The 57,671-nt window shown below is 69.7% G+C and carries 38 protein-coding genes and 1 pseudogene (2 of these 39 only partly in view); 23 read left to right on the top strand and 16 right to left on the bottom strand.

Annotation, left to right across the window (positions count from 1 at the left end):
* From ACFO60_RS21210 to ACFO60_RS21170, 9 genes are all read left to right on the top strand, one after another.
* On the top strand, positions 1-319 hold the 3' portion of the coding sequence (locus ACFO60_RS21210) for an SRPBCC family protein (RefSeq protein ID WP_380842610.1). It extends 191 nt beyond the left edge of the window; only the last 319 of its 510 coding nucleotides appear in the window; its start codon lies beyond the left edge, outside the window; the stop codon is at positions 317-319.
* Between the two features lie 16 nt (positions 320-335).
* Positions 336-881, top strand: coding sequence for a dihydrofolate reductase family protein (locus ACFO60_RS21205; protein WP_380842607.1), 546 nt, complete (start codon positions 336-338; stop codon positions 879-881).
* A 70-nt stretch (positions 882-951) separates the two neighbouring features.
* Positions 952-1,833, top strand: a complete 882-nt coding sequence (locus ACFO60_RS21200; protein ID WP_380842605.1) for an LLM class F420-dependent oxidoreductase — start codon at positions 952-954, stop codon at positions 1,831-1,833.
* Between the two features lie 50 nt (positions 1,834-1,883).
* Positions 1,884-3,749 carry an asparagine synthase (glutamine-hydrolyzing) gene (gene asnB / locus ACFO60_RS21195; protein WP_380842603.1) on the top strand — a complete coding sequence of 622 codons (1,866 nt, stop codon included), beginning with the start codon at positions 1,884-1,886 and terminating at the stop codon, positions 3,747-3,749.
* 52 nt (positions 3,750-3,801) lie between these two features.
* Positions 3,802-5,682 (top strand): non-ribosomal peptide synthetase, encoded by a 1,881-nt coding sequence (locus ACFO60_RS21190; protein ID WP_380842601.1) that lies wholly within the window; start codon positions 3,802-3,804, stop codon positions 5,680-5,682.
* A gap of 1 nt (position 5,683) precedes the next feature.
* A complete protein-coding gene (locus ACFO60_RS21185; RefSeq protein WP_380842598.1) occupies positions 5,684-8,278 on the top strand; it encodes a condensation domain-containing protein in 2,595 nt (864 codons plus the stop codon).
* Complete coding sequence (locus ACFO60_RS21180; protein WP_380842596.1) at positions 8,275-9,057, top strand: aspartate/glutamate racemase family protein; 783 nt, start codon at positions 8,275-8,277, stop codon at positions 9,055-9,057. Before ACFO60_RS21185 ends, ACFO60_RS21180 begins: the two co-directional genes overlap by 4 nt.
* Before the next feature lie 151 nt (positions 9,058-9,208).
* Positions 9,209-9,979 (top strand): thioesterase II family protein, encoded by a 771-nt coding sequence (locus ACFO60_RS21175; RefSeq protein WP_380842594.1) that lies wholly within the window; start codon positions 9,209-9,211, stop codon positions 9,977-9,979.
* A gap of 286 nt (positions 9,980-10,265) precedes the next feature.
* Positions 10,266-11,501, top strand: a complete 1,236-nt coding sequence (locus tag ACFO60_RS21170) for an acyltransferase family protein (protein WP_380842592.1) — start codon at positions 10,266-10,268, stop codon at positions 11,499-11,501.
* 103 nt (positions 11,502-11,604) lie between these two features.
* On the opposite strand, the gene ACFO60_RS21165 is transcribed toward ACFO60_RS21170, so the two are convergent.
* From ACFO60_RS21165 to ACFO60_RS21155, 3 genes are all read right to left on the bottom strand, one after another.
* On the bottom strand, positions 11,605-13,338 hold the full coding sequence (locus ACFO60_RS21165) for an ArnT family glycosyltransferase (protein ID WP_380842589.1): 1,734 nt from the start codon (positions 13,336-13,338) through the stop codon (positions 11,605-11,607).
* A 496-nt stretch (positions 13,339-13,834) separates the two neighbouring features.
* Positions 13,835-14,047: a DUF397 domain-containing protein gene (locus ACFO60_RS21160; protein WP_380842586.1), complete on the bottom strand. Its 213-nt coding sequence runs from the start codon at positions 14,045-14,047 to the stop codon at positions 13,835-13,837.
* Positions 14,038-14,859 carry a helix-turn-helix domain-containing protein gene (locus ACFO60_RS21155; protein WP_380842584.1) on the bottom strand — a complete coding sequence of 274 codons (822 nt, stop codon included), beginning with the start codon at positions 14,857-14,859 and terminating at the stop codon, positions 14,038-14,040. Before ACFO60_RS21155 ends, ACFO60_RS21160 begins: the two co-directional genes overlap by 10 nt.
* Positions 14,860-15,074: 215 nt before the next feature.
* On the opposite strand from ACFO60_RS21155, the gene ACFO60_RS21150 reads away from it, so the two are divergent.
* The 3 genes from ACFO60_RS21150 to ACFO60_RS21140 all read left to right on the top strand — a co-directional run bounded on the left by ACFO60_RS21150 (position 15,075) and on the right by ACFO60_RS21140 (position 16,525).
* Entirely contained in the window at positions 15,075-15,611 is a 537-nt protein-coding gene (locus tag ACFO60_RS21150) for an ATP-binding protein (protein ID WP_380842582.1), read from the top strand.
* Between the two features lie 168 nt (positions 15,612-15,779).
* Positions 15,780-16,091, top strand: coding sequence for a hypothetical protein (locus ACFO60_RS21145; protein ID WP_380842580.1), 312 nt, complete (start codon positions 15,780-15,782; stop codon positions 16,089-16,091).
* Positions 16,088-16,525 carry a hypothetical protein gene (locus ACFO60_RS21140; protein ID WP_380842578.1) on the top strand — a complete coding sequence of 146 codons (438 nt, stop codon included), beginning with the start codon at positions 16,088-16,090 and terminating at the stop codon, positions 16,523-16,525. The genes ACFO60_RS21145 and ACFO60_RS21140 overlap by 4 nt, the downstream gene beginning before the upstream one ends.
* 535 nt (positions 16,526-17,060) lie before the next feature.
* Here the strand turns inward: ACFO60_RS21140 and ACFO60_RS21135 are convergent.
* Positions 17,061-17,720: a TetR/AcrR family transcriptional regulator gene (locus ACFO60_RS21135; protein WP_380842575.1), complete on the bottom strand. Its 660-nt coding sequence runs from the start codon at positions 17,718-17,720 to the stop codon at positions 17,061-17,063.
* 63 nt (positions 17,721-17,783) lie between these two features.
* On the opposite strand from ACFO60_RS21135, the gene ACFO60_RS21130 reads away from it, so the two are divergent.
* Positions 17,784-19,283 carry an FAD-dependent monooxygenase gene (locus ACFO60_RS21130; protein WP_380842573.1) on the top strand — a complete coding sequence of 500 codons (1,500 nt, stop codon included), beginning with the start codon at positions 17,784-17,786 and terminating at the stop codon, positions 19,281-19,283.
* Here the strand turns inward: ACFO60_RS21130 and ACFO60_RS21125 are convergent.
* Positions 19,251-20,573: an MFS transporter gene (locus ACFO60_RS21125; RefSeq protein WP_380842570.1), complete on the bottom strand. Its 1,323-nt coding sequence runs from the start codon at positions 20,571-20,573 to the stop codon at positions 19,251-19,253. The two genes, ACFO60_RS21130 and ACFO60_RS21125, sit on opposite strands and share 33 nt — an antisense overlap.
* A 134-nt stretch (positions 20,574-20,707) precedes the next feature.
* Here ACFO60_RS21125 and ACFO60_RS21120 point away from each other — a divergent pair, with 134 nt between their 5' ends.
* Positions 20,708-21,640: a LysR family transcriptional regulator gene (locus ACFO60_RS21120; protein ID WP_380842568.1), complete on the top strand. Its 933-nt coding sequence runs from the start codon at positions 20,708-20,710 to the stop codon at positions 21,638-21,640.
* An 18-nt stretch (positions 21,641-21,658) separates the two neighbouring features.
* On the opposite strand, the gene ACFO60_RS21115 is transcribed toward ACFO60_RS21120, so the two are convergent.
* Positions 21,659-25,771 carry an NACHT and WD repeat domain-containing protein gene (locus ACFO60_RS21115; RefSeq protein WP_380842566.1) on the bottom strand — a complete coding sequence of 1,371 codons (4,113 nt, stop codon included), beginning with the start codon at positions 25,769-25,771 and terminating at the stop codon, positions 21,659-21,661.
* 151 nt (positions 25,772-25,922) lie between these two features.
* Positions 25,923-26,228: a hypothetical protein gene (locus tag ACFO60_RS21110; protein ID WP_380842563.1), complete on the bottom strand. Its 306-nt coding sequence runs from the start codon at positions 26,226-26,228 to the stop codon at positions 25,923-25,925.
* 134 nt (positions 26,229-26,362) lie between these two features.
* Here ACFO60_RS21110 and ACFO60_RS21105 point away from each other — a divergent pair, with 134 nt between their 5' ends.
* From ACFO60_RS21105 to ACFO60_RS21095, 3 genes are all read left to right on the top strand, one after another.
* A complete protein-coding gene (locus ACFO60_RS21105; RefSeq protein WP_380842561.1) occupies positions 26,363-26,797 on the top strand; it encodes a hypothetical protein in 435 nt (144 codons plus the stop codon).
* Between the two features lie 830 nt (positions 26,798-27,627).
* Positions 27,628-28,449, top strand: a complete 822-nt coding sequence (locus tag ACFO60_RS21100; RefSeq protein WP_380842559.1) for an AfsR/SARP family transcriptional regulator — start codon at positions 27,628-27,630, stop codon at positions 28,447-28,449.
* A 392-nt stretch (positions 28,450-28,841) separates the two neighbouring features.
* Complete coding sequence (locus ACFO60_RS21095; RefSeq protein ID WP_380842557.1) at positions 28,842-35,090, top strand: DNRLRE domain-containing protein; 6,249 nt, start codon at positions 28,842-28,844, stop codon at positions 35,088-35,090.
* A 324-nt stretch (positions 35,091-35,414) separates the two neighbouring features.
* Here ACFO60_RS21095 and ACFO60_RS21090 read toward each other — a convergent pair.
* From ACFO60_RS21090 to ACFO60_RS21070, 5 genes and pseudogenes are all read right to left on the bottom strand, one after another.
* Positions 35,415-35,936: pseudogene (locus tag ACFO60_RS21090) on the bottom strand (hypothetical protein); the annotation flags it as partial.
* 9 nt (positions 35,937-35,945) lie between these two features.
* Positions 35,946-40,100, bottom strand: coding sequence for an NACHT and WD repeat domain-containing protein (locus ACFO60_RS21085; protein ID WP_380842555.1), 4,155 nt, complete (start codon positions 40,098-40,100; stop codon positions 35,946-35,948).
* Positions 40,101-40,580: 480 nt separating this feature from the next.
* Positions 40,581-42,812, bottom strand: a complete 2,232-nt coding sequence (locus ACFO60_RS21080) for an ATP-binding cassette domain-containing protein (RefSeq protein ID WP_380842695.1) — start codon at positions 42,810-42,812, stop codon at positions 40,581-40,583.
* A 249-nt stretch (positions 42,813-43,061) separates the two neighbouring features.
* Positions 43,062-43,940: an ABC transporter permease gene (locus ACFO60_RS21075; RefSeq protein ID WP_380842554.1), complete on the bottom strand. Its 879-nt coding sequence runs from the start codon at positions 43,938-43,940 to the stop codon at positions 43,062-43,064.
* Entirely contained in the window at positions 43,937-44,887 is a 951-nt protein-coding gene (locus tag ACFO60_RS21070; protein WP_380842552.1) for an ABC transporter ATP-binding protein, read from the bottom strand. The genes ACFO60_RS21075 and ACFO60_RS21070 overlap by 4 nt, the downstream gene beginning before the upstream one ends.
* Before the next feature lie 195 nt (positions 44,888-45,082).
* Here ACFO60_RS21070 and ACFO60_RS21065 point away from each other — a divergent pair, with 195 nt between their 5' ends.
* Positions 45,083-45,898, top strand: coding sequence for a MerR family transcriptional regulator (locus ACFO60_RS21065; RefSeq protein WP_380842550.1), 816 nt, complete (start codon positions 45,083-45,085; stop codon positions 45,896-45,898).
* On the opposite strand, the gene ACFO60_RS21060 is transcribed toward ACFO60_RS21065, so the two are convergent.
* The 3 genes from ACFO60_RS21060 to ACFO60_RS21050 form a co-directional block, all read right to left on the bottom strand.
* Positions 45,835-46,674 (bottom strand): hypothetical protein, encoded by an 840-nt coding sequence (locus ACFO60_RS21060; RefSeq protein WP_380842548.1) that lies wholly within the window; start codon positions 46,672-46,674, stop codon positions 45,835-45,837. The genes ACFO60_RS21065 and ACFO60_RS21060 overlap by 64 nt on opposite strands.
* Before the next feature lie 446 nt (positions 46,675-47,120).
* On the bottom strand, positions 47,121-48,815 hold the full coding sequence (locus ACFO60_RS21055; protein WP_380842546.1) for an AMP-binding protein: 1,695 nt from the start codon (positions 48,813-48,815) through the stop codon (positions 47,121-47,123).
* A 154-nt stretch (positions 48,816-48,969) separates the two neighbouring features.
* Positions 48,970-50,190, bottom strand: coding sequence for an acyltransferase family protein (locus tag ACFO60_RS21050; RefSeq protein ID WP_380842544.1), 1,221 nt, complete (start codon positions 50,188-50,190; stop codon positions 48,970-48,972).
* Positions 50,191-50,548: 358 nt separating this feature from the next.
* Between ACFO60_RS21050 and ACFO60_RS21045 the strand changes: the two genes are divergently transcribed.
* Positions 50,549-51,802, top strand: a complete 1,254-nt coding sequence (locus ACFO60_RS21045) for an acyl-CoA dehydrogenase family protein (RefSeq protein ID WP_380842542.1) — start codon at positions 50,549-50,551, stop codon at positions 51,800-51,802.
* A gap of 253 nt (positions 51,803-52,055) precedes the next feature.
* Here ACFO60_RS21045 and ACFO60_RS21040 read toward each other — a convergent pair whose 3' ends face one another.
* A complete protein-coding gene (locus tag ACFO60_RS21040) occupies positions 52,056-52,886 on the bottom strand; it encodes an SAM-dependent methyltransferase (protein ID WP_380842540.1) in 831 nt (276 codons plus the stop codon).
* Between the two features lie 447 nt (positions 52,887-53,333).
* Here ACFO60_RS21040 and ACFO60_RS21035 point away from each other — a divergent pair, with 447 nt between their 5' ends.
* From ACFO60_RS21035 to ACFO60_RS21020, 4 genes are all read left to right on the top strand, one after another.
* Complete coding sequence (locus ACFO60_RS21035; protein ID WP_380842538.1) at positions 53,334-54,884, top strand: class I SAM-dependent methyltransferase; 1,551 nt, start codon at positions 53,334-53,336, stop codon at positions 54,882-54,884.
* A 13-nt stretch (positions 54,885-54,897) separates the two neighbouring features.
* Positions 54,898-56,283: an FAD-binding oxidoreductase gene (locus ACFO60_RS21030; RefSeq protein ID WP_380842536.1), complete on the top strand. Its 1,386-nt coding sequence runs from the start codon at positions 54,898-54,900 to the stop codon at positions 56,281-56,283.
* A 405-nt stretch (positions 56,284-56,688) separates the two neighbouring features.
* Complete coding sequence (locus tag ACFO60_RS21025) at positions 56,689-56,901, top strand: heavy-metal-associated domain-containing protein (protein WP_380842534.1); 213 nt, start codon at positions 56,689-56,691, stop codon at positions 56,899-56,901.
* An 86-nt stretch (positions 56,902-56,987) separates the two neighbouring features.
* On the top strand, positions 56,988-57,671 hold the 5' end (the start) of the coding sequence (locus ACFO60_RS21020; RefSeq protein ID WP_380842532.1) for a heavy metal translocating P-type ATPase. The gene runs 1,560 nt beyond the window's last position; 684 of the gene's 2,244 nt are visible here — the first part of the coding sequence; it begins with the start codon at positions 56,988-56,990; the stop codon falls past the right edge of the window.

Below are 57,671 nucleotides of genomic sequence, written 5' to 3'. Positions count from 1 at the left end.
GAAGGCCACCATCGTCATGGAGGCCACCGAGGAGACCGAGCGCGCCGAGCAGCCGTTCTTCGGGGTGTACCGCGACCTGGTGCGCCCGGAGAAGCTCTCCTTCACCCTGGGCGACCCGCTCGACCCGGAGTTCCTGGAGCGCAGCGCGCAGGGGGAGGGTGAGGAGCTGGTCACCGTGACCTTCACCGAGCGCGACGGCGGCACCGAGATGAGGTTCCTCCAGGTCGGCTACCTGCCGGCCGAGACGGTGCCCCTGGCCGTCGAGGGCTGGGGGAGCTTCTTCAACTGCCTGGCCGCCTACCTGTCCACCAAGGCCTGACCGGGCGGAGGACGCCGTGCGCGAAGTGATCCTGTCGATGTTCGTGAGCGTCGACGGCTACGTGGAGAACTCGACCGGTCAGCAGGACTGGAACATCGACGTCTTCGACGACGAGATGGAGCGCCACGTCGGCGAGCAGCTCGACGCGGCCGACACCCTGCTGCTGGGCCGCAGGACCTACGAGCTCTTCGCGCAGGCGTGGCCCGCCGAGGTCGGCGCGGTCGCGGACAAGATGAACGGCATCGCCAAGGTCGTCTTCTCGCGGACCCTCCAAGGCGCCGCGTGGCACAACACGCGGGTCGCCTCGGGCGACGTCGCCGAGGAGATCGCCGAGCTCAAGCGGCTCCCCGGCAAGGACATCCTGATCTACGGCAGCGCCGCGCTCGCGCGCGACCTCATGCGGCTCGGCCTGATCGACGAGTACCTGCTGTGGGTCCATCCCGTCGTCCTCGGCGACGGCAGGCAGCTGTTCGAGGACTTCAAGGACCGCGTCGACCTGAAGCTGGCCGGCACCCGGGTCTTCGACACCGGGGTCTGCATCCTGCGGTACCGGCCGGCGTGAGCCACCCCGGGTCGCCGGCCGGCCCGCACCACCCGTGAGAACCGTTGTCACAGAACCTATGGAGGCCGGCGTGAAGGTTGGCTTGGAAATCGGGGACTTCGCCTGGAAGGGCGGCCCGGCCCGGATCGCGGACACGCTGGTCGAGATCGCGCAGTCCGCCGACGACGCCGGGTTCTCCCTCATCGGCGTGGGCGACCACGTGTGGCAGGGCCCGCACGCGGGCGGCCCCGAGGCGCCCATGCTCGAGTGCTTCACGACGCTCACCCTGCTGGCCGCCCACACTCGGCACTGCCGGCTCGCCCCGATCGTGGCCGGGGTGCACTTCCGGCACCCGGGCGTCCTGGCCAAGACGGTGACGTCCCTGGACGTGCTGTCCGGCGGGCGGGCGATGCTCGGCCTCGGCGTCGGCTGGTACGAGGACGAGGCGCTCGGCCTCGGCATCCCCTACCCCTCCCTCGCGGAGCGCTTCGAGATGCTGGAGGAGACCATCCAGATCTGCCACCTCATGTGGGACGGCGAGCGCGGCGACGAGCGGCCGTACGAGGGCGCGCACTACCGGCTGGCCCGGCCGCTGAACCTGCCGCAGAGCATCACCCGGCCGCACCCGCCGATCCTCATCGGCGGCGGCGGCGAGAAGAAGACGCTGCGCCTGGTCGCCAAGTACGCCGACGCCTGCAACCTCTATCCCGGTCCCGACCTGCCGCACAAGCTCGACGTGCTGCGCGGGCACTGCGAGGCGGAGGGACGCGACTACGACGCCATCGAGAAGACGGTGATCTTCCCGTTCGACGTCGGCGACGACGGCGCGAAGGCCGGTGACCTGGCCGAGACCCTCCGCGGGCTCGCCGGGCTCGGCGTGGACACCGCCATCGGCATCATCGGCGGCCCCGAGCCGGTCCGCCAGGTGGAGATCATCGGCAAGAAGGTCGTCCCGGCCGTCGCCGACGCCTGACCGGTCCCTGTCGTATCTGTAGCTGCCTACGTGGAAGGAGCGCCCGAGACATGTGCGGAATCGCGGGGTCGATGGCCCTCCGGAACGGCCGCGCCATCGACGAGCCGGCGCTTGCGCGGATGACCGAGACGCTCGCGCACCGGGGACCCGACGCGGGCGGGAGCTTCTTCGACCAGGGCGTCGCCCTGGGCTTCCGCCGTCTGAGCATCATCGACCTGCACGGCGGCGACCAGCCGATGTTCAGCGAGGACGGCCAGGTCGCGATGGTGTGCAACGGCGAGATCTTCAACCACCGCGCGCTGCGCGCGGAGTTGATCGCCAAGGGGCACCGCTTCCGCACCGACTGCGACGTCGAGGTCCTGGTCCACCTGTACGAGGAGGAGGGCACCGACCTGCTGCGCCGGCTCAACGGCCAGTTCGCCTTCGCCATCCACGACCGGCGCAGGAAGCGGCTCTTCCTCGCCAGGGACCACGTCGGCATCCTCCCGCTGCACTACGCGCGCACCGCCGACCACTTCGTCTTCGGGTCGGAGGCCAAGACCGTCCTTGCGCATCCCGGCGTGCCGCGCGAGGCCGACCTCACCGGCCTGGACCAGGTGCTCACCTTCCCCGGCCTGGTCAGCCCCCGGACGATGTTCCGCGGCGTCAGCAGCGTGCGCGCCGGCCACTACCTGCTGGTCGAGGACGGCGACGTCCGCGAGACGCGCTACTGGGACCTGGACTTCCCGCTCGCCGGCGAGGCCGCCCCGGCCGCCAGGCCGGACGAGTACTACACCGAGACGCTGCGCGACCTGCTGACCGAGTCGGTGCGCCGCCGCCTGCAGGCCGACGTCCCCGTCGGGTTCTACCTCAGCGGCGGCCTGGACTCCTCGCTGATCGCGGCGCTGGTCGGCCGGACCACCCCGCCCTCGCACTCGTTCTCCATCACCTTCCCCGACGCGGCCATCGACGAGTCGTCCTACCAGCGGCTCATGGCGGGCAAGGTGGCCTCGCGCCACCACGAGGCCGAGTTCCACGCCGCCGACATCACCGACGAGCTCCAGCGCATGGTGTGGCACGCCGAATGCCCGGTGAAGGAGACCTACAACACCTGCTCGCTGGCGCTGTCGGCGCTGGCCCGGCGCAACGGCATCAAGGTGATCCTGACCGGCGAGGGCTCCGACGAGCTGTTCGGCGGGTACGTCGGCTACCGGTTCGACCGGTTCGGGCGCGGCGGCGGGGCGGGCAACGGCCTGGACGAGGCGCTGGAGGACGACGTCCGCCGGCAGCTGTGGGGCGACCCCGGCCTGTTCTACGAGCGCTCCTACCACGCCTGGCGCGAGTCCAAGATGGACATCTTCGCAGAGGGCGTGCGCGAGCGGTTCGAGGAGTTCGACTGCCTGCGCCACCCGCTGGTCGACAAGGACATGCTCGCCGGCCGCGACCGCCTGAGCCAGCGCTCCTACCTGGACTTCAAGCTGCGGCTGTCGGACCACCTGCTCTCCGACCACGGCGACCGGATGTCGCTGGCCAACTCGGTCGAGGCCAGGTACCCGTTCCTGGACATCGACGTCATCGAGTTCGCCACCACCGTGCCCGCGCACCTGAAGGTCAACGAGGCGGGCGAGAAGTACGTCGTCAAGCAGGTAGCCCAGGGGCTCGTGCCACCGGAGATCATCTCCCGGGAGAAGTTCGGCTTCCGGGCGCCGGGCAGTCCTCACCTGCTGAGGCGCAACGTCGAGTGGATCAACGACATGCTCTCCCACGAGCGCGTCAAGCGGCAGGGTTTCTTCGACCCCGCGGTCGTGGACCATCTCAAGGCCCGCTATCTGCGGGAGGGATTCGACGTCCATCCCCACCTGGGGGACGACCTGCTGCTGGTCGTCCTGACGTTCGGCATCCTCCTGGACACCTACGGGCTGGCCGACCACGCATGAACCCCGGGGGGCGGATCGGACGAGCGTCCCTGGCAGAGAGGAAGGAAGCAGGATGGCCTTCGAAGCGATCCAGTCGCTCGTTGGGCGCGCGATCGAGCGGTTCCCCGAGCGGGTGGCCGTCGAGTGCCCGCAAGGGCGGCTGACGTACGCGGAGCTCTCCGCCCGGGCGGACGACCTGGCAGGCGCGCTGCGTGCGGCGGGAGCGGGCCCGGGGGCGCTCATCCCCGTCCTCGCCGAGGACCGCAGGGAGATCATCGCCGCGCTGCTCGGGATCCTCCGCATGGGAGGCGTCTTCGTCCCCCTGGACACCGCCGCCCCGCACGTGCGCCTCACCCAGATGATCGAGGACACCGCGCCCGCGTGGGCCGTCGTCGGGACGGGCGCGGACGCGCTCGCCGACGCGGTGCTGGGCGCCGCGGCGCCCGCCGCCGTGCGGGTCGCCGCGGGGGAGACCGGCGTCGTTCACGCGGCGGGGACGCCGCACGAGCCCGGCCCCGACGACCCCGCCTACGTCTTCTTCACCTCCGGCTCCACCGGGCGCCCCAAGGGCATCGTCGGCCGGCTGTCCGGCATCGACCACTTCATCCGCTGGGAGACCGAGCTGCTGGACGTCGGGCCCGGCTGGCGGGTGAGCCACCTGACCTCGCCCGCGTTCGACGCCATGCTGCGCGACGTGTTCGTCCCGCTCACCACCGGCGGCACCGTCTGCGTCCCGCCGCAGGACACCGTGCCCGACCCCTCCGCGCTGACCCGCTGGATCGACGAGCAGCGCATCGACCTGGTCCACTGCGTGCCCTCGCTGCTGCGCGGCGTCATCCGCGAGGCCGCCACCGGCGAGCACGAGCTGGCGTCCCTGCGCTGCGTCGCGATGTCGGGGGAGAAGCTGCCGCCGACCGACGCCGCGCGGCTGTTCGGCCGCTTCGGCGGCCGGATCAAGCTGCTCAACCTGTACGGGCCGACCGAGACGACCATGACGAAGACCTACCACTTCGTCACCCCGTCCGACGCCGAGCGCCCCTCCATCCCGATCGGGCGGCCGATGCCGGGCGCCGAGGTGCTGCTGCTGAACGGCATGGGCGAGCCGGCCGCGCCGGGCAGCGTCGGCGAGATCTACCTGCGCACCGCGTACCGCTCGCTCGGCTACCACGACCAGCCCGAGGCCACCGCCAAGGCGTTCGTGCCCAACCCGCTCACCGGCGACCCCGGCGACATCGTCTACCGCACCGGCGACTACGCCCGGCTGCTGCCCGAGGGCGTCTACGAGTTCCTCGGGCGGAAGGACCACCAGGTCAAGATCGGCGGCGTCCGGGTCGAGCTCGGCGGCGTCGAGAGCGTGCTGCGCGAGCACCCCGCCGTCGCCGACGCCGCCGTGGTGGCCGCCGAGGAGGAGGGCGGCGTGCCCTACCTGTGTGCGTTCGTCGAGCTGTCCGGCGCCGCCGAGCCGCAGGAACTGCGCGACCACGTGCGCGGCCGGCTGCCCGACAGCGCCGTCCCCGCCGTGCTGGTGCCGCTCGCCGAGCTGCCGCGCACGATCAGCGGCAAGATCGACCGCAAGGCGCTGCCCACTCCGGTGCTCCGGCGCGAGATGCCCGGCGAGGACCACGTCCCGCCGCGCACCCCGACCGAGCTGGCCGTCGCGCGGGTGTGGCAGAGCATCCTCCCCGTCGACGACCTGGACGTGCGCGAGAGCGTCTTCGAGGTCGGCGGAAGCTCGCTGGTCGTCTTCGAACTGCTGTCGAGGCTCGGCGCCGAGTTCGGCGTCGAGGTGCCGCTGCAGGAGTTCCTCGCCTCGCCGAACATCGAGTCCCTGGCCTCGCTCATCGAGAACGCCATCTTGGGCCGCGACGCGCCGCTCGACGACTTCTTCGTCTCACTGACCGACATCGGCGCGCAGGGCACCGCACAGGTGCTCGCGAGCGAGAGCGGGAGCTGACATGGCCGGATCGATCCGATGGACGGCGCCGCACCTGACGCCGTCGATCCAGCAGACGTCTTCGGAGTCCTCGGAGGAGTTCTCCGACCAGGACGCGGAGCCGGGCCGGGCCGCGCCCGAGCTCGGCCCCGAGCAGGCGCGGCTGCTGGAGCAGGAGGTCGAGGCCGCGATCATGCGGCAGGACGGCGTCGCCGACTGCGCGGTGGTCTTCCAGGGCGCCGACATGGGCGCCGCCTCCCGCGACTGCGTGCGGTGCGGCATCACCGACCGCTACCCGGGCATCGCGTTCGACGAGGCCGGCGTGTGCAGCCTGTGCGCCATGTACGCCGAGAACAAGGAGCGCATCCACGCCTTCTTCAGCGAGCCGCAGGACATGGTGCGCCACATCCAGGCGCGCTCGCAGGCGAGCGACTCGGAGTACGACTGCCTGCTGCTGTTCAGCGGCGGCAAGGACAGCACCTACGTCCTGCACCAGCTCGTCGACCTCGGCCTGCGCGTCATGACGTTCACCTTCGACAACGGCTTCATCTCCAAGACGGCGCTGAACAACGTCGAGGAGATCACCGCCGAGCTCGGCATCGAGCACCTCACCATGACCCGCGCCGACCAGAACAAGATCTTCCTGCAGAGCCTGGAGCAGCACAAGAGCGTGTGCAACGGCTGCTTCCGCTCGCTGCTCGACCTCAGCACCGAACTCGCCCACGAGCGCGGCATCCCCACCATCGTCACCGGGCTCTCGCGCGGGCAGATCATCGACGAGCGGCTGTCGTGGTTCTACCAGCAGGGCGTGTTCGACCCCGCCGAGATCGAGCCGAAGCTGGCGATCGGCCGCCGGATCTACCACCAGACCGGCAGCGCCATCGCCACGGCGGCCGTCGACTCGGTCGAGGTCGTCGACTACTTCCGCTACTCCGACGTCACCAAGACCGGCATCCGCGAATTCCTCCAGCGGCGCTCGTCCTTCTGGTCCCAGCCGCAGGACACCGGGTTCTGCAGCTCCAACTGCATGATCAACGACGTGGGCGTGTACGTCCACAACCAGGAGCGCGGCTACCACAACTACGAGGCCCCCACCCGGTGGGAGGTGCGCGTCGGCCACCTGGAGGTCGCCGAGGCCGACGAGGAGCTGCGCGCCCCGGTCAACACCGCCCGGGTCAAGCGGATGCTCGCGAAGATCGGATACGCCGACCCCGCCGACCGCGACCGGCTGGGCAGCAGGCTCGTCGCCTACTACGTCCCGCGCGGCCCGATCGACGGCGAGGAACTGCGCGCCGCGGTGGCGCGCGCCGTCCCCGACATCCTGGTGCCCGAACAGTGGGTGGCCCTGGATGAGATCCCGCGCGCGGCGGGGGCCGTCGTGCGCGAGGCGCTCGCCCCGCCGCGGCCGACCCGGTTCGGCACCGACATCGGCGAGGAGCCCGAGCCTCCCAAGCCCGTCGTCGCCGGCGACCTGACCGTCACGCTGACCCCGCTCCAGCGCGCCTACCTCGACCGCCACCCCGTCGACGCCGAGCGGCGGGCGCGCGCCCTGCTGCTGGAACTGCCCGGCCGCCCCGACCCCGCCCGCGTCCGCAAGGTCGTGCTGCAACTGCTGCTGCAGCACGACGCGCTGCGCACGCGCCTGGTCGACCACGACGGCGAACGGCGCCAGCGCGACGGCGGCGTCGGCGCGGGGCTGCCCGTCGTCGGCCTCGACCTGTCCGCGATGGAGGAGGCCGCCGAGCCGGGACTGCTGCGGGCCGCCGTCGACCGGATGCGCGCCCGCCTGAGCCTCGCCGACGGGCCCGTGCTGCAGATCGCCCTCATCGACCGCGGCGCCCGCCCCACCTGGCTGCTGCTGGTCGTCCACGAGCTGGTCGCCGACACCCCGTCGTGGCGGCTGATCCTGGACGACCTGTGCACCGCCTGGGCGCAGGCGGAGGCAGGGGCGTCCATCGAGCTGCCCCCGGCCGCGTCGTTCCTGGCCGGCGCGGCGACGATGCCCGAACGGCCGCCCGCCTCGGTGCCCGCCGGGTGGACCGCGAGCGCCGGCGACTGCATCCTGCCCGGATGCTCCGCCGACGCCGCCAACACCCCCACCCGCACCCGCGTCGTGAGCGCCGACGTCGACGGCGCCGCCGGCCCCGCGCCGGGCAAGGTGCTGTCGGCCATCGCCACCGTGCTGAGCGAGTGGCTCGGCGGCGAGTTCCTGACCATCGACGTGCAGGACCACACCGACGGGGGCGACCGCGACCTCGGCGTGCGCCAGGTCGGCCCGCGTACGGCGGTCACCAAGGCGATCGTCTCCATGGACGGGCCCTGCGGCATCGCGCCCGACGCCAGCCCCGCCGCCCGCATCAGGTACGACCACTTCGGCGACCTGTCCGGCCTGCTCCCCGCCGGGGCGCCCATGGCGATCGCCGCGCGCGAGGAGGTCGACTACACCGTCCTGCCGAGCACCCGCCCGTACGTGCTGTCGGTCCACGGAGTCGTCCAGGACGGGCGCCTGCGCCTGGACTGGTGGTGCGGCCCCAAACTGAACGACCTGCTGCGCGAGGCCGACATCCCCCGGCGCGTGGCCGAGCTTCTCACCCGCGCCGGCATCGAGGTCACATGAGAACCGGCGGACGGGACGGCCAAGGCCACATAGGGACCGAAGCGCCGCGCCCGCCCCAGCCGCTGCCCCCGCTGCGGCCGACCCTCGGCATCCTCGGCGGGATGGGCCCCTCCGCGACCGCCGAGTTCCTGCGCCTGCTGGCCGCCCGGGTCCCCGGGACGACCGACCAGGAGCATCCGAGGATCCTGATGCTGTCCGACCCCTCCATCCCCGACCGGACGGCGGCGGTGCTCGCCGGCAGCGACGCGCCGCTGCCACCCATCCGCGACGGGCTGTTCAGGCTGGCGGAATGGGGCGCCGACCTGCTGGCGGTGCCCTGCAACACCGCGCACGTGTACGTCGACCGGCTCGCCCCGCTGCTGCCCGCGCCGGTCGTGCACATCGTCGACGCGACGCTGGAGGAGGCCGGGCGCCGCAGCCCCCGGGGCGGCTGGCTGGCCGCCACCACCGGGACGGTCGCCAGCGGCCTGTACCAGGAGCGCGCCGAGGCGCTCGGCTACCGCCTGCTGCTGCCCGGCAGCGGCACCCAGGAGGCCATCCACCACACCGCCACACTGGTCAAGGCCGGACGGTCCCACCAGGCGGGAGCGCTGCTGGGCACGGTGGTGCGCGGCCTGTGGCACCGCGAGCACATCCCGGTGCTGGCCGCCTGCACCGAGCTGCCCCTGGCCTACACGGCGGCCTTCCTGCCGCCCGACATGATGATCTCCAGCCTGGACGCGCTCGCCACGGCCTGCGTGCGCCGCCTGTACCAGCCGGTGGGCGCGGCGCCGCGATGAGCGATCCGACGCGAAGGACCGCCGGTGAGCGCCGGCACGCGATGGGAGGGGCGCCGGTGAGCGCCCGCGTCCGATGGGAGGGCCCGATGAGCGCCGGCATCCGATGGGAGGGCCCGGTGAGCGCCGGCACCCGATGCGGGGAGGAGCGCCGATGAGCGTCCGAGGGCAGGCGCGGCGCGCCGAGACCGGGACGTGGACCGCGGAACTGCGGGCCGCGCGGGGCGAGCCCGAAGGCCGCGTCGTCGTCTTCCCGCACGCCGGCGGCGGCCCCAACGCCCTGATGCCCCTGCTCGGCACGCTTCCCGACACCTACGACGTGCTCGGCGTCACGCTGCCCGGCAGGGAACGCCGCTTCAACGAGGGCTACGACGCCACGCCGGAGGACCCGCGCGCCGTGGTGGAAGGCGTCCTGGCGGAGCTCACCGGCCTGCCGTCCTGCCCCACCGTGTACTTCGGGCACAGCATGGGCGTCGCGATCGCGGTCGCGGTGGCACTGGCAGAACCGGCCGCGTGCGCCAGGCTCGTGCTGAGCGCGCACCCGCCGGCCGGGGTGAAGTACGAGCGGGAGGCCGCGTGGAACGACGCCGTCCTGCTCGACCTCGTCAAGCTGGGCGGCGGCACCCCGCCGGAGATCCTGGACAACCCCTTCTGGCGCGGGTACGTCCTCGGCCTGCTCCGCTCCGACCTGACCCTCGCCGCCCGCCTGGTGCGGCAGAACCACGGCGGCCGGCTCACCATGCCGCTCACCGTGATCGGCGGCGACCGTGACGAGCTCGTCCATGTGCGCGAGCTGGTGGCCTGGCAGGAACGGGCCGACGCTGGGGCGCGCATGCGGGTGTTCCCCGGCGGCCACTTCTACCTCCTCGACGAGCCCAACCGCCAGGGCGTGGCCGCCGAGATCACCGGCGCGTCTCTGACCTGACGCACCGGCCTCCGCATCACCGAGATCACCGAACCCGCCGAGATCACCGAACCCGCCGAGCCGCCGCCGGTCTCTCGCGGTGGAATCACACGCGGGAAAAGACGGGCGGAATCGCGATGCGGGGGAAATTGCGCAATTGGTGAGATGCGGCGGGGCACCCCCGGAACGAAGCTGGTGGCGTCGACCAATTCGTAAGGAGCACTCTATGGTCGTGTCAGAGAAAGCGGGGAACCCCGCTGGAGCGGCCCCCAGCGCGGTACGCCGTTATTTCCCGCATCTTGAGGGAATGCGAGGGCTCGCGGCCCTGGGGGTGCTCGTTCTCCACGTCGCTTTCAGCGCGGGCCAGATGCGGTGGAACGAGGCCCCGGGCCTGGAGGAGACCGGGAACGGCGTCTTCAGCGTCCTGCTCAACCAGCTTCAGGTGAGCCTGCCGATTTTCTTCACATTGTCGGGCATGCTGCTTTACCGCCCGTTCGCTCTGGCCACCATCGCCGGCACCCCGACACCCCGTGTGAAGCCCTATCTGTGGCGCCGCGCGCTGCGGTGCCTTCCGGCCTATTGGGTGCTGATCGCGGTCGTCCTCGTGACGCTCAACCGGGACAACATCCATGGGATCTGGGATGTCGTGCGGCCGGTGCTGCTGCTGCAGATCTACCAGGAGAACGCCTGGGTCCTCGGCGGCGAGCAGACCTGGAGCCTCGCGACCGAGATCGCGTTCTACTTCGCGCTGCCGGTCATCGCCTGGATCCTGCACAAGATCGCCCGCGGGGCCGCCAGTCCCGCCGCCCGCGTGCGCCGCATCCTCATCTCACTGTCCCTGATGATCCCGATCAGCATCGCCTGGACCGCCTGGACGCACATGCCGTCCTTCGGCGCCTGGCCGATCGAGGGCAACTGGCCGATCGGCTGGATCGACTTCATCGCCACCGGCATGATGCTCGCCACGCTGTCGGCGGCCGCGCAGGTGTCGAGGGACCACGTGCCCGCCGCCTACCGCGCCGCCGAGAAGTGGCCGCTCGCCTGCTGGGGCGGCGCGCTGCTGGCCTACCTGCTGGCCTGCGTCTCGCCGTTCGGCGACCCGGCCAGCGCCAACTACCCCGGCGTCGGGCAGGGCGTCGTCGAGCACGTCATGTACCTGGCCTTCGGGTTCCTCGCCGTGACCCCGCTGACCGTGCCACACCTGCGGTCGCGGTTCATCGAGTCGGTGGTGACCAACAAGGTGATGCTCTTCCTCGGACGCATCTCCTACGGCATCTACCTGTGGCACATCGCGATCATCTACTTCTGGCACGGCAACCTGTTCCGCGCCGGGAACTTCGGGGTGCTGCTGCTGGTCACCCTGATCGGCAGCGTGGCCTGTGCCACGGTGAGCTTCTACCTCATCGAGAAGCCGGCCATGAGGCTCCGCGAGCGTCTCGGCAAGGCCCCCAAGGAGCCGAGCGTCGTCACCTTCCTGCCCGAGCAGACGACGCCGACCACCGCCCCGGAGGAGCAGGTCCCCGCCACCGCCCCCGTCCACTGAGGCCCACCCGGCCCACTCGACGTCCCCAAGCGGCTCCCGGCCGCGCGCCGGACCACGGCCGCCCGGGAGCCGCCGCCGTCCCACCCGAGACCCGATCGCCGAGTCACGATCTCGACCAGACCTGGTAGGAGCCGTCCCCGAAGGTCGTGCTGAACGGCAGCTCCGCGTAGAGGCGGTACTTGCCGCTACTCGGCAGGGCCTTCGCGATGGCGGGATCGAACTTCGAGACCCCGGGCTTCTGCAGCACCACGAAGTCGTAGCGGCCGTCATCGATGGCCGCCGTGTAGGCGCTCGCGCCGGTGCGCTTGACGCCCTTGGCGTCGGTGTAGGTGAGGTGGTAGGTGCCCGTCCACTGCTTCCAGCCGGTGACGTCCTTGAAGTAGTAGGTGGGCACCTGCGCGATGTCCGCGAGGTACCGGCCCTGGTCGTTCACATGGGGACGGAGCAGGTCGACGAGCCGCGTCGAGTCCGGCCAGGTCGCGTAGCGCCACTGAGACTGTGTGAAGCCCGAGGAGAAGGCGATCACGACGATCGTCAGGCCGATCGCGGCACGGGTGATCATCAGGCCGGTCGCGGCGCGGATGATCGGCAGGCCGGTCGTGGTGCGGCGCAAAGGGCCGACGATCCTGGACAGACCCAGTCCGGCCAGCGGCGCGAAGAACAAGAGGCCGAACCCGACGTGCTTGTGGAGGGACACCGAGGTCGACAGATGAATCTGGTAGGCCGGGGCCAGCAGAGCCGTTCCGCAGAGCAGCAGGCCCAGCGTCGCTCGCCAGACCCTGCCCGGCTCTTCGCCGGTGGTCTTGCGGGCCGCGGAGGCGACCTCGCCCATCCGGCCGCGCCACACGTAGGACAGTGCCCCCACGCAGGCCAGGGCCAGGGCCGGCCCTATCCATTCGATCGACACGTCGATCAGCGCGCTCGTGGCGCTGGTGCCGTGAGCGCGGGAGGTGGTGGTGGACTGGATGCCCGCCAGCAGGGAACTGCCGTACAGCACGGCGCCGCCGATGGCTCCCAGGGCGACCGACAGCAGCACCCCCCGCCAGAGCGCGCGCGCACCCCGATGGGGCCAGGCGACGAGGACGGCCAGCCCGACGACCGTGGGGAGGAACAGTCCGGCGGCGTACTTGGTGCAGAAGGCGAGGACCAGGATCGGCGCGGCGAACAGGACCGCGAACGGACCGGCCCGGTCGGTGCGGACCACGAGCCACGCGGCGAGGGCCAGCAGGAACAGGGCCGCGGAGTCGAAGGTCGCGAACCAGCCCAGCACGATCGTCGACTGGGCGGCCGCGAAGACGACGGCCGCGAACACGCCCACGCGTTCGTCGAACAGGCGGCGGGTCAGCGAATAGAGAAGGCCGGTGCAGCCGAGCATGAAGAGCAGGCTCAGGGCGCGTGCCCCGGTCAGGCCGCCCAGCGCGTCCATCGCTCCGGCGAGCAGGGGATACAGCACGGGTGAGCCGGAGAAGGTGTCGCTGTAGGAGGGGTTGACGGCAGCCCCGGTGAAGATGTGCGCCCACTCCATCCGGCCGGCGTAGATATAGAGCGCCTCGTCCATGAAGGCCGTGTTGTGCAGTCGCGTCGACAGCAGTGCCTGCACGACCATGACCAGCGTGAGGATGGCTCGGCCCGTCCAGGCCCGTCGGCGACCGTCCCGGTCGGACCACTCGGCCTCGGGCACCCCCTGGGCCGGTGTCTCGCCGAGCGGCGCCCCCCTGCCCTCCGGCCCGCGCGGGGCCTCCTGGACCGACGAGCGGCCCGCCGCGCGTCCGTCCCCGGACCGCCGCGGGGAAGCGCGTTCGGAGCCGAAGGCCGGGGGTGTGGTCTCAGGCTCCATCGCAGGTGCCTAGCTCGCTCAACGGTGCTCCATGGTGAATCCGGCAAGAGGGTTCGTGACCGCGGAAGGAAGGCCGCGAGAGACCGCGCCGCCGCTGTCGATCTTCCAGTCGGTCCGTCACGCCCGCCCTGGAGGCAGCTGCTGGATCACAGCGCTCACCAGGGGCTTCCCCCTTGATCAGGAGTCACACCGACAACAAAACCGTACACTCCCATCAACCGTCGCCCCAAAAGCCCGCATCGTACGCCGAAGAACAAGATCACGACTGATCGGCGGTCCGATCAGTCGTTCTGGCCGTCTTCGTCATGGGGTGGGGACGTCCCGGCCCCCTCTGCCCGACGTGGCTGCTTCCCACTTCGTCATTGAGTGGAGACGTCCCTGTCCCCTCTGCCCGACGTGGCCGCTTCCCATCGGCACCGGGTCGGCGAGACGCTTGTGCGGCGGAGCCGGTGCCGCTGTACGGCGGGCAAGCCGGTGGATCTACGTGGAGACCGTGCTAGAAGTCGAACTCGCCCTTCTTGGCGCCGTCCATGAACGCGTCCCAGACGCTCGCGCTCACCACGAACGGCTCCTTCTCCGGAGCCTCGGTGTCCCGAAGCCCCACCCGCCCACCCGACAGCGGAGCCACCTCCAGGCAGTTCCCCTGGTTGGACGCGCTCTTGGCCGCCTTGCGCCAATCGGCTGTCTTCAGCTCATCACTCAAGTCCATGATTTCTGCGCCTCTCTGATCAACTCGATCGAGACATGCTGGGGGTGTGCATCAGCCCGGATTTTGTCGTATCTGGCACGGATCATCTCGACATCTTCTAGCCGATTCGTCACGCGCCCGTGAGTCGCGGATTCGATATACACCGTATCCGCACCTCCGCGAAGTTGCGCGATGATAAACGCGCCGGAAGTGCCAGTGGTCGCTCCCAGAGCCAAGGGGACGATCTGGATGCTCACCCTCGGCGACTCCGCGACCTCCAGAAGCCGCGCAAGCTGACGACGCATGATCTTCTCGCCCCCGATCGGCCGGCGCAGGACGCCTTCGTCCAGCACCACCCAGAGCATCGGGCGCGCAGAGAGCGTGAGGATGTTCTGCCGTTCGAGACGTGCCTGCACGGCCGTTTCCGCTTGCTCCTCGGTGAGTCCAGGCTCGCCGCTGATGACGACCCGCGCGTAGTCCTCTACTTGCAGCAGGCCGGGAACGACCAGCGGCTCCCAGCTGTGCAGAGTGTGCGCTTCGCGCTCCACGTCCAGCCAGTTGCGGAACCATCTGGGGCTGGCGCCGCGTGTCAGGTGGGCCCATAGGCGGACCAGTTCGCCGTCCGCCTGCACGGCGTCGTCGTAGCGCTGCATGAAGTTCTGACTCGGATTGCGTACGCCGCGTTCGACGAAGCCGACCAGGCTCTGGCTGAACTGGATGATGCCGGCCAGGCGCTGCTGGGTCATATCCGATCTTATTCGGTGCTTTCGCATTTCGGCGCCGAGGTGAACCAGTGGCCTGACCGCCGGATCGGGGTCGGGGGGTACGGACATGGCGGCTCCGTCGGGACGAGAATTCGCTACACGGCAAGCACAAGGAGCACACCCTTATTACATGGTGTCCCGCAATGTCTCCTGCCTTTCGACGCACAACGTAGCCGGTCGAAGGCACGCTGTGAAGTGGTTCGAGAAACCGTGGAAGCAGCCGACGAGGCCTTCTCGCCCGTTTTGGTGAGCGCTCTATATAGGGCCGTCAAAACTAGCCCACTATGTCCGACTATGAGGGGAGAACAATGGCCGTCGAGCGACCGGGAAAGCGAGATCCTGATGACCCATTCCGGCCAGCGCGGCCGATCCCGGCGAACCCCCACACGCCATTCCGGGCCGCGCCCACGGCGCAGGCGCCGGACGGCCCGCGTACGGTCTGGTGGGACCTCCCCGACGACCCGGCCATGATCGGCAAGACCCGCGCCATGGTGAAAGAAGTCCTCGACGCCTGGGCCCTGCGGCCTCTCACCGACGATGTGGTTCTCGTGGTCACGGAGCTGTTGGCCAACGCCATGACGTACGGCCGGCCGCCGGTCCGGCTCACGATCGACGCCGAGGACGACGAACTGCGCGTCCAGGTCACCGACCGGGGATCCGAGCGCCCTCGCCGCCTGCGCCTGGACGTCGAGGCGATCCACGGCAGAGGCCTGACCATCGTCGAGCACCTCGCCGACGCCTACGGGATCACCCCGCTCACGGACGCCCCCGGAAAGACGGTCTGGGCCACCTGGCGCCTGAACGCCCCGCGCCTCCCCTGAAAGCGCCGTCGCGCGAAGGCTCAGCGGGTTGATGGAGAACTTCATCCTTCCGGATCTTGACGGCTGGTCAGGACAGGTGCTGATCCGTTCTACGTCAGTACGCGGGTCGCGACCACCCTGGTCCGTATGACGGCAACACCGTAAGATGTATGACATGAAAGGTTGTTGATGAGCAAGCCGCTCCCACTCATCGAACTGCCGTTGGACTGGGATGACTGGAACATCGACCACGCACAACGGCATGGCATCTCGAGAGAGGAGATCGAGCAGGTCGTCCGCAACATGCCCGATGTTCGTCAGTCGCACAGGGATGGGGAGCCGATCCTTGATCATTATCTCCTCGTCGGTGTCACTGACGCGGGGCGACGCGTCACGGTGGTCGTCCTGTATCCGGTCACGAAGAAGCGTGACTGGGGCGTTCACGAACTGGAGATCGCGAGACCGGTGGCGGCATACGACACACCTAAAAGGGGGTCATGATGACTGACGGCGAGCCAAGCGCGCGGGACATCGCAGCGATGGATGAAGCGGAGCGTGCACAGTGGTTCTATGACAATCGTGAGCAGGTGGCCGAGGAATCCACGCCTGCCGTTCTTGGCCGTGTCGTCTCGGTGCGGGTCAGCCCGGATGACCTGGGCTCGCTGATGACGGCGGCATCAGCAGCAGGAATGAAACTGAGCGCATGGTTGCGCAAGGTCGGGCTAGAGGCTGCCGCGATGAATTCATCAACCCCGCCTGCGGCGGTCCTGTCGGAAGAAGAGACGCGACAGCTCCAAGACTCGGTTCTCAACATCGTGGGGCTTTTGGAGCGTAGTGGTATCAGATTCGATCTAGAAGGAAACGGGCGCGGTCAATCGTTGGTCTTGAAGGCGCTGCATCGTGCGCGGAAGAAGAAGATCAGAACTGGGAAGTAGTCCGAGCAGTCGTTCTCGCTGGTACGGCGGGGAACGTGCGCTCCGAAGCGGAACTCGTGCTGATCAATGGGCAGGTCTCCATCGGGGAAACGGTGCACGCCCTCGCTCGGTAAGACGCGCCCGGAACCGTCCGACGTGAAGTGACTCTCGTCCACGCCCCGACCCAGGCGCGCCCGAGTTCCGGGTCGTCCGGTTCGGGAGCCGTCTCCGTCCTTGGGCGAGGGCTTCCCTGCTCCCTCTGACCGATGTGGCTGCTTCCCATCGGCACACACAGGGCCGGCGAGATGCTGTGCGGCGAAGTCGGTGCCGCTGTACGGCGGGCAAGCCGGTGGATCTTCGTGAGCCCCTGCTGGAAAAGTCGAACTCGCCCTTCTTGGTGCCGTCCATGAACGCGTCCCAGAGGCTCGCGCTCACCGCGAACGGCTCGTCACAGCGATGCGCGAAGACACTGCTGGGACGCCCCCGGAAAGACGGTCTGGGCCACCTGGCGCCTGAACGCTCCGCGCCTGCCCTGAAAGCGCCGTCGCGAGAAGGCTCAGTGGGGGACGGCTGGTGGCCGGATCTCCCGCGAACCGGCCTCCGTGGCGTCGCGGGTTCCGGTCTGGAGCAGCGCGAATGCCCGGTCGGCGTCCGCGACGGCCTCGGGATAGACCTCGTCGGCGGTTCGCCCGGCCGCGAGTTTCCGCCAGGTGGTCCGGGCGAGCACCCGTTGGACCGCGATCACTTGTGCCGCCTGGAGCCGGGCCGTGATGTCACCGCCGAGGGCGGCGGCCAGCGCCTCCTCGTTGTCGAGCGCGTACTGGGTGACCCGTCCGGCCAGGCTCGGCGTGCTGAAGACCAGGCGGTGGAACGTCAGCACCTCGGGATGGTCGTTGAGACCCGTGACGGGGTCGCGGCGGTCGAGGCCGGCCCGGAAGTGCCGGTGCAGCGCGGTCAGCGGCGAGATCGCGGGCTCACGGTCGCGCACCACCCGCGCGGCCTCACCGTGGTGATCGGCGATCCGGTGCAGGACCAGGTCCTCTTTGGCGGCGAAGTATCTGAAGAGGGTCGGCTTGGAGACCTCGGCGGCCGCGGCGATGTCGGCGACCGACACCTGGTCGAAGCCGTGGGCGAGGAACAGCGAGATCGCCGCGTCGGCGATGGCGTCGCGGGTGCGGGCCTTCTTGCGGGCCCGCAGCCCGACCGGCTCAACCATGCGATCAGAGTATCTTATGTAACCGAGTTGCGTTTTTAACCGGGTAACGCTTAGATGCCCGGTATGAAGCAGACCGATGTTCTCGTGGTGGGTGCCGGGCCGACCGGCCTCACGCTCGCGTGTGATCTGGCCCGACGTGGCGTCGCGGTACGCATCGTCGATCGGGTTCCCGAGTTCCCCCATGGGTCGCGCGGCAAGGGCTTGAGTCCACGCAGCCTGGAGGTGCTCGACGATCTCGGCGTGGTCGAGCGGCTGCTGGAGTCCGGCACCACGCACCTGCCGCATCGCAAGTACCGGGGCGCGGAGGTCGTCGCCGAGATCGACCCGGAGGCCGATCGGGTGGCGACGCCGGACGTCCCCTACCCGACCGGCCTGCTGATCCCGCAGTGGCGGGTGGAGCGGACGCTGCGCGAGCGGCTCGCCGAGTTCGACGTCGCCGTCGAAGTCGACGCCGAGCTGCGGGACATCGGCCAGGACGCCGACGGTGTGACCGCGACCGTCGCGGGTAAGCCGATCCGCGCGCGGTACCTGGTCGGTTGCGACGGGGGCCGCAGCACCGTCCGCAAGGCACTCGGCCTGCGTCTGCACGGTCAAACGCCGGACATCCAGCTCATGGCGGTCGGCGACGTCGAGGTCGACGGACTCGGCCGTGACGCCTGGCACCAGTGGTTCGCCGGCGGCAGCGCGATCATGCTCTGCCCGCTACCCGGCACGACCGCCTTCCAGGTCCAGGCATCGCACGAGCTCGGCCCGGACGGAACGCCGCTGGAGCCGACGCTGGAGACGTTCCAGCGGACCTTCGACCGCGTCGCCGGAATCCCCGGTGTGCGGCTGCGCGATCTGACCTGGAGCTCGAGCTACCGCGTCAACGTCCGTATGGTCGACCGGCTTCGCGTGGACCGAGTGTTCCTCGCCGGAGACGCCGCGCACGTGCACCCCATCGCCGGCGGCCTCGGCATGAACACCGGCATCCAGGACGCCTACAACCTGGGCTGGAAACTCGGCCTCGTGCTGGCCGGCAAGGCCGCACCGGACCTGCTCGACACCTACGACGAGGAACGGCTGCCGATAGCGAGCCGGCTCCTCGACATCACCTCGGAACGGCTCGACGCGGTCCTCACGGCGATCGAGCAGTCGGGCGGCGGCGTGGACGCCGTGGCCTCGCCCGAACTCACCCAGCTCCAGCTCGGATACCGGTGGAGCCGGCTGTCCCGTGACGCCGCGGGCCGATCCGGCCACGTCCGGCCAGGCGACCGGGCGCCGGACGGTCTCTGCCTCGACCCGGTCACCGGGTCGCGGATACGCCTGTTCGACCTCTTCCGAGGACCCCGGTTCACCCTGCTCGGCCTCGGTGAACGCTGTGGCGCCGCACTGGACGACCTCAAGACCGACGTCGTCGCGCCCTACCTGATCGGGCCGGGCGGCCTCACCGACGACGCCGGACACGTGGCACGCGCATACGGCCACGACGCCCAGGTCCTCGTGCGTCCAGACGGTTACGTCGGCCTGATCGCCGACGCCGGCGACGCGTCAGCGGTCACCGACTATCTCCGCTCCCTGTGACCGATCCGAGCCCGGTCCGGACCGGGTTCCGAGCCCGGTCCGGACCGCCGCGTCCCGCAGCGCGTCGTGCGGGCGCTCTCGCGGCGTGTCCTCGCGGCGCGGGAGCAGTAGCGGGGTGGCCAGGAGGAGGACTCCGGCGACGGCGATGGCGGTGCGGGGACCGGTGATCGCGGCCAGCAGGCCCCATACGGCGGTCAGGGCCGCGATGGTGGCGCTGCCGCTGACCGACCACGCGGCCAGGGTGCGGGCGACCCGGCCCGGGTCGGTGTGCTCCAACCGGTAGGTGGACACCACCGGGTTGAACACGCCGCAGCAGGTCACCAGGCCGAATTGGACGGCGATGACGAGCATGATCCCGGGGACTCCGGGCTGGACGAACGCCAGCCCCACGGGCCAGATCGCGCGCAGCGCCCCGGCGGCGCGCATCACCGTCCGCTGCCCGAACCGGGCCACGAGCCGGCGCGCCAGCCGCGCCCCGACGAGGCCGCCGACACAGGGGAGGGCGAACGCGAGGCCATACTGCCAGGGGGTGAACCCGAGGTGGCCGAGCAGGAGTACGGCGAGCAGCGGCTCGGTCGCCATGATCAGGCCGTTGACCAGGATCGTGTTGCAGAACATCCGGCGCAGCGCCCGGTGGGCCAGGATGAGACGCCACCCTTCGAGCAGGTCGCCCGCGCGCAGCCGTCGCGCGCCGGTTCGCGTCGGGCGCGGCTCGCCTCCGCCGATCGTCCGGACGCACAGTGCCGACAGCAGGTAGCTGACCGCGTCGGCCATCACCGTTGCCACCGGGCCGAACATCCCGATCGCGAGCCCGCCGAGCGGCGGCCCCGCCACGGTCGAGGCCCACGTCGTGGACTCGAAGCGGGCGTTCGCGACCAGCAGGTCCTCGGGTGGCACGAGCGTCTTCAGATACGCGCCGCCGGCCGCGTTGAAGGCGATCTTGGCCGCGGCGGCGACGACGGAGACGACGAGGAGCTGCGCGAAGCTGAGCAGGCCGAGCGCGAACGCGGCGGGGACGCTCATCAACGCCGCGAAGCGGGTCAGGTCCATCGCCACCATCACCGGCCGCTTGCGGCGGAACTCCACCCACGGTCCGAGCGGCACCGCGACCACGGCCCCCACCGCCAGCCCCGCGGCGGACAGCGCCGACACCTCGGCCGGCCCGGAGTGCAGCACGAGGACCGCGATCAAGGGGAACGCCCCGAACCCGAGACCCGTGCCGTACGCGCTGACCGCGTAGGCCGCCCACAACCACCCGAACCGCCGCCCCAGCGCCCGCCCGCCCGTCATGCCCGACCCCACGTCCCGTCGATCCGAACAACCACACATTGACCACCGGTATCCAAGCGGCGAGTGGATGGCGAGATCAAACAACAGATCTGCCGCCAAGACACAACCAACTGGTGTGGGACTAACCTTCCGGTGTGGATCTCGATGCTGTGCGCACCTTCGTGGCCGCCGCGGACGCGGGGCGGTTCCAGGACGCCGCCGACCAGATGTCGATCACCCAGCAGGCCGTCTCCAAGCGCATCGCCACACTGGAGAGGAACCTCGGTGTGCGACTGTTCACGCGCACCGCGCGAGGTGCGCAGCTCACCATCGACGGGCAGGCGTTCCTGCCCCACGCCCGCGATCTCCTACGGGCCGAGGAGCGGGCGATCGCCAGCGTTCGTCCCGGCCATCGCGCGCTGCGCGTCGACGTGATCGGCCGCCGGCTCGCCCCGGCCGCCCTGCTGGGCGACTTCCACCGCGCGCATCCCGAGGTCGAACTCGATGTCGTGACCCTCTTCGACGCGGACGCGGCCATAGCCGCCGTGCGGTCCGGCACGATCGACGCGTCCTTCCGCGCCGTCACCATGCCCGGCCGGCAGCTTCCCGGCGACATCGGGGCCGCCCGGGTGTTCGACGAACCCGTCCAGCTTCTCACCGGACCGGCCCACGAGCTCGCCGGCGTCCGCGCGGTCACGCCCGCCGAACTCGCCGGGCACCGCATCTGGATGCCCGGACTCGTCCCCGGAACCGAGTGGGCCGCCTTCTACGACGACCTCGCCGCCGCGTTCGGGCTCACCATCGAGATCACCAGCCCTGACTTCGGCACCGAGCCCCTGCTGGACACCATCGCCGACTCACGGTCACTGGCGACCTTCGTCGGCGAGCGGACCCGCCTCGTCTGGCCCGCCGACCACGGCCTGCGGCGCATCGCCGTACGCGACCCGACACCGGTCTACCCGCACTCCCTGACCTGGCACCGCGACAACCCCCACCCCGGCCTCGCCGCCCTCCGCGCCCACTTCGCCTCCAGGCGTCCCGCCCCCTCCGACGGCGAAGCCTGGACCCCGGCCTGGGCACAGCAGTAGGAGCTTGTTTCCCGGGCGTCAGGGACACACTGGTCGATAGTCCACCTCTGATACGTATTGGGCCCATTCGGCGCGGGTGAAGGAACGGGCGGGTATCGCGCAGACGGCTGCCAGCAGATCTTTGGGCATGCCTACATCCCACAAGCGTGTCGTGCCGTCGTTGCCCCCGGTGGCCAGCGTCTGCCCGTCGGGGCTGAAGGCGAGCGAGGTGACCCCGTCGGTGTGGCTGGCGAGGGAGGCGCCGATGGGCGCGCTGGTCGCGGTGTCCCACAGGCGCACGGTGCCGTCCGTGCCGCTGGTGGCCAGGGTCTGTCCGTTGGGACTGAAGGCGAGCGAGGTGACCCCGTCGGTGTGCCCGGCGAGGGGGGCGCCGATGGGAGTGCGCGTCTTGACCTGCCAGAGCCGCACCGTGCCGTCCTTGCTGCCGGTGGCCAGGATCCGTCCGTCGGGGCTGAAAGCCACCGAGGCGACCCCGTTGGTGAGGCCGGCGAGCGGGGCGCCGATGGGATTGCGGCTATTGACCTGCCAGAGCCGCACCGCGCCCTCCTGGCTGATGCTGGCCAAGATCCGTCCATCAGAGCTCAGAACGGACGAAGTGTCCCATCCGCGGCTGCTGGCGAGCGGGGCATTGATGGGTCTACCTGTCCGGACATCCCATAATTGCGCGCTGCTGTCGTCCGCGCCGCTGGTGACCAGGGTCTGTCCGTCAGAGCTGAAAGCGACCGAAGTGGTCGCGAAGAGGCGTCCGGTCAGCGGTGCACCGATGGGCTTACCGGTCCGTGTGTTCCACAATCGTGTCGTGCCGTCGAAACTGCTGGTGGCCAGGGTTCGGCTGTCGGGGCTGAAGGCGATTGAGGTGATCAACCTGGTGTGGCCGGTGAGCGGCGCGCCGATGGGGGTGCGGGTCGCGGCGTCCCACAACCGCACGGCGCCGTCACTGTCACCGGTGGCCAGGGTCTGTCCGTCGGGGCTGAAGGCGACCGGGGTGCCCAAGCTGGGCTGATCGGTGCGCGGAGTCCCGATTGAGGTGTGGAGTCTGATGTTCCACAACCGCACGGTGTTGTCCACACTGGCGGTGGCCAGGGTCTGTCCGTCGGGGCTGAAGGCGACCGAGGTGACCTGGTAGATGTGGCCGGTGAGCGGCGCGCCGATGGTCGTGCGGGTCGCCGCGTCCCATAACCGCACGGCGCCGTCACCGCCGCCAACGGCCAGGATCGACGGCCTGTTGGGGCTGAAAGCCACAGAGAAGTCGCCACGGGGGTGAACGGGGAGAGAAAGCTTGATCGGTGTGCGCGTTCTGACCTGCCACAGTCGCACCACGCCGTCCAGGCCGCTGCTGGCCAGCAGTTGCCTGTCGGCACTGAAGGAGATCGCGGTGACCGCCTTGGTGTGACCGGTGAGCGGACCGCCGATGAGTGTGCGGGACGCGGTGTCCCATAATCGCACGGTGCCGTCGAAACCGCCGGTGGCCAGGGTCATTCCGTCCGAGGTGAAGGAGAGGGCGGTGACCGCTTTGGTGTGGGCGGGGAGCGGATCACCGATGGGAGCGCGCGTCGCGGTGTCCCATAATCGCACGGTGCCGTCGAAACCGCCGGTGGCCAGGGTCTGTCCGTCGGGGCTGAAGCAGAGAGAGGTGACGGCGTTCTTGTGGGCGGTGAACGGGCCGCCGAGGGGGGTGCGCGTGGTGATGTCCCACAGTCGCACCGTGCCGTTGTCGCCGATGGCGAGCGTTCGCCGGTCGGGGCTGAAGGCCGCCGAGGAGACCCAGCCGGTGTACCCGGGGAGGGGGGTGTCGATCAGTTTGCGGGCCCTGGCGTCCCACAATCGCGCCAGGCCGTCGCCGACGGTGGCCAGCGTCCGCCCGTCTGAGCCGAAGGCCACCGCGGAGATCGGACGGAAGGGGGCGGTCAGGACGGCGCGTTGAGGGCGGCTGAGGATGTTGAGCATGGCGGCGAGGGCTTCAGGCGTGGGGCTGATCCGCCAGGCCGTCGCCGCCAGCAACGCGGGCAGTGCGGGGTCGCCGCCGCTGAGCAGTTCGCTTCGGGCGGCCAGCCGCCGCGACAGGGCCACATCGCGCTGGCCGCTGATGTCGCGCTCGGCCTTCAAGGCGACGCCCGCCGCGCCCATCGCTATGACCAGCAACACGGCCAGGGCGGCGGTCACGGTGCGGCGCAGCAGCGTGGCGCGTTTACGCGCGGTGATGGCGGCGTCCAGGAACCTCTCGGCGGCGTCCGGCAGGGCGGGGTAGCGGTCGGAATGGGCCTGCCAGTGCGGCCGGGCGTCCAGGACCGAGGTCAGGCGCTCACCGTGGTACAGAAACGACGCGCGACGCTGGTTGCGGGCCCAGTCCTCGGCGTCCTCCACCAACCGGTGGTACAGGGCCTGGTCGGCCGGGTCCTGCTCGAGCCACCCGGCGAGCCGCGGCCAGGCGTGCAGCAGGGAGTCGTGGGTGATCTCCGCGGTCTGCTCGCTGACCACGATGAGCCGTTGCGCGGCGAACGCCTCCACCACCTGCTCGACATGTGCCGGGTCGGCGCCCCCCTTCCGCTCAGCCGGCGGGCCCACGGCGGCCGGCGAAGATTGGGGGATGGGCCGGCGCTGGTAGGGCATGGGCCGGCGGACGGGCCGCCCGTCGGCGGTGAGCTTGGTCAGCCGGTGGAACACCTGCCGGGCGACGGCCTGCTGATGGGCGGGCAGCGCGGTGTACACGGTTTCCGCGCTGGTCTGGATGGCGTGGGCGACCCCGCCCGACAGTCCGTAGCTGCGGCTGGTCAGCTTGTTCCCTTCGCGGTGTTTCCAGGTGACCCGCATCGCCTCCGACAGCAGCGGCAGCGCCCCCAGCTCGTATCGGCCCTCACCCGCACGGCCCGGCAGATCACCCAGGATGGTGTCCACCAGCGCCGGAGAGATCTCCACCCCGGCCTGCTCGGCGGGACCGGTCAGGGCCAGGCGCAACTCCGGCCCGCTCATCGGCCCGACCAAAAACAACCCGTCCCGCACCGCGTCGGCCAGCTGCGGGTAGGCCGCGCAGTCGGTGAGAAAGTCGCTGCGCACCACCACGATGACCAACGCCGCCGGCTCACCGTCCGGCCCGCACGGCCGGGTCGCCGCCGCGTGCAACGCCGCGATGAAATCCGCCCGCTGCCCCTCGGCCCACCCCGCATCGCCGGACTCGGCATCCTCCGGCAGGGTGAACACCCGCTCGAACGGATCCACCACCAGCACCAGCCGATCTCCGCTGCTGGTGGCCGGCCCACCGGCCAAGGCACGGGCACGGGCACGGGTGACCACCGCGTCACGCACCACGGTGTGCGCCTGCTGCGGCGCACTCTGCAGCACCCGCCGGATCAGGGTCGGGTCGGCGCCGGCCACCGCGGCCAGCACCCGCGCCAGCTCGTCACACGGCGTGGCGGTCGGATGCAGCACCGCCACCGGCCACCCGGCAGACTCGGCGCTCAACCCCCCACCGGCCAACGCCGGCAACAACCCGGCGTGCACCAGCGAGGACTTACCCGCCCCCGACGCCCCGGCCACCACCAGAATCCCCGGACGATCCAACCGGTTGGCCAGCGCGTCCACCAACTGCGCGGTCAACCTCTCCCGGCCGAAGAACACCCGCGCCTGATCCTGCTCGAACGCCGCCAACCCCGGATACGGACATTCCCCGACCCACCGGTTGACCACCTCGGCCGCCTCCTCGGCCTCCCTCGCCTGGATGGCCTCCAGCGCCGCCCCAGCCGCCTCCCCCGCCCCGATCGCCTCAGCGGGGGTCTCCCTCGCGCGGGCCGGATCGGCCGCCACCGGATCAGGCGGAGACGACCGAGCCTCGCGCAACCATCGCCGCCACTGCTCCTCATCCAGCAGCCCCGCGCTCACCTGCCCAGGCGGCACCCGCAGACGTCGGCAATGCTCCACGAGCACCCGGACCATCACCAAGAACGCCGCCTCCGACTCCGGCAGATGGCGACCACGTTTCCAATCGCTGATCCGCGGCCCGCTCACCGGCCGCCCCCGCCCTGCGGGCCGCCGCCGATTCACCTCACCGACCAGACTCTTCACCGGCAGATCAGCGGCCAGCTCCAGCAGCTCGGCCAGCCGCGCAGCGAACAACCGCCTCGGCGTCAACTCCACCTCACCCATTCCAACCCCCGCACATCTCCCTCACCTTTCGGACCGACCGGTCCGAAAGAGCCGTCAGAAAGCTCTCACCAGCGAGACGTTCAAATCGACACTCGACCGAGCCGCACCGACACAACACCTATGCGTCGATCAGTCGCCCTGATCAGCATTGCAACAGTGCCACCGGAGCGCCTCGGGCAAGTAGAGCGCCAGGAACCGGCTCCGCTCGTCGGCGCGGAGAATCTCGAAGCCCGCCGCGACCAACCCCTGTGGGAACAGCGGCAACCAGCCGCCCCCCAGGGGCGCGGCGGCGGAGCAGGCGGACGGTGGCCGGGAAGAGGACGACCAGGCCGAAGCCGAAGCACAGCCAGATCGACAGCAGGGCCGGCGCGCCGATCACCGCGTTCACCACGGCCAGGGCGAGCAGCGTCAGAGCGAGCCCGAATCCGGCCACCGTCCGGAGGATCACGGCACCAAGTCTGTGACACCCGGCGCTTGGCCCGCAGTGGCTGTGATGCCCGTTCCAAGGTGAACTTAGGTACACCTCCGCCGGGGCCGCAGACGCATTCCGCCCGCCACGCCGCGCTTCCCACCGTCGGCCGCATGGAAATCATCGAGATCACCGATCCGCACAAGGTATACGGACGGCAGGTGGCGGCCGACGACGTCTCGTTCACCCTCCACGAGAGCGAACTGTTCGGCCTCCTCGACCGCAACGACGCCGGCAGGTCGCCCGCTCACCAGCCGCTCCCGCCCAGGATGCCGCCGCCGGCGCATTTGACCGACCGAGCTCTTCACCGGCAGATCAGCGGCCAACTCCAGCACTTCAGCCAGTCGCGCGGGAACAACCGCCTCGGCGTCAACTCCGCCTCACCCGGCCCCCGCACACAGCCGCCACTTTTCGGACCGAACCGGTCCGAAAAGCCCACGCCAAAGTCCTCACCAGCGAAAACACTCCGATCGGCACTCGACCGAGCCCCACCGACACAGCACCCATGCGTCAATCACGGGACATCAACACCAAGCGACCTTCGCTGAGCGTAGTAGGCGAAACGGTCGCTGAGGAGACGACGAAGGGAGCACAAGCGAGGAACAGATGAGCCGATCCAGTAAACCTGCCATCGATATCGCCGTGATACTCGACCACGTCGGCGACAGTCAGTTCGGCGAGCTTGCGACTCGATGCCCACGACGTGCTCGGTGCTCAGGCAACCCGCCAGGTCTTCTCCGGGCGGGATGGGCCGTCGCTAACCTTCACCGTACTTCCGGCATGCCGAAGATGCTCGAAGTCTGTCGTTCACAGCCCGTGACCCGGTTACCAACCGTTCTTGATCGACAGGCGGTTTACAGGGCTGCAGGGCTCTTGCCTGTCAAGTTACGGGCAGGAGCTCCGCTCAAGATCGCAGAGGCCTTGCCCGACCTCTGCACGAATTGACAAGAACTGTGCAGAAATCATCAACAACCTCCTCCTGAGAGTCGTTGATGATCGTCTCAACAGGTCAATCAGCGTAACAATGGCTGCGAACAGCTTAAGAGAGATACACGCAGAGACATCGTCATCAACTTTGGAGTGGAGCGTGGGCGGGCGTCCGGTAGCGCCGAAGCTGATACCCAAGGGCATTGAAGATCCGCCCAAGCCGACTGTGCGTGCCGCTCCTCAATGGCCGAGGCCGGGCACTGGACAGGTTGACCTTCCAAGGGGACGGCCGCGGTCGCGGGTGTCTGTGGCTCCGGTGGTGATGCCCGCGGACGCGGAGTCGGCGGACGAGGTTAAAGGCAAAGCCGCTTCGCCCTCTCCGCCGGCGCCCCGCCCCGAGATGACCTATAGGCAGGCCAACCCGTCTGACGACATTTTTCAGAGGAGCAACGTGGAGTTCAACGTCTTGGGCCGTATAGGGGTCACCGATGATACCGGTCACCCGATTCGCTTGACGCGCGGCAAGCACCTTCACCTGCTCGCGCTTCTTTTACTACGCCGGAACGGTCTGGTCCGGACGGACTGGCTGCTCGACCGGCTATGGAATGGGAGGCCGCCTAACTCTGCTGTAAGCAATCTCAAAACTTACATCACTCAGTTACGGCGCCTGCTGCCGCAGCGACGGCTGAGCACCGAACTCGGCGGATACGTCTTACAAGTAGCGGACAGCGAGTTGGACTCCATAATTCTCGAGAGTTTGGTTTTCCAGGGACGGAACGCGCTTTCCCAGGGTAGATACGCGTTGGCGTTACATGATTTCGAGGCAGCTCATAAGCTGTGGCGAGGTGAACCTCTTCAGCAACTGGCCTGTGATGACGAGTTGGCGGCGTGGCATGACCGGCTCATCGAAGACTTCAATACGCTGACTGAGGACCTTTTTCACGTACGGCTTATGATGGAGCGACACGCCGAGGTTATCGGCGAACTGCTTTCCTGGACACGCCTCCACCCGCTGCGAGAGCGGTCGCATGCGCAACTCATGCTCGCTTTGCACCGTAGCAACCGTATACCTGAAGCGCTTGAGGTCTACAACCGTCTGCGTCTTGGGTTGGCAGAGGAGTTCGGTGTCGAACCAGCCTTGGCGCTGCAACGACTGCACAATGAAATTCTCAATATGGACGCTTCCTTCGGCGGGAAGCCGGCAGCGGAGCATGTTCCACCTCAGGCGTGGTCGCTGATGGGTTCGCGTGATGACGTCTTTTCGGCGACATGATCTGGACAGATGGATTTCTGTGGCCATGTCCCATGCTATTCAGATAGATACGCGGACATGTCACCACACCTCCGGCCTTCCGCCCGCCCAGCGGAGGCACGCTGCGCTGGATCCCGACCCAGGCCGACGGCGACGAGCTGGACCAGCGAACCTGCTCTTACCCGGCCGACGCCGACGAAGTCCGCGATCTGCATGCAGACGCCGACGGCGATGGGCGTGGGCGCGATGACCGAGGGAAGTTCTTGCCGAGCTGCACGTCGGCCTGGGTGTAAACGGCAGGCCCATTGGGTGCGTCAGCGTGCGCGGCAGCATCCTCGGCCCGGGAGGATGCTCCGTCAGCGACATCGCCCGTGAGCCCTCCGGCTCACCCACTTCGGATACCGAAAGATCACGTGAAAGCCACCGAGAAAGCCTTATCGGCGATGTGTCGCAAATGTGCTGTAAATGTGCCGATCGCCGCTACCGTCCTCCACGGAAGAGTCCGTTTTGCGACCTGTGGAGAGATAATGACGTTCTTACCCATCAAGCCTCGGCGGGGGCTTCTGCGGGCGGGAGCCGTAGCCATGGTGGTGACCATGGCTTTGTCGACGGCTTCCGCAATTCCGTCGTCGGCGACAACAGCAACCGCGACGAGCGCTGCCCCGGCTCCCGAGAAGGTGGTCGAACGACCGGATCGCGTGTCGGCAGCCCTTGCCGCACGGCTACAGAAGAGTCCCGTTCTGATCAGCGGGGAGACCACCGAATCGAGTGTCACTTATGCGGACGGGAACGGTACTTTCACCACCGAGTCGACCAGCGGTGTGGCCCGCGTTCTGCGGGACGGGAAGTGGTTGCCGGTCGATGCCCGACTGACCGAAGTCAACGGCCTGCTCAAGCCGCGCGTAGCCAAGGCCGACATCGAGGTCTCGGAAGGCGGCGACCACCCGTTCGCCAAACTGACCCGCGGCGAAGGTGAGTCCGTGGCGCTGTCGTGGCCTTCCACGCTCCCGAAGCCGACGGTCAAGGACAACGTCGCCACCTACACCGACGCTGGCGGCCCCGGGATCGATCTGGTCGTGACGACATCCCCGACCGGCGTCCGGCACGACATCGTACTGCGGACCCGGCCAACCGGCCCGGCGGAGTTCACCATCCCGATCACCACCAAGGGCCTGACGCTCAGCAAGACGGCCGACGGACGCCTGGAGCTGACCGGCAAGTCGGGCAAGATCCGCGCTCGGGCAAGCGAGCCAGCCATGTGGAGCGCCGGCACTCCTGGCAAGGCCGGGTTCCACAGTCGGCGCGGCGAGCGCGGCAAGCCCGGCGCGATCACGGGCGACCTCGTCGTCAGGGGCGGTAAGCAGGCGCTGGTGCTCAAGCCGGACGCCGACTTCCTCGCTGACCCGGCCACCCAATACCCCGTCACGGTAGACCCCACCGTGGTCCTGCCGATCAACACCGATGCGGGGGTCAGCAACATCTTCGGTGCGAACGCAACCGGCCCGTTCATGAAGGTCGGCACCGACACCGGCAGCGAGAAGAGCCGCGGCTACCTGAAATTCAACACCAGCGGTCTGCCGTCCACGATCACCTCGGCCAGGCTGACGATGCGGAACATGGACGCACCCGCCTGCGGCCCCAACGTGGGCGGCGGCATCCAGGTCCGGCAGATCACCAGCGCATGGGACCCGAACACGATCACCTGGACCGCGCAGCCGACCAGCATTGCCACCGACGCGGCGCTGTCCACGGAGGGCTCCCAGGGCTACATCGCCGGAACGTGTGGCTTGGGCTACATGAACTGGAACATCACCAACATCGTCAAGAAGTGGGCGGCCGGTACCACCGCCAACAACGGCCTAGTGCTACGCGCCCCCACCGAGGGCACGACCTCCAGCTACTGGGTCTACTCCACCTCAGAGGAAACGGTGGAGTTCAACTTTCCGCCCAAGCTCATCGTGACCTACACTGTTCCGCCCACCGTTGGGGCGCTGTCCGTCAGCCCGTTTGTCGCCGCCCGTACCAACTCGCTCATTCCGACCCTGCACGCCCAGCTTAAGGACGCCGACGGGGGTGGACTGACCGGCCAGTTCGAAGTGCAGCGCAGCGGGAGCATCATCTGGACCGGCACAGCCACCAACGTCGCGGCCGGCAGTGAGGCCTCGGTAGTAATCCCAGCGGGCACGCTAGCCGACGGCCAGCAGATCAAGTGGCGGGCCCGAGCCAACGACGGCACGACCTACTCCGCCTATTCCGCCTGGCAGGACCTTACAGTCGACACCAGCGTCCCGCAGCCACCCGCCCTCTCCTGCGCGGGCTACCCGGCCAATGTGTGGACAGCCAACCAGAGCGGACCCACGACCTGCACACTCGACTCGCCATCGGCGAACGTCACCGGGTACACCTGGCAATTGGAGAGCGCGCTCCAGTCGACTACGGTGACCGGTGATCCGGCGGCCATCAGCATCGACCCGAACGAGGGCTGGCACACGCTGACCGTCCGTGCTACTGGCGCCTCCGGGACCTCCTCGGCCGACGCCACCTACACCTTCGGCGTCGGAGTCGGTGAAGTAACGAAGCCCACCCAGGACGACCGCATCCAGGCCGCGATCACCCTGGCGTCCCGGGCGAAGCTGGAGTATTCGGCTGTCCGCTACCAGTACCGCTCCGATCTTGACGGCGGTGACTGGGTGGACATTCCCCCTGCGAATGTGAGCGTGCCCGGCATGCCCAGCCCGATTTCGGGCTGGCCGCAGACCCGCAGTGACACCAGTAAGGACTTCGCCGACCTGACCTGGAACGCGGCCACCACCCTCGCCTCGCGGGGGGACGGCCCGGTCGATGTGCGCGCCTGTTTCGTCGGGGCCGACGAGCAGTGCTCCAAGGCGGTGCAGTTCACATTGGAAAGGACCGCCTTCGGCTCCTCTTACGCCACGCACTCGCTTGGTCCGGGCGAGGTCTCACTGCTTACCGGGGATTACTCCGTCTCCGCTGCCGACGTATCGGCTTACGGACTGTCGGTCGGTCGCGGACACACAACCCTGGCCCCCACGAGCTCGAGCGTGTTCGGGCCAGGCTGGACGGCATCCCTGCCCGCTGGGTCCTCCGAGGTATCAGCACTGACCTTCGCTGACCACTCGGCTGATGGATATGTCCTGTTCGTCGGGTCCGACGGCGCTCAGCTGACCTACACAGTCCAGAGCGACGGCACCTACAAGGGAACCGGCGACGCAACCGACGGGTCGACCGTCGTTAAGGATTCCACCACCCGTTTCACCCACACGAGCAGCGCCGGAGTGAAGACGATCTTCAATTTGGCCAACAACGTGTGGAATGTGACTTCGATCGACGAGCCAGGCACAGAGAACACCACGACCTACCGCTACGACGGCCAGGGCCGCGTGACCCGAATCCTGGCACCGTTAGCCGGTGGGGTGGATTGCTCGACCGCGTTTGCCGCGGGTTGCAAGGCGCTCGAAGTCACTTATGCGTCCACCACGACCGCGACCGGGGTCGGCTCCGGTTGGGGGAACTTCAGTGGTCAGGTGTCCTCGATTTCGTTCATCGCATACGACTCGGCCACCTCTGCCATGAAGACCACAGTCATGGCTTTGTACGCGTACGACTCAATCGGTCACCTGCGGACGGTCACAGATCCGCGTACCAGCCTGAGCACGATGTACTACTACAACGGCGATGGCCGGATCTCTCAGATCACCCCACCAGGCCTGGCACCGTGGACCATCGCGTACGACAGTGGGGGCAGGCTCGCGCACGTGAGCCGGACCAGCCCTCAGGGCGAACTCACCCAGGCTGTCGCCTATGATTTGCCCATCGGTGGCAGCGCACCGATCGACCTGACCAGTGCCAAGACCGCCACGTGGGCCCAAACGGTCGACCTGCCGCGTGTCGGCACGGCGTTGTTCCCCCCTTCGCGTGTCCCCTCCCGCAATGGCTCGGGAGCATACACGCCGAGTACCGACGACTACCCGTACGCGACTCTGGCCTATCTCGATGTAAATGGCCGGATGGTTGATACCGCAAGCTACGGAGCGGGGGCCTGGCAGATTTCAGCCACCCGATACGACAACGATGGAAACAATATATGGCAACTGTCGCCGGGAAATCGTGCGCAGGCGCTAGCGCCAAGCATAGACACCGATGCAGTTGTCTCCGGCATGTCGAGTTCAGCGGATCGCGCTGACGCACTTGCCTCCATCGCCACCTATGACTCTAAAGGTGATGTCCTCACGACCACCGGACCGGCTCATCGAATCACATTGGCCTCTGGCCAGGTCGTGTATTCGGCCCGTCTCCGGACCGAATACACCTACGATGAGGGGGCGCCTGCCGACCGTGTGGGCGCCGGCCTGGTCACCACGACCACGACCACGCCCGTAATCCTGGACGGCACCGCTTCCGTCGGCAGCGCGGATGTGCAGAAATTCAAGACTGGCTACGATGCCATTGTGGCTGGCGACACGACAGGTTGGCAGTTGTACCTCTCAACAAGCCAAACTAAGGTCGTGTCCGGAGGCGCGGACATCGTTCGAAAGACCCGTTACGACAGTGCCGGTCGAGAGATCGAGAGGCGGATGCCGGCGTCAAGCGGCACAGACGCCGGTACGACAGTTACCACCTACTACACCGCGGGCGCCAACAGCATTTCCGCGTGTGGAAGCAAGCCGCAGTGGGCTGGACTTCTGTGTCGCTCGGCATCGGCGAGTCAACCGGCCGGCAAAGCTTTACCGACTACCACGTATGCGTACGACTATTACGGGCAGTTGAAGCAGACGATCGAGGACAACGGCACTGCCGTGCGCACCTCGTCGGCGACCTACGATGCCGCCGGACGCCCCACCACCACCGCTTTGTCCGTGTCCCCGGCAACCGCTGGTGGAACAGCGGTTCCGGATGTCACCTACACATACAACGCGGCGAACGGTTTCCTGGCAATAGTGGCGACCAGCGCCGAGTCGACTACCACGACCTACGATGCTCTCGGCCGCGTTACATCTCAAACTGATGCCACCGAGAATGTCGCCACGACCACGTATGACGCGGTCGGTCGCATCGCCTCAATCGCGGACGGTAAGGGTACGACCACTTATGGATATGACGGAAACGACGCTGACGGACGGGTTGAGCGGCGCGGCCTTCCGACTAGCATCACCGCCAGTACGCACGTCTTTTACGGCTCCTATGATGCGAACGGTCAATTGATCAAGCAGGTCTACCCGGGCGGTCTTACCGCCACGAGCCGGTATGACACTGCTGGGCAAGAGACCAATCTGAATTACACCCGAAACACCTCCACCTGGCTCGACTACAGGATCAACTACGACGCCAGCGGACGAGTCGCCACGCGGACCGGACCGGCAGGTGATCAGGTGTTTGGATACGATGGCGCCAGTCGACTCACCCGGGTCGCCGACACATACTCTGGGTCTTGCACGACCCGCGCCTACGCATTCAGTGTCGATACGAATCGAACGAGCCTCACTACCTATCCGGCAGCCGCGGATAAGAGCTGTTCCACCGCAACCACGCCTACTGTAAAATCGTACACATATGACAGTGCCGACCGGATTACCAATGCCGGGTATGTTTATGACGATTTTGGGCGCACCACGCAGGTGCCCGGATCGCATACAAGCGGCGCGGATGTGACGGTTGGATACTTCGCCAATGACATGGTGGCCGAGCTCACTCAGGAGTACACCACCAAGACCTTCACCCTCGACCCGCTGGGTCGGCTGGAGTCCACAACTTCAAACGGTCAGTTCGCCTCTGGCACCACCACCAACCACTACGCCGATAGTGGTGATTCTCCTGCATGGATCGATGAGGCAAACGGAGGCTGGACCCGCAATATCGCCGGGTTCAATGGGTTGAGCGCAACGCTGGCTAGTAATGGCGCTCTTACCCTGCAACTCACCAATCCGCATGGCGACCTGGTCGCTACTGCTGATCGGCTGGGTTCCGGTGTCAGCGCTTACTTCGAGCAGACCGAATATGGCACTCCTCGAGGTGACAATGTAACCAATCCTGCGCGCTACGGATGGCTCGGCGGATTCCAGCGTTCCAGTGACGCCATGGGTGGCCTCATCCTCATGGGTGTAAGGCTGTACAACCCGGCTACAGGGCGGTTCCTTTCTGTTGACTCGATCATCGGTGGTAATGCCAATCCGTATGAATATGGTGTCGGCGACCCGGTGAACCACAATGACCTTGATGGTCGTGGAAAATCGGGCAATGGAAAGTGCAGTGCCAGCCCCTGCTATGCCGATGCCAACTTCGTGGCCGGCTGGCTGGGGTCAAGCTACACGGTAGGCCAGTCTTTCAGGTTCTCGTACAATAAGAAGACGAAGAAAGTCGCCAGCTTCAAGGCTTTCAGCCCTTATGTTAGAGGTCTGCGTAATGGTGTGATCGCGGCTGCCAGCGTTCGCCAAGAAGGCTATTACAGCTTTAGTACGTGGGGCTATAAGAGCGGCTATCTCAGAAAGACAATGGTCTACGTCGGGAGAAAGCTTCCTGGCGGGCAAATTTCAGGCCCTGGGGGTGGAGGTGGCGTAAACGATATCGAAAGCTACGATAGCTTCGAAATCCGATTCTATGCCCACGGCGACGGAAGCTACACTTGGACGATCGCCGACTACTGACAAACTAGGATAGTTCATACTAGTTGGCGCTCTGCCCGGCCTGCGAGGGCAGAGCGCCAACTGATTGCACGTATATGCCTTGGACGGCCTATCAGGTTGACGCTTGATATCGTCGGGATAGCCGTCGGTCCTTCATGAGTGGGCTCTGGTCGTGTAGTGACCGCACCCGATCTTGTTTTTCGCGGGTGTCCATGCTCGTTGCCCGACTGTCGCGTCGGGTGGCGGCGTTCCACGGGTCCGGGTGGTCTCCTCCGGGGGGTTGTCGGGACGGGGTGGTGCTGTCAAGGCGCTGGAAGGGTTTGCGGGCGGTGATAGCGGTGGCGATCAGGCCGGCCCAACGCCGGCTTCGCCGTGTTCGCCGGTGTAGAGGCGAAGGTGTTCGGCGGTGAGGGTGGGGCGGTGGTGATGAGGTGGGATGGGGGCCGGAGAAGATGATCTGGCCGTCGTCGTGGCCGGTGCCGGGGGCCGAGGTCGATGATCCAGTCGGCGTGGGCCATCACGGCCTGGTGGTGTTCGTCGACCAGGCGGTCGAGCAGGGCGAGAAGCTGGTCGACGTCGGCCAGATGGAGGCCGGTGGTCGGCAAGGACCTCGGGGGTGAAGCGCTTGCCTTCGCACTGCTCGCATACCGAGGCGACCTCGGTCATCATCGCCAGGTCGGTGTAGATCAGGCCGATGCCCTTGCAGGCCGGGCAGGCCCCCTCGGAGTTGGCGCTGAACAGCCGTAGTGCCGTTATCGCACATGGCCTGTGTTGCTGCCGGGCGGTGGGGCGGGCATGTCGCGCTTGGGCGTAGGGGCGGTGGTGGGCTTGCGGGCATGGGGTAAAGGTCGTTGGTGGCGTCGCCCGTTTCAGGGTTCAGGGGCACACTGGTCGGTAGTTCACCTCTGATACGTATTGGGCCCATTCGGTGCGGGTGAAGGGACGGGTGGGAATCGCGCAGACGGCTGCGAGCAGATTTTTGGGCATGCCTACATCCCATAGCCGCGTTGTGCCGTCGTCGCTGCTGGTGGCCAGGGTCTGCCCGTCGGGGCTGAAGGCGAGCGAGGTGACCCGGTTGGTGTGGCCCGCGAGGGGAGCGCCGATGGGAGTGCTGGTCGCGGTGTCCCACAGGCGCACGGTGCCGTCCGTGCCGCTGGTGGCCAGGGTCTGTCCGTTGCGACTGAAGGTGATCGAAGTGATCGCGTCGGTGTGGCCCGCGAGCGGGGCGCCGATGGGGGTGTGCGTCTTGACCTGCCATAGCCGCACCGTGCCGTCTTCGCCGCCGGTGGCCAGGGTCTGCCCGTCAGGGCTGAAGGCGACCGAGGTGGCCCGGTTGGTGTGGCCGGCGAGCGGGGCGCCGATGGGGGTGCGCGTCTTGACCTGCCATAGCCGGACGGTGCCTTCCCGGCTGATGCTGGCCAGGATCTGTCCATCAGGGCTCAGGACGGACCAGGTGTTGTACTCGCTGTCGACGAGCGGGGCACTGATGGGCTCACCGGTCCGGGCATCCCACAGTCGCGCGCTGCCGTCCTTGCCGCTGGTGGCCACGGTCTGTCCATCCGAGCTGAAGGCGACCGAGGTGGCCAGGTAGGTGTGGCCGGCCAGCGGCGCACCGACGACCCTGCCGGTCCTTGTGTTCCACACTCGTGCTGTGCCATCGAAGCTGCTGGTCGCCAAGGTCCGGCTGTCGGGGCCGAAGGCGATCGAGGTGATCGCGTCGGTGTGGCCGGTGAGCGGCGTGCCGATGGGGGTGCGGGTCGCGGTGTCCCATAACCGCACGGCGCCGTCGCCGCCACCGGTGGCCAGGGTCTGTCCGTCGGGGCTGAAGGCGACCGAGGTGCCCAAGTCGGGGTGATCGGTGCGCGGAGTCCCGATGGAGGTGTGGGGTCTGACGTCCCACAAGCGCACGGTTCTGTCCTCACCTGTGGTGACCAGAGTCCGTCCGTCTGGACCGAAAGCGATCGAGGCCACCCGGTTGATGTGGCCGGTGAGCGGCGTGCCGATGGGTGTGCGGGTCGCGGTGTCCCATAACCGCACGGTGCCGTCACCGCCGCCGATGGCCAGGATCGACGGCGCTCTGGGGCTGAAGGCGATGGAGAAGTCGCCGCGGGGGTGGACGGGGAGCGGAAGCTTGATCGGTGTGCGCGTTCTGACCTGCCACAGTCGCGCCACGCCGTCCAGGCCGCTGCTGGCCAGCAGTTGCCTGTCGGCACTGAAGGAGATCGCGGTGACCGCCTTGGTGTGACCGGTGAGCGGACCGCCGATGGCAGTGCGGGTCGCGGCGTCCCACAATCGCACGGTGCCGTGGAAACCGCCGGTGGCCAGGGTCTGTCCGTCGGGGCTGAAGGACAGTGCGGTGACGGCGTCCTTGTGGGCGGTGAGCGGAGCACCGATGGCAGTGCGGGTCGCGGCGTCCCACAATCGCACGGTGCCGTGGAAACCGCCGGTGGCCAGGGTCTTTCCGTCGGGGCTGAAGCAGAGAGAGGTGACGGCGTTCTCGCCGGCGGTGAACGGGCCGCCGAGGGGCGTGCGCGTGGTGACGTCCCACAACCGCACCGTGCCGTTGTCGCCGATGGCCAGGGTTCGCCGGTCGGGGCTGAAGGCCATCGAGGAGACCCAGCCCTTGTATCCGGGGAGAGAGGTGCCGATCAGTTTGCGGGTCTTGGCGTCCCACAGTCGCGTCAGGCCGTCGCCGATGGTGGCCACTGTCCGCCCGTCTGAGCCGAATGCCACCGCGGAGATCGGACGGAAGGGGGAGGCAAGGACGGCGCGCTGGGGGCGGCTGAGGATGTTGAGCATGGCGGCGCGGGCCTCGGGGGTGGGGCTGATCCGCCAGGCCGTCGCCGCCAGCAACGCGGACAGCGCGGGGTCGCCGCCGGTGAGCAGTTCGCTGCGGGCGGCCAGCCGGCGGGACAGGGCCACATCGCGCTGGCCGCTGGTGTCGCGCTGGGCCTCGATGGCGATGCCCGCCGCGCCCAGGGCGACGACCAGCAACACGGCCAGGGCGGCGGTCACGGTGCGGCGCAGCAGCGTGGCGCGTTTGCGCGCGGTGATGGCGGCGTCCAGGAACCCGCGCGCGGTCTCGGGCAGGGCGGGGTAGCGGTCGGGGTGGGCCTGCCAGTGCGGCCGGGCGTCCAGGACCGAGGTCAGGCGCTCACCGTGGTACAGGAACGACGCGCGACGCTGGTTGCGGGCCCAGTCCTCGGCGTCCTCCAGCAACCGGTGGTACAGGGCCTGGTCGGCGGGGTCCTGCCGCAGCCACCCGGCGAGCCGCGGCCAGGCGTGCAGCAGGGAGTCGTGGGTGATCTCCGCGGTCTGCTCGCTGACCACGATGAGCCGTTGCGCGGCGAACGCCTCCACCACCTGCTCGACATCGCACCGATCGATCCCCTCCTGCTGCTCAGCCGGCCGACCGGCGCCGACCGGCGCGAGGGTGCCGGGTTGCGGAACGGGCCGGCGCTGGTAGGGCATGGGCCGGCGGACGGCCCGCCCGTCGGCGGTGAGCTTGGTCAGCCGGTGGAACACCTGCCGGGCGACGGCCTGCCGGCGGGCGGGCAGCGCGGTGTACACGGTCTCGGCGCTGGTCTGGATGGCGTGGGCGACCCCGCCCGACAGTCCGTAGCTGCGGCTGGTCAGCCTGTCGCCTTCGCGGTGTTTCCAGGTGACCCGCATCGCCTCCGACAGCAGCGGCAGCGCCCCCAGCTCGTATCGGCCCTCACCCGCAGAGGCCGGTAGATCACCCAGGATGGTGTCCACCAGCGCCGGGGAGATCTCCACCCCGGCCTGCTCGGCGGGACCGGTCAGGGCCAGGCGCAACTCCGGCCCGCTCATCGGCCCGACCAAAAACAACCCGTCCCGCACCGCGTCGGCCAGCTGCGGGTAGGCCGCGCAGTCGGTGAGGAAGTCGCTGCGCACCACCACGATGACCAACGCCGCCGGCTCGCCGTCCGGCCCGCACGGCCGGGTCGCCGCCGCGTGCAACGCCGCGATGAAATCCGCCCGCTGCCCCTCGGCCCACCCCGCGCCACCGGACTCGGCATCCTCCGGCAGGGTGAACACCCGCTCGAACGGATCCACCACCAGCACCAGCCGCTCACCGCTGCTGGTGGCCGGCCCACCGGCCAAGGCACGGGCACGGGCACGGGTGACCACCGCGTCACGCACCACGGTGTGCGCCTGCTGCGGCGCACCGCGCAGCTCCTGCCGGATCGGGGCCGGGTCGGCGCCGGCCACCGCGGCCAGCACCCGCGCCAGCTCGTCACACGGCGTGGCGGTCGGATGCAGCACCGCCACCGGCCACCCGGCAGACTCGGCGCTCAACCCCCCACCGGCCAACGCCGGCAACAACCCCGCGTGCACCAGCGAGGACTTACCCGCCCCCGACGCCCCGGCCACCACCAGAATCCCCGGACGATCCAACCGGTTGGCCAGCGCGTCCACCAACTGCGCGGTCAACCTCTCCCGGCCGAAGAACACCCGCGCCTGATCCTGCTCGAACGCCGCCAACCCCGGATAGGGACACCCGCCGGCCCACCGATGGACCAGCTCGGCCGCCTCGGCGGCTTCGTTCGCCTCGGCGGCGGCCTCCTTCGCCTCGTTCGCCTCAGCGGGGGCGTCCTTCGTCCCGTTCGTCTCGGCGGGGGCCCTCTTGGCCCCGACCGGTTCGACGACCACCGGATCGGGCGGAGACGACCGAGCCTCGCGCAACCATCGCCGCCACTGCTTCTCATCCAGCAGCCCCGCGCTCACCTGCCCAGGCGGCACCCGCAGACGTCGGCAATGCTCCACGAGCACCTGGACCATCACCAGGAACGCCGCCTCCGACTCCGGCAGATGGCGACCGCGTTTCCAATCGCTGATCCGCGGCCCGCTCACCGGCCGCCCCCGTCCGGCAGGCCGCCGCCGATTCACCTCACCGACCAGACTCTTCACCGGCAGATCAGCGGCCAGCTCCAGCAGCTCGGCCAGCCGCACGGCGAACAACCGCCTCGGCGTCAACTCCCTCTCGCCCATCCGCGCAACCTCGCTCATAGCCACCATCCTTCGGACCGAACCGGTCCGAAAAATTCGCCGCAGAGCCCTCACCAGCGAGAACGTCCCGATCGACGCTCGACCGAGCTGCGCTGACACAGCATTTGTGCGTCAATCGCTGCGACATCAACATCAAGCGATCCTCGCCGAGCGTAGTAGGCGAAACGATCGCCGACGAGACCACGAAGGAGCGCACGCGAGTGATGGATCAGTCCATGTGAGCCCCGTATCGATATCGCCGCGAACGTCGTCGTCCTGCGGAGCAGGATGGTCTCCTCCTCGGATCAGGCGGCCTCACAGACCTCTGAGCGTCGGAGACCGACCCCTCCCATCTACGGCGGCGTGACATCTCCTTACCTGCGTAGCGGTACGTCCACCAGCGAACCTCATCGGACATCGACTCGCCGGGACCCGCGGGGGCGGACCCGTGCGAGGAGAGCGCGTGAGAGTCCCGTCTCATCGCAAGGTGCCGGGGCGGTCCTAGGACCGTTCGCCGGTGTAGAGGCGGAGGTGGGCGGCGGTGAGGGTGTCGGCCTTGGTGGTGAGTTCGGACGGGGGGCCGGAGAAGACGATCTGGCCACCGTCGTGGCCGGCGCCGGGGCCGAGGTCGATGATCCAGTCGGCGTGGGCCATCACGGCCTGGTGGTGTTCGATGACGATGACGGTGTTGCCGTCGTCGACCAGGCGGTCGAGCAGGGCGAGAAGCTGGTCGACGTCGGCCAGGTGGAGGCCGGTGGTCGGTTCGTCCAGGACGTAGGTCGTGCCGTTCTTCGCCATGTGGATGGCGAGCTTGAGCCGCTGGCGCTCGCCGCCGGACAGGGTGGTGAGCGGCTGGCCGAGGCCGAGGTAGCCGAGGCCCACGGCCGCCAGGCGGTCGAGGACCACCCGTGCCTGCCCGGTGGGGAACAGCTCGCGGGCCTCGGCGACGGGCATGGCGAGGACCTCGCTGATGTTCCTGCCGCGCAGCCGGTACGTCAGGACCTCGGGTGTGAAGCGCTTGCCCTCGCACTGCTCGCACACCGAGGCGACCTCGGCCATCATCGCCAGGTCGGTGTAGATCAGGCCGATGCCCTTGCAGGCCGGGCAGGCCCCTTCGGAGTTGGCGCTGAACAGCCCGGGCTTGACGCCGTTGGCCTTGGCGAACGCCGTCCTGATCGGGTCGAGCACCCCGGTGTAGGTGGCGGGGTTGCTGCGGCGCGAGCCGCGGATCGGCGACTGGTCGGCGACGACCACGCCCTCGCGCCCGGCCACGTACCCGTGGATCAGCGAGCTCTTGCCCGACCCGGCGACGCCGGTGACGACCGTGAGCACGCCGAGCGGGATGTCGACGCTGACGTCCCGCAGGTTGTGCAGGGAGGCGCCGGTGACGGGCAGCCACCCGGCGGGAGCGCGGACCTTCTCACGCAGCTCGACCCGATGGTCGAGGTAACGGCCGGTCAGCGTGCCGGACGCGCGCAGCCCTTCGACGTCGCCCTCGAAGCACACCTCGCCGCCCGCCGCGCCGGCGCCCGGCCCGAGGTCGACCACGTGGTCGGCGATCGCGATGGTCTCGGGCTTGTGCTCGACCACCAGGACGGTGTTGCCCTTGTCGCGCAGCCGCAGCAGCAGGTCGTTCATGCGCTGGATGTCGTGCGGGTGCAGCCCGGCCGTGGGCTCGTCGAAGACGTAGGTGACGTCGGTCAGGCTGGAGCTGAGATGGCGGACCATCTTCACGCGCTGGGCCTCGCCGCCGGACAGGGTGGAGGACTCGCGGTCGAGGCTGAGGTACCCCAGGCCGATCTCGACCAGGGAGTCGAGGGTCTCGGCGAGAGTGTCGAGCATCGGGCCGACCGAGCGGTCGCCGATGGCGCGCACGAACTCGGCGAGGTCGCTGATCTGCATGGCGGAGCACTGGGTGATGGTGCGGCCGCCGATCACCGCCGACCGGGCGGCCTCGTTCAGCCGGGCCCCGCCGCAGGCCGGGCAGCCGACGAGCTTGACCGCCCGGTCGGCGAACGCGCGCGCCTGGGCCTGCATCGACTCGCGGTCTTTAGCGAGGTAGAGCCGCCGGACCTTGGGGATCAGCCCCTCGAAGGTGACGTTGTGCGTGCCCATCTTCACCTTGGTGACGGGCTTGTGCAGGAAGTCCTCCCATTGGGCGGGGGTGTAGTCCTTCAGCTTGACGGCCGGGTCGAACATGCCGGACTGGGCCATGAGCTGCCAGTACCAGGTGCCGACCCCGAAACCGGGCACCTTGACCGCGCCGTCGTCCAGCGACAGCTCGCGGTCGACCAGCTCGTCGACGTCGATGTCGGAGACCTTGCCCAGCCCTTCGCACTCGGGGCACATGCCCTCGGCCCGGTTGAAGCTGAACGCCGCCGGCGGGCCGACGTGCGGGGTGCCCATGCGGCTGAACAGGATGCGCAACATGGTGTGGGCGTCGGTGGCCGTGCCGAGGGTCGAGCGGGCGTTGCCGCCCATGCGCTCCTGGTCGACGATGATCGCCGCGCTCAGGTTGCGCAGCGCGTCGACGTCCGGCCGGGCGCGGCTGGGCATGAAGTTCTGCAGGAAGGCCGTGTAGGTCTCGTCGATCATCCGCCGGGACTCGGCGGCGATCGTGTCGAAGACGAGCGAGGACTTGCCGGAGCCGGAGACCCCGGTGAAGACCGTCAGCCGCCGCTTGGGAATGTCCAGGGAGACGCCCTTGAGGTTGTTCTCGCGGGCGCCGCGCACCTGGATGAGGTCGTGACCGTCCGCCGCGGAGTGGTCGCGCTCGCGGAGCGGTTCATCGTTTCGGACGGGGCCGGCCTGCTGGCTGGAGATCAACGGGACCTTCCATGGTCGAGGGAGGGGAGGGCAGGGGGAACACGAGGATAGGGACGCCCACCGACAGAAACCGGCCCCGTCACGGGACGCGGACGGCGGTCGCCCGCGGCGGGCCGAAGGGGGATCCGGCCCGCAGGACAGGACAGGGCGTGGTGGTCACAGGGGGCGCTGCATGGCCTTGGCGCGCCGGGCGGCGACCGCCGACCCTGACTCGCGGCGTGCCATGCGGCGCAGCACCGCCGGCGCGAGCACGAAGCCGAGGAGCGCCCAGGCGCCGAGGACGCCCGCCGTTTCCAGGTGCCGCCAGGAGTCGCCCACCTCGGCGGCGGCCAGCGCGTCCGGCAGCAGCGCCGAGCGCAGGCCGAGGCCGAGCCAGTAGACGGGGAAGACCTGCGCCACCAGTTGCAGCCACCCGGGGAACGCGGTGAGCGGGTAGAACACGCCCGAGACCGCCATCAGAGCCATCAGCGGCAGCATGACGACGCCCATGGACTGCGCGCTCTCGAACAGGGAGCCCAGCACCGCGCCGATCGGCAGCACCGCCACCATGCCGAGCGCCAGCACCCAGGTCAGCGTCAGCCAGGACGCCGCGTCGCCCAGTCGCAGCCCATCGAACAGGAACGCCGCCGGGACCAGCGGGACGAGCGCGCCCGCGACCGACATGCCGGCCCGGCTGAGCACCTTGCCGGTCAGGTAGCCGATCATGCCGTTCGGCGTGGCCTTGGCGCGCAGCAGGGTGCCGTCCTCGCGGTCCATGGTGAGCGTCATGGCCAGCGCGACCATCCCGTTGAGGACGACGTTCAGGCCGAGGATGCCGGGGATGGACTGCGAGCCGAGGGAGAAGCCGGTGCCCGGCACCGTGTTGTGCCGCAGCAGGTACATCACGATCAGGGCGATGACCGGCAGGAACAGGGTGCCCCACACGTCCTGGACGTTCGTCGCGCTCTGACGGAACTCGACCCGGGCGCGGTGCAGCCCCGCGCGGAACGCGGCCGTCCGCGCGCCGCGCACGCCGGCCGGGGGAGGGGTGGTCATGCGGACACCTCCGCCAGGGGGCCGGGGACCGCGGCGTGTCCGGCGGACTCGAAGTCGCGCACCATCGCCAGGTACACCTCTTCCAGGCGCGTCCTGCGCACCTCCAGGTCGGTGACCGCGTCGCCGTGCCGCTCGAACAGCCCGCGCACGTACCCGGTGGCGTCCTCCACCGACGCGGTGTGCCGCTCGCCGGCGACGCTGTAGAGCACCTCCGCCTTGCCCGAGACGCGCCGGGCCAGCTCGGCCGCGCTGCCGTCGGCGACGATCGAGCCGCCCACCAGGATCAGGATGCGGTCGGCGAGCCTCTCGGCCTCGTCCAGGTCGTGCGTCGTGAGCAGGATCGACGTGTCCTCCAGGTCGGCCAGCCGCCGCACCAGATCGTGGAAGTCCTGTCTCGCCTGCGGGTCGAAGCCCACGGTGGGCTCGTCGAGGAACAGCAGCTCCGGCCGCCCGACCAGGCCGATGGCCACGTCGAGCCTTCGCCGCTGCCCGCCGGAGAGCCGGGCGACGGTCGCGTCCGCCTGCCCCTCCAGCCCCACCAGGCCGATCAGCTCGTCCGGGTCGTACGGTCGCCGGCGCTCCGCCGTGCCGTAGGGCGTGTAGTAGCGGCCGAGCTGGTCGAGCAGCTCGCGCACCCGCCAGCGGCCGTGGTCGCGCCAGGACTGCAGCACGATGCCGAGCCGCGCCCGCCACGCCTCGTCCCCGTCGTCGGGGTCGGTGCCGAGGACGCGCACCTCGCCCGCTGACCGCCTGCGGAACCCTTCGAGGATCTCGATGGTCGTCGTCTTGCCGGCGCCGTTCGGCCCGAGCAGGGCCACGACCTCGCCGCGGCGCACGCGCAGGTCGACACCGCGCAGCACGTCGGCCGAGCCGTAGCGCATCCTCAGCCCGCAGGTCTCGATGGCCGGTTCCATGGGTATGTCGCCGTCGTTGTCGCCCGTCTTCATACCTTCAATTTTCTCATTGAAGTGCTCTCTTGAGGGTTGGCCAGAGAGCAGGCCCGCCTGTACAGGCACTGGCCTCCGCTAACCTTCAAATGACATGTGAACCCTCAGACTGAAGACGGAGCGGCGGCCGCCCGATCGGCGAAGGCGGCGCCGGGCCTTGATCGAGCGACCGGCCCCCGACCGGAAGGCGGACCGATGAGCGGCGGAGGAGGGACGCGCCTGCGTCCCGTCGACCTGGCGCGGGTGGCCGGCATCTCCGCCCAGCAGGTGCGCAACTACGCCGACACCGGCATCCTGCCCCCGGCGCCGCGCACGCCCGCCGGGTACCGCAGTTTCGGCGAGGAGCACCGCGCGGCCCTGCACACCTACCGGGCCCTCGCCCGCGGATACGGGTGGGACGCCGCGCGCAGGGTCATGCAGACCCTGCACGCCGGAGATCTCGCCGGCGCGCTCGCGCTCGTCGATGCGGGCCACGCCGCCTTGCACAGGCAGCGCCTGTCGCTGCGGGCGACGGCGCGGGCGCTCGAGGAGGTCGCCGGACAACGGTCCGAGCCGGCCTCGGAGGCGTCGGCGCGGTCGCGCCGGGGCCTGCGCGTCGGCGAGGTGGCCGCGCTGCTCGGGGTGCGCACCTCCGCGCTGCGCCTGTGGGAGTCCGCCGGCCTGCTCACCCCGGGCCGCGAGCCGGGCACCCGGTACCGGCGCTACACCCCGGCCGACGTCCGGGACGCGAGGATGGTCCACATGCTGCGCCAGGGACGCTACCCGCTGCCGCAGATCAAGGACGTCATCGAGGGCCTGCGCCGCACGGGGAGCCGCGACGCCCTGCGCGAGGCCGTCGAACAGCGCGCCGCCGAACTCACCGAACGGGCGGCCGGCATGCTGGAAGCCTCCAGCCACCTCCACCACTATCTGTCCGCGCACCCGCACGCGTCCTCGGCGCGCACCGTTCAGGGCCGCGCACGCCGGGTGGCCGAAGGGGCCGGGGAGGGCGACGGCGAGGGGTTGAGGTAGGTGGCGGCGTTGGACGGGTTGCTGAGGTTGCCGGCATCGTCCCGCGCCACCACCTGGAACGTGTAGGACGCCTCGCCGCCGATCCTCACCATGGTGCGCGGAAGCGGGCTGTCGTCCCCGAGGCCCCATTGCGAGGAGGAGCGGCGGAACACGGGCCAGTGGGTCGTGGACGTGGAGCCGCTGGTCGCCCACTGCATTCCCGCGTAGCCAGGGGCGGGCCCGTTGAAGACGCGCAGGTCCCAGGGCATGGGCGGCGACGACGGGCCGGGGGACGGGGTCATGTTCGGCGGCTCCGCCGTGGCCCTGTTCATGGCGAGAAGGCTCGGCACGCTCCTGTTGCCGGCGGCGTCGACGGCAACGACGTAGAACAGGTGGGCGCGGCCGGGCATGAGGTAGATCACGTCGGCGGTGACCTGGGTGGCCGTGTGGGTGAAGTTCGCCTGGACGCGGCTGAACGAGCCGGTCACCGGGGAGCTGTAGGACCAGGCGTAGATGTCGTACCCGGTGATTCCGACGTTGTCGGTCGACTGCGTCCAGGTGAGGCCCGCCACCCCGGGGCGGTAGACGGTCCGGGGGGTGAGGCCGACGGGTTCACTGGGCGGGGTGGTGTCGGCGGCGGCCGCACCGGCCCGCGGCGCGCTGTGGGCGCTGCCCGCGGCGGCACCGGAGGCGGGCATCGGGCCTGCGGCGGCGCCGGAGGCGGGCATCAGGCCGGCGCCGAGCACGGCGGCCGTGGCGGTGGCCGCACAGCCTGCGATCAGAAGGCCACGCGACACGGTCCCATGAGGACGTGGGAAGGGCATGAGGAGCCTTTCGTCGGGCGGACGGAGCTCCGGACGGCCCGCCCTCCGATCGCAGGGTCGGGAGCCGGCGCTCCCGGACGCGCGGGCGACGCCGGCGCACCACCGGCCATCGGATCCGGAGCGCCCCCTTCAGGCGCGCTCGCGACCGGTCGTCGCGTCGGCTCCGCGAGCGGAACGGCGGCACGCGCCGTGCCGTCCTTGATCGTGCGCCACGGGCCGGGCCCGGTCCACCCCCGGCCTGACCAGCGGCCTTCCGCGACAGGTCAGGAGCGGAGTGGCGGTCGCGCGGAGGTGAAAGTTTCAGCGCGACGTGCACGACCAGATGCCGGCGCACCTCGTACCGGACCTCCTGCGCGAGGGCGGGCGGCCGCGCGTCCTTCCAGGCAGGCCGCGCGTCGTGCCAGGCAGATCGTGTGGGCCTAGGCGTGCTCGGTGGCGAGGAGGTGGCGCAGGCCCAGCTGGTCGATGGCGCGCTCGCGCATCTCCATCTTGCGGACCTTGCCGCTGATGGTCATCGGGTAGGCGTCCACGACCTGCACGTAGCGGGGAATCTTGAAGTGGGCCAGCTTCCCTTTGCAGAACACCCGCAGCGACTCGGCGGTCAGCGGCTCGGCGCCCGGCCGCATGCGCAGGCACGCCATGAGCTCCTCGCCGTACCGCTCGTCGGGCACGCCGATGACCTGGGCGTCCAGGATGTCGGGGTGGGTGTACAGGAACTCCTCCACCTCGCGCGGGTAGACGTTCTCCCCGCCCCTGATCACCATGTCCTTGATGCGGCCGGTGATGCTGAGGTAGCCGTCCTCGTCCATGATCCCGATGTCGCCGGTGTGCATCCAGCCGTCGGGGTCGACGGATTCGGCCGTCTTGTCCGGCTGCTCCCAGTAGCCGAGCATCACCGAGTACCCGCGGGTGCAGACCTCGCCCGGGCGGCCGCGCGCGACGAGCGCGCCGGTCTCGGGGTCGATGACCTTGACCTCCAGGTGCGGGCCGACGCGGCCGACGGTGGAGACGCGGCGTTCGAGCGAGTCGTCCGGGCGGGTCTGGGTGGCCACCGGGGAGGTCTCGGTCATCCCGTAGCAGATGGTCACCTCGACCATGCCCATGCGCTCGACGACCTGCCGCATGATCTCCACAGGGCACGGCGAGCCGGACATGATGCCGGTGCGCAGCGACGACAGGTCGAAGGAGGCGAAGTCGGGGTCGGCCAGCTCGGAGATGAACATCGTCGGCACGCCGTACAGCGACGTGCACCGCTCGGCCTGCACGGCCGCGAGCGTCGCCCGGGCGTCGAAGACGGGGGAGGGGATGACCACGCAGGCCCCGTGGCTGATCGCCGCGAGCGTCCCCATGGTCATGCCGAAGCAGTGGTAGAACGGCACCGGCACGCACACCCGGTCGGCGTCGGTGTAGCGGCACAGTTCGCCGACGAAGAAGCCGTTGTTGAGGATGTTGCGGTGCGACAGCGTCGCGCCCTTCGGGAAGCCGGTGGTCCCCGAGGTGTACTGGATGTTGATGGGGTCGTCGGGGGTGAGCGCGGCCTCGGCCGCGGCGAGCGCCCGCCGGTCGCCCCGCCTGCCCGCCGCCATGAGCGACCGCCAGCCGTCCTGGCCGATCAGCACGACGTGCTCCAGCTCAGGGCAGCGCGGACGCACCTCGGCGATCATGCCGGCGTAGTCGGAGGTCTTGAACCGCTCCGCGGCCACCAGGGCCCGCACCCCGGCCTGGTTGAGCACGTACTCCACCTCGTGCGCCCGGTACGCCGGGTTGACGTTGACCAGGATCAGCCCGATCTTGGCCGCGGCGAACTGGGTCATCGTCCACTCGGCGCAGTTCGGCGCCCAGATGCCGATGCGGTCGCCCTTGACCAGGCCGAGGCCGAGAAGGCCGAGCGCGAGCGCGTCGACCTCCTCGGCCAGGGCGGCGTAGGTCCAGCGGCGGCCGGTCGTGCGGTCGACCAGCGCGTCCCGGTCACCGAAGGCCGCCACCGCCCTGCCGAAGTTCTCCCCGATGGTCTCCTCCAGCAGCGGCGTCGTGCAGATGCCGGTCGCCAGACTGGGCAGGGACCCCGTGACGGTCGTGCCGGGGATCTCGCTTTCCAGGATGGAGGCGGTCATGGAACTCACTCCTTCGGTTCGCACGGCCGGACGGACTCTGCGCGGGCGCGGGCGGTGTGGCCGTGCCGTGCCGCGGTGTGGCCGTGCCCGCGGGCGGCATGACCTGCCGCGGCTTGGTACGGCCGTGCCGCGGCGCGGCCTGGCGGAGCCGGCTTCAGCGCGCCACCGGGGGCGCCGGGTCGACCGGCACCTGCTCGGGCAGGTCGGGGGAGGAGGAGGGCGGCATCGGCAGCGGCACCCCCGGGCCGGTCCTGCCGTTGCGCGAGGAGGCGAAGCGCTTCATGATCGGCTGTTCCACCAGCGAGTACAGCGCCCACGAGAGCACCAGCGTGATGCCGGCCAGCACCGCCATCATCCCGAAGGCCGCCGGAGTGCTCCAGCCCTTCATGTTGCCGAACCACTGGCGGACGTAGACCAGCACCAGGAAGTGCCACATGTAGAACGCGTAGGACACCTCGCCGAGCCAGACCATGACGCGGCCGCCGAGCCAGCTCGTACGCCGCTCGGTGTCGTCGACGGCGCCCGCGGCGATGATCAGGCCGAGCGGGACGACCGAGATGGCCACGACGTCGAAGCCTATGGGGAACAGCGGCGCGATGGCGTACAGGGCGATGCCGATCGCCAGTGCGCCGCCGAGGCCCACCGGCAGCCGCCTGCCGGTCATGACGATCCTGGCCAGGATCATGCCGAAGACGAACTCCAGCATCCGCACCGGCGGGAACTGCATCACGAACCACATCTCCAGCTCGGTCATGCCGAAGCCGGGAATGGGCGGCTGCGCCGGCAGGAACTTGGCCACGAACGGGACGGCGAAGATGGCCACCACGGTCAGGCCGGCGTAGTTCCACAGGCGGTCGGCCTTGATGCGGCCGATGTAGCGGTACAGCAACGGGAAGCACAGGTAGAACAGCGCCTCACACGACAGCGACCACGCCGGAGAGTTGAAGGCGGTCCTGACGCTCAGGGTGGGCACGTACGACTGCAGCAGCAGCGCGTGCAGCAGCGCGGTCCCGCCGTCGATGGCCTGCTTGCCCACCCAGCTCACCAGCACGAGCGCGGCGGCCAGGGTGATGATGTAGTTCGGGTAGATCTTCAGGAAGCGGCGCCGCAGGAACGTCGCCGTGGTGTCGGACTTGCGGGCCGCGTAGGTCAGGACGAAGCCGCTGAGGATGAAGAAATAGGAGACCGCGGCCCAGCCGCCCTGGATGACCACCGACATGTACGCGCCGGCGAAGGCCGCGGAGGCGAACAGGCTCGCACCGATGGCGTGGGTGAGGAACACCATCCCCGCCGAGACGAATCGCATTCCGGTCAGCGACGGCAGGCGGGACGGCAGGGTCACGGGATGGGAACCGACGGTTTTCGACAACTCCACCAATTTGACGCACCTTCTCAAGTTCTGGCCGGCTCAGGCTCGATCAGCCGGCGGTTCCGGCATGCCCTTTCGCGCGGTCGATCGGGGAGCCACCGTTCATCGATCGGCAGAACCCGACGATCGCATCCACGCGTACGGCGCGCATTTTCCAAATTGCGCTCTTCGCGGCCCGGCGCGCCGGTGGAGGCGCGCTCCGGGGCGGACACCTGGCAGGCCGCGACGCGTTTCACGCCACGGGCAGGGCGGGGCGGCGGCGCACACCGCATTCCAGGAGATGCCCGCGCGGCGGGCGGAGGTGAACGCTGGCTAACACGGCACGATTCCCCGTCAGCCATTCGAGATGAAGGACTGCGCGCCAATGGCAGTGGCCACGAATGTTCCCGAGTACGGAGTCGTCCTCCAGCCCGAGGCCGCCCTCACGCCGGCGGAGATGGTCGCGCGGGCCGAGGCCATCGCGGCCACGCTGGTCGACCGCCAGGCCGAGACCGAAGAGCGCACTTTCTACGCGCAGGACACCCACGAGGAGTTCCTCCAGGCCGGTTTCTACCGGATCCTCGTCCCGCGGCGCTACGGCGGCCTGGAGTACGGCATCGACACGTTCATGCGGGTGACGATGGCCCTCACCAGGGGATGCCCGTCCACCGGCTGGATGTACTGCCTCGGCCACGCGCACGCCCTGATCGCGGCGTCGCTGTTCGACGAGCGGGCGCAGTCGGAGCTGTTCGCCGGCGGCGACTTCATCTGCCCGGCCACGGTCGTGCCGAACGGGACGGCCGAGCGCACCCCCGGCGGCGACTGGGTGCTGAACGGCACCTGGGGCTACAACTCGGGTTCGCCGTACGCGACGCACTTCATCGGCCACACGCTGGTGTCCCCCGGAGAGGGGCAGCCGCCCGCGCCCATGTTGTTCATCGCCGAGCGCAGCCAGTGGCGGCGCCTGTCCGACTGGGGCAAGCAGCTCGGGCTCAAGGGCAGCGGCTCGCACAGCATCACCATGGAGAACGGGGTCGTCCCCGGCCACTTCACGCTGAACACCCACGTCAGCCAGGTCGACGTCTCCAAGGGCACCCCGGGGCGCACGCTGCACGGCAACCCGGAGTACGGGGGCGGCCAGCTCAGCTTCATGGTCATCGAGGACGCGATCCTCGCCGTCGGCATGGCGCTCGGGGCGCTCGACGCCTACGAGGACCTGATGCGCAGCCGCGTCGCCCTGTTCCCGCCGAACCTGCCGCGCACGCAGGATCCCGACTACCAGTACTGGTACGGCCAGGCGGCCGGGATGATCGCGACCGGCGAGGCGGCGGTGCTGAACGCCGTCCAGCAGTGGACGGAGATCTGCGCGCAGGGCCCCGCCGCCGTCACCAAGGAGGTGGAGATGCGCATCGCCGCCATCTGCCACCAGGTGGTGGACCTGTGCTGGCACGCGGTCGAGAACTACCTGTTCCCCACGGCCGGCTCCAGCGCGGTGCGGCAGGGCGAGCGCATCGAGCGGGTGTGGCGTGACATGTCCATGTTCCACAGCCACGCCGGGTTCGCCGTCTTCCTGTCCACCATCGCCAAGCGCGAGCTGGCCAAGGCCCGCTTCGGCGTGGAGGACGGCGCGCACGCCTGACCCGTCACGGGTCCCACGATCCCTGCCGGCCGTGTCCACCGACGACGCTGCGCACGGCCGGCAGAGAACACCGACGACCCGCGTTCCCCCTCCTTCCGCCGGAGGGGGAACGCGGGTCTTCGGCGTGTCGGCGCGGGTCTCGGCGTGCCGATGGGACGGTGGCAGGTGAGCGGGTCCGGGAACACCGAAGCCCGCGCCCCCCTCCGTCGGACGGGGTACGCGGGCCGGTCGTGTCAGCGGACGGCGCGGCGGGCTACCGGCCCGGCTTGCGCGCCGAGACGATGACGTAGCCGATCTGGTCCTTGCGCGGCGCGAAGAAGCCCAGGTGGCGGCGGGAGAACTCGGCCAGGGCCTCCTCGCCGAACTTCGCGGCGATTGAGTCCCTGTGGTCCATCGCGGCCTTGATGTACTTGCTCTTCTTGCCGAACACCCGCGGGCCGCACTGGGTGTACTCCTCGACCTCGAAGCCCGCCCGCTGAGCGTGCTCGATCCACTGCGTCAGCGTCGGCAGCTCGCGCAGCTTCAGGGTGTTCATGAACCTCTTCACCCGCGCGGGCTCGGCCTCCGACTCGAGGCTGAAGTCGGAGAACGAGATGCGGCCGCCCGGGCGCAGCACCCGGAACAGCTCGCTCAGCACCCGCTCGAGGTCGGGGGCGTTCTGCAGCGACTCCAGCGCCAGGACGGCGTCGAAGGAGCCGTCGGGGTAGTCCAGGCCGGTGTAGTCGCCGTACTCGAACGTCACCCGGTCGGTCACCCCGTTGGCCACGGCCCGCTCGTTCGCCTTGTCGATCTCGAAGGAGCTCACGGTGATGCCCGTGACCTTGACGCCGTAGTTCCTGGCCAGGAAGACCGCCGTCTCGCCGGGCCCGCACCCGGCGTCGAGGACGCGCTCGCCCGGCCGCAGCCCGAGCGTCTCGGCCACCTTGCGGCTGATGCGGTGCACGGCGTCCGCCAGCGGGGCGTCGTCCTCGTTGTCGTACCAGTACCACATGTGCAGCTGGCCGTTGCGCAGCTCGTCGCCGATCGGGGAGCGTTCGTCGTAATGGGTGCCGATGGCAGCCGAGTCGATCAGTTCCCTGGTCATCAATCCCTCACTCCAGACGATGGGCGGCCGGTGGCGGACACGGAAAAGGAAGGGCCGGCCGGCGGCTCGGCGCTGTTCGTCGGCGGGACGTGTTTCCTCGCGGCCGAGAACAGACGAGGAATCGTTCTCCCAAGGCTCATGGTGACCGCGCCGGGGCCTTGACGCATCTCCACGGTTGCTGCCTGCCGCTGGTATCACGGCAGCTCGGGCGGGTCGCCGGTAAGCACGCTCGGAGAAGACTCCGGCCCGCGCCCGATGCGAAGATTTCGTGGACGGATTTCTCGCCGGACGGAGCGGTCCTGGCCGTGGACAGCGGTCATCCGGCGGTGCGCGCCAGTGCGCATCGAACAGTGCGCGGCGAAACAGCGCGCATTGTGCGCGGCCGGCGTACGCCGGCGATTCCAGCCGTGCGGCCGCCCATTCTCCCTTTCGTGAAAGGACGCGCGCATGAGTGTTTCCACCACGGGGCCCGCTGTCGCCGAACTGCTGACCGATTTCACGACCGCGGAGCCGTCGAGCCTGGAGGCGGAGTTCCAGCGGCTGGTCGCTGCGCTGTGGCACCGTGGGGAGGCGACCGGCCGTGCCCTGACGGCGGTCCCCGCACTCGTGGCCGCGCTGGACCAGGCCGGCGACGACCGCAAGGGCCATCTGGTCATCCTGCTCGGCCTGCTCGCCGAGGCCGAGTACCCGGTCGTCGGCGGCCCGCTCAACGCGGCCGTCCGCGAGGGACTGGACCGCTACCTCGACCTCCTCGCCGAGGGGCCCAAGGACCGGCCGCTGACGCTCGCCCTGCTCTACCTGCTGTCCCACTTCCCCGGCGACCGCGACCGCATTCTCGCCGCCGCGGCGCCCCTGGACCTGGACCCCGCCGATCAGAGCCGGCTGGTGCGCGGCCTGGCGTCGCTCGACCACGACGACCCCGACATCGGCCGGATGTGGCCGTCCCCGTCGGTGTGGGACCTCAGCGCGGAGGACCTGGAGTTCCACCGGCAGCAGCTCCGCGCCCTCACCACGGCGCAGATCACCACGAACTGGGAAAACGACACCCGGATGCTGTACGCCTACTCGGGTGCCATGGCGTACTGGGCCGTCCGGTACGGCATGCCGGTCGACCTCCCCCCGGCGCCCGGGACCGGCGAGGCCCCCGCCCCCGCCGGCGAGCTCGGCATCGAGACCTTCACCCAGTACGCGGACGTGCTGCGCTGCACCGGCTGCTCCGGCTCCGTCGAGTTCGACGGCGAGATCGTCCGCTGCCCGGCGTGCGCGGTCCGCTACCCGATCGCGCTGGGCATTCTGGACCTGTCCGACGGCATCAGCGAGGCCACGGCCGACCTGCCGCACGAGGCGACCGCGAACCTGCTGGCCAAGCTCGCCGAGATGCCCAGCCTCGGGGTGTACTACGAGAAGGTGCTGCGCCCGGCCTACCTGCGCATCGCGGGGGCCAACTGGGGCGGAGCGGTGACCCCGCAGGTCGAGGACGGCTACATCGCCCGGCAGATCCGCCCGGTGGACGGCCCTGTGCTGGACCTCGCGTGCGGCGCCGGTCGCTGGACCACCGTGGTCGCCGCGGCCGTCGGCCAGGAGCGCCTGGTCGGCGTCGACATGGGCCTGCCGATGCTCACCGTCATGCGCGGCAAGCTCCCGCAGGTGCCCGCGGTGCGGGGAAGCGCGCTGAACATCCCGTTCGCGGACGCCACCTTCGGCGCGGTGAACTGCTGGAACGCCCTGCAGGCGTTCCCCGACGACGCGGCGGACGCCATCGCCGAGGTCGGCCGGGTGCTCAGGCCGGGCGGCACGTTCACGCTGATGACCTTCCTGTTCGACACGGACCCGATCGCCCGCCACTACCAGGAGTCCCACTACTTCCCCAGCCGCCCCGAGGGCCAGCTGCTCTTCACGATGGACGAGCTGGAGAGCTGGCTGTCCGACGCCGGCATGTCGATCACCGACTCCTCCGGCCCGGGCACCTTCGCCTTCATCACGGCCGTCCGCGACTGAGACGGGGCCGGCGATGACCACGCTCAGCGAGCGGGAGACGGACGTCGCGCTGCCCGGCGAGGCCGCGTACGAGGCCGCGACCCGGGTGTTCAACCTGGTCGCCCCCGCGCGGCCGGCCGCGGCGGTGACGGTGCGCACCGTCGAGGACATCCGCGCCGCGCTGCGCTTCGCCGCCTCCGAGCGGATGCCGGTGCGGGTGCACACCACCGGGCACGCCTCGGCCACCGCGCGTCCCATGGACGGCTCACTGCTCGTACGGACGCTGATGGACGGCGCCGTCGAGATCGACGCCTCCCGCCGCGTGGCCCGCATCCCCGCCGGGACGCGCTGGGGCGCGGTCGTGGACGCCGCGGCCGCCTACGGGCTCACCCCGCCGCACGGCTCCTCCCCGGACGTCGGCGTCGTCGGCTACCTGCTGCGCGGCGGCATGAGCTTCTACAGCCGCAAGGTCGGCCTGGCCGTCAACAGCGTCCGCGCGGTCGAGCTGGTCACCGCCGACGGCGAGTGGCGCCGCGTGGACGCCGCCGCGGACCCGGACCTGTTCTGGGCGCTGCGCGGCGGCGGTGGCGGGTTCGGCGTCGTGACCGCCGTCGAGGTCGGCCTGTTCCCCGTGGCCAAGGTGATCACCGGCGCCGCGTTCTGGCCCGCCGCCCACGCCTCCCGGCTGCTGCGCGCCTGGCGCCGGTGGACCGAGGACGCGCCGTGGGAGGTCGCCACCTCGGCGCGGGTGATGAACCTGCCGGCGCTGCCCGACGTCCCGCCCGTCCTTTCCGCCGGGCCGGTGCTGTGCGTGGACGGCGTGGTGCTCGCCGAGTCGGAGGACGGCGTGCCCGCCGCCCGCGCGCAGGCCGAGGACCTGCTCGGGCCGCTGCGCGCCGTGGCCGACCCCGTGCTCGACACCTGGGAGCTCACCGAACCCGCCGGGGTGCTCCAGGCGCACATGGACCCCGCAGACCCGGTACCGATCGTCGGCGACCACCTGCTGCTCGGCGAGATCGGCGACGAGGGCGTGGAGGAGCTGCTGCGGGTGCTCGGCCCGGACTCCGGGTCGCCGCTGGTCGTCGCGGGGCTGCGCCAGCTCGGCGGCGCGTACGCGGTGGCCGGGCGGCCGGGCGGCGCGCTGGACCACTTCGACGCCCGGTTCGCCTACTCGGGCGCGGGGGTGCCGGGCGGCGAGCTCACCACGGAGGCGATCTTGCGGCACTGCGCCGCCGTGCGGGCCGCACTCGCCCCGTGGGACACCGGCCGCACCGCGCCCACGTTCGTGGAGCGGCTCGACCAGCCGCAGGGCCATCTGAGCGACGACGAGGTGGCCGCCGCCGACCGCGTCCGCCTGCGCGTCGACCCCGCCGGGCTGTTCCGCCACGACACCATGCCCGCCACCACGGCTCTCATCTGACGGAGGTCACCGGGCCGCCGATCGGGCGGACCCGGTGCCCGGTGGCCCCTGGTGAGCGAGCCCTTCCCCACCTGTACCGATGGTGAGTGCCGGCCCGCCGTCTCTGATCCTGCCGGGCGCCGGCAGGGGCGGACGTCGGCCGCCGGTCCGGCAGGGTGTCTACTTGGTCCCAGATCTTCCTAAGAGGTCCCTGATGGCGGCCGTGTCGCCGTGGGGTCGCGAAACCATGCGGGTATGGTCGGTAGCAGGCTGACCTGCGCTCTCCTTGTCCTCCGCGGGCGGGTCCACGAGAGGGCGGCGTCCTGCCCCGAAGTGATCCCGGCGCTCCGGAAATACGGTACAGGGGTATGGTGTTGTCGTAAGCAGGGAGCCGAATCCCGTTCATCGACGACAGGAGTGATCACGTTGACCACCACCGCGACCTACACCGTCAAGGGCATGACCTGCGGCCACTGCGTCAGCTCGGTGAAGGAGGAGGTCGGCGAGGTGCCGGGCGTCACCGGCGTCGAGGTGGACCTGCCCACCGGGCTCGTGACCGTGCAGGGCGAGGGGCCCCTCGACGGCGCCGCGATCACCGCCGCCGTGAAAGAGGCGGGCTACGAGGTGGTGAGCGCCTGACGCGCCGAAGGCGCCCCACCGCCCGCCGCCTCATCGGCCGGGCACGCTAACCGGCGCCGCGCGCCGGCCGGACGAAGGAGAGGGTCATGTCATCGGTCACCGGGCACAAGCCGCCGGCCGGCGGCTCGGTCGAGCTGTCGATCGGCGGCATGACCTGCGCGTCGTGCGCCAACCGCATCGAGCGCAAGCTCAACAAGCTCGACGGCGTCAGCGCGACGGTGAACTACGCGACCGAGAAGGCCAAGGTCGCCTTCCCTGAGGGCCTGGACGCGCGGCTCCTGATCGCCGAGGTGGAGAAGGCCGGCTACACCGCCGCGCTGCCTGCCCCGCCCGCGCCGGACGAGGGAAGCCCGTCCGAGGAGCCCGACGACCTGGCCTCGCTGCGGCGACGCCTGATCACCGCGGTGGTGCTGAGCGTGCCGGTGGTGGCGATGGCCATGATCCCGGCGCTGCAGTTCACCAACTGGCAGTGGCTGTCGCTCACCCTGGCCGCGCCGGTGGTGGTGTACGCGGGCCTGCCCTTCCACAAGGCCGCCTGGACCAATCTGCGCCACGGCGCGGCCACCATGGACACGCTGGTCTCGCTGGGCACGATCGCGGCGCTGGGCTGGTCGCTGTGGGCGCTGTTCTTCGGCACGGCGGGGATGGCGGGCATGCGGCATCCGTTCGAGCTGACGATCCAGCGCGGCGACGGCTCGGGCAACATCTACCTGGAGGCCGCGGCGGGGGTGACGGCGTTCATCCTGGCCGGCCGTTACTTCGAGGCCCGG

It is taken from the genome of Sphaerisporangium dianthi, from assembly GCF_042654065.1.
In the GTDB taxonomy this organism is placed as follows: domain Bacteria; phylum Actinomycetota; class Actinomycetes; order Streptosporangiales; family Streptosporangiaceae; genus Sphaerisporangium; species Sphaerisporangium dianthi.
The sequence above is the reverse complement of the archived record's forward strand: the minus strand, read 5'-3'. Positions and strand labels throughout refer to the sequence as shown.

Excerpts from the sequence above, each read along its gene's own strand:
- ACFO60_RS21035 (WP_380842538.1), top strand. The coding sequence starts at position 53,334 with ATGAGTGTTTCCACCACGGGGCCCGCTGTCGCCGAACTGCTGACCGAT.
- ACFO60_RS21150 (WP_380842582.1), top strand. The coding sequence starts at position 15,075 with ATGTCCGACTATGAGGGGAGAACAATGGCCGTCGAGCGACCGGGAAAG.
- ACFO60_RS21085 (WP_380842555.1), bottom strand. The coding sequence starts at position 40,100 with ATGAGCGAGGTTGCGCGGATGGGCGAGAGGGAGTTGACGCCGAGGCGG.
- ACFO60_RS21140 (WP_380842578.1), top strand. The coding sequence starts at position 16,088 with ATGATGACTGACGGCGAGCCAAGCGCGCGGGACATCGCAGCGATGGAT.
- ACFO60_RS21180 (WP_380842596.1), top strand. The coding sequence starts at position 8,275 with ATGAGAACCGGCGGACGGGACGGCCAAGGCCACATAGGGACCGAAGCG.
- ACFO60_RS21190 (WP_380842601.1), top strand. The coding sequence starts at position 3,802 with ATGGCCTTCGAAGCGATCCAGTCGCTCGTTGGGCGCGCGATCGAGCGG.
- ACFO60_RS21045 (WP_380842542.1), top strand. The coding sequence starts at position 50,549 with ATGGCAGTGGCCACGAATGTTCCCGAGTACGGAGTCGTCCTCCAGCCC.
- ACFO60_RS21075 (WP_380842554.1), bottom strand. The coding sequence starts at position 43,940 with ATGACCACCCCTCCCCCGGCCGGCGTGCGCGGCGCGCGGACGGCCGCG.
- asnB (WP_380842603.1), top strand. The coding sequence starts at position 1,884 with ATGTGCGGAATCGCGGGGTCGATGGCCCTCCGGAACGGCCGCGCCATC.
- ACFO60_RS21135 (WP_380842575.1), bottom strand. The coding sequence starts at position 17,720 with ATGGTTGAGCCGGTCGGGCTGCGGGCCCGCAAGAAGGCCCGCACCCGC.
- ACFO60_RS21170 (WP_380842592.1), top strand. The coding sequence starts at position 10,266 with ATGCGAGGGCTCGCGGCCCTGGGGGTGCTCGTTCTCCACGTCGCTTTC.
- ACFO60_RS21055 (WP_380842546.1), bottom strand. The coding sequence starts at position 48,815 with ATGACCGCCTCCATCCTGGAAAGCGAGATCCCCGGCACGACCGTCACG.
- ACFO60_RS21125 (WP_380842570.1), bottom strand. The coding sequence starts at position 20,573 with ATGACGGGCGGGCGGGCGCTGGGGCGGCGGTTCGGGTGGTTGTGGGCG.
- ACFO60_RS21165 (WP_380842589.1), bottom strand. The coding sequence starts at position 13,338 with ATGGAGCCTGAGACCACACCCCCGGCCTTCGGCTCCGAACGCGCTTCC.
- ACFO60_RS21040 (WP_380842540.1), bottom strand. The coding sequence starts at position 52,886 with ATGACCAGGGAACTGATCGACTCGGCTGCCATCGGCACCCATTACGAC.
- ACFO60_RS21105 (WP_380842561.1), top strand. The coding sequence starts at position 26,363 with ATGGAAATCATCGAGATCACCGATCCGCACAAGGTATACGGACGGCAG.
- ACFO60_RS21155 (WP_380842584.1), bottom strand. The coding sequence starts at position 14,859 with ATGTCCGTACCCCCCGACCCCGATCCGGCGGTCAGGCCACTGGTTCAC.
- ACFO60_RS21130 (WP_380842573.1), top strand. The coding sequence starts at position 17,784 with ATGAAGCAGACCGATGTTCTCGTGGTGGGTGCCGGGCCGACCGGCCTC.
- ACFO60_RS21065 (WP_380842550.1), top strand. The coding sequence starts at position 45,083 with ATGAGCGGCGGAGGAGGGACGCGCCTGCGTCCCGTCGACCTGGCGCGG.
- ACFO60_RS21070 (WP_380842552.1), bottom strand. The coding sequence starts at position 44,887 with ATGAAGACGGGCGACAACGACGGCGACATACCCATGGAACCGGCCATC.
- ACFO60_RS21185 (WP_380842598.1), top strand. The coding sequence starts at position 5,684 with ATGGCCGGATCGATCCGATGGACGGCGCCGCACCTGACGCCGTCGATC.
- ACFO60_RS21175 (WP_380842594.1), top strand. The coding sequence starts at position 9,209 with ATGAGCGTCCGAGGGCAGGCGCGGCGCGCCGAGACCGGGACGTGGACC.
- ACFO60_RS21145 (WP_380842580.1), top strand. The coding sequence starts at position 15,780 with ATGAGCAAGCCGCTCCCACTCATCGAACTGCCGTTGGACTGGGATGAC.
- ACFO60_RS21160 (WP_380842586.1), bottom strand. The coding sequence starts at position 14,047 with ATGGACTTGAGTGATGAGCTGAAGACAGCCGATTGGCGCAAGGCGGCC.
- ACFO60_RS21030 (WP_380842536.1), top strand. The coding sequence starts at position 54,898 with ATGACCACGCTCAGCGAGCGGGAGACGGACGTCGCGCTGCCCGGCGAG.